Annotated in this window: 61 protein-coding genes (1 of these 61 running past the window's edge); 28 read left to right on the plus strand and 33 right to left on the minus strand. The window is 72.4% G+C overall.

The genetic code is table 11. The features are described 5' to 3' along the window. Positions 1-598: 598 nt before the first annotated feature. Positions 599-1,813, minus strand: a complete 1,215-nt coding sequence (locus ACFY1H_RS25600; protein WP_366582218.1) for a DNA glycosylase AlkZ-like family protein — start codon at positions 1,811-1,813, stop codon at positions 599-601. 64 nt (positions 1,814-1,877) lie between these two features. Here ACFY1H_RS25600 and ACFY1H_RS25605 point away from each other — a divergent pair, with 64 nt between their 5' ends. Continuing rightward, a complete protein-coding gene (locus ACFY1H_RS25605) occupies positions 1,878-2,438 on the plus strand; it encodes a GNAT family N-acetyltransferase (RefSeq protein ID WP_386950216.1) in 561 nt (186 codons plus the stop codon). Here ACFY1H_RS25605 and ACFY1H_RS25610 read toward each other — a convergent pair. Continuing rightward, entirely contained in the window at positions 2,428-2,907 is a 480-nt protein-coding gene (locus ACFY1H_RS25610; protein ID WP_386950219.1) for a GtrA family protein, read from the minus strand. The two genes, ACFY1H_RS25605 and ACFY1H_RS25610, sit on opposite strands and share 11 nt — an antisense overlap. Positions 2,908-3,074: 167 nt before the next feature. On the opposite strand from ACFY1H_RS25610, the gene ACFY1H_RS25615 reads away from it, so the two are divergent. Continuing rightward, the gene (locus tag ACFY1H_RS25615; RefSeq protein WP_360602618.1) at positions 3,075-3,590 is read left to right on the plus strand and encodes a hypothetical protein; all 516 of its coding nucleotides are present in this window, start codon (positions 3,075-3,077) and stop codon (positions 3,588-3,590) included. 77 nt (positions 3,591-3,667) lie between these two features. Here ACFY1H_RS25615 and ACFY1H_RS25620 read toward each other — a convergent pair whose 3' ends face one another. The 14 genes from ACFY1H_RS25620 to ACFY1H_RS25685 form a co-directional block, all read right to left on the minus strand. Beyond that, entirely contained in the window at positions 3,668-4,114 is a 447-nt protein-coding gene (locus ACFY1H_RS25620; protein WP_386950222.1) for a tetratricopeptide repeat protein, read from the minus strand. Then, positions 4,111-4,860, minus strand: coding sequence for a 4-hydroxy-tetrahydrodipicolinate reductase (dapB, locus tag ACFY1H_RS25625; RefSeq protein ID WP_386950225.1), 750 nt, complete (start codon positions 4,858-4,860; stop codon positions 4,111-4,113). Before dapB ends, ACFY1H_RS25620 begins: the two co-directional genes overlap by 4 nt. Then, positions 4,857-6,221 carry a pitrilysin family protein gene (locus tag ACFY1H_RS25630; protein WP_366582223.1) on the minus strand — a complete coding sequence of 455 codons (1,365 nt, stop codon included), beginning with the start codon at positions 6,219-6,221 and terminating at the stop codon, positions 4,857-4,859. The genes dapB and ACFY1H_RS25630 overlap by 4 nt, the downstream gene beginning before the upstream one ends. Positions 6,222-6,311: 90 nt before the next feature. Further along, positions 6,312-8,579: a polyribonucleotide nucleotidyltransferase gene (locus ACFY1H_RS25635; RefSeq protein WP_366582224.1), complete on the minus strand. Its 2,268-nt coding sequence runs from the start codon at positions 8,577-8,579 to the stop codon at positions 6,312-6,314. A 242-nt stretch (positions 8,580-8,821) separates the two neighbouring features. After that, positions 8,822-9,091: a 30S ribosomal protein S15 gene (rpsO, locus tag ACFY1H_RS25640; RefSeq protein WP_360602627.1), complete on the minus strand. Its 270-nt coding sequence runs from the start codon at positions 9,089-9,091 to the stop codon at positions 8,822-8,824. A gap of 141 nt (positions 9,092-9,232) precedes the next feature. Then, positions 9,233-9,736, minus strand: coding sequence for an RNA 2',3'-cyclic phosphodiesterase (gene thpR, locus ACFY1H_RS25645; protein ID WP_386950230.1), 504 nt, complete (start codon positions 9,734-9,736; stop codon positions 9,233-9,235). Between the two features lie 4 nt (positions 9,737-9,740). Beyond that, positions 9,741-10,214: a helix-turn-helix transcriptional regulator gene (locus ACFY1H_RS25650; protein WP_285965649.1), complete on the minus strand. Its 474-nt coding sequence runs from the start codon at positions 10,212-10,214 to the stop codon at positions 9,741-9,743. Between the two features lie 150 nt (positions 10,215-10,364). Then, positions 10,365-11,330: a bifunctional riboflavin kinase/FAD synthetase gene (locus tag ACFY1H_RS25655; protein WP_386950539.1), complete on the minus strand. Its 966-nt coding sequence runs from the start codon at positions 11,328-11,330 to the stop codon at positions 10,365-10,367. 48 nt (positions 11,331-11,378) lie between these two features. Then, positions 11,379-12,293 (minus strand): tRNA pseudouridine(55) synthase TruB, encoded by a 915-nt coding sequence (gene truB / locus ACFY1H_RS25660; protein WP_386950234.1) that lies wholly within the window; start codon positions 12,291-12,293, stop codon positions 11,379-11,381. A 46-nt stretch (positions 12,294-12,339) separates the two neighbouring features. Beyond that, complete coding sequence (locus ACFY1H_RS25665; protein WP_366582227.1) at positions 12,340-13,662, minus strand: MFS transporter; 1,323 nt, start codon at positions 13,660-13,662, stop codon at positions 12,340-12,342. Between the two features lie 123 nt (positions 13,663-13,785). Further along, entirely contained in the window at positions 13,786-14,604 is an 819-nt protein-coding gene (locus ACFY1H_RS25670) for a PhzF family phenazine biosynthesis protein (protein ID WP_386950237.1), read from the minus strand. 20 nt (positions 14,605-14,624) lie between these two features. Further along, a complete protein-coding gene (locus ACFY1H_RS25675; RefSeq protein ID WP_386950240.1) occupies positions 14,625-15,968 on the minus strand; it encodes an MATE family efflux transporter in 1,344 nt (447 codons plus the stop codon). Positions 15,969-16,005: 37 nt separating this feature from the next. Beyond that, the gene (locus ACFY1H_RS25680) at positions 16,006-17,136 is read right to left on the minus strand and encodes a cytochrome P450 (RefSeq protein WP_386950243.1); all 1,131 of its coding nucleotides are present in this window, start codon (positions 17,134-17,136) and stop codon (positions 16,006-16,008) included. Continuing rightward, the gene (locus ACFY1H_RS25685; protein WP_386950246.1) at positions 17,129-18,154 is read right to left on the minus strand and encodes a bifunctional oligoribonuclease/PAP phosphatase NrnA; all 1,026 of its coding nucleotides are present in this window, start codon (positions 18,152-18,154) and stop codon (positions 17,129-17,131) included. The genes ACFY1H_RS25680 and ACFY1H_RS25685 overlap by 8 nt, the downstream gene beginning before the upstream one ends. 25 nt (positions 18,155-18,179) lie before the next feature. Between ACFY1H_RS25685 and ACFY1H_RS25690 the strand changes: the two genes are divergently transcribed. After that, positions 18,180-19,220, plus strand: a complete 1,041-nt coding sequence (locus ACFY1H_RS25690; protein WP_366582231.1) for an SAM-dependent methyltransferase — start codon at positions 18,180-18,182, stop codon at positions 19,218-19,220. Positions 19,221-19,233: 13 nt separating this feature from the next. Here ACFY1H_RS25690 and ACFY1H_RS25695 read toward each other — a convergent pair whose 3' ends face one another. Next, positions 19,234-20,205 (minus strand): amidohydrolase family protein, encoded by a 972-nt coding sequence (locus tag ACFY1H_RS25695; protein ID WP_386950250.1) that lies wholly within the window; start codon positions 20,203-20,205, stop codon positions 19,234-19,236. A gap of 70 nt (positions 20,206-20,275) precedes the next feature. On the opposite strand from ACFY1H_RS25695, the gene ACFY1H_RS25700 reads away from it, so the two are divergent. Then, positions 20,276-20,755: a MarR family transcriptional regulator gene (locus tag ACFY1H_RS25700; RefSeq protein WP_366582233.1), complete on the plus strand. Its 480-nt coding sequence runs from the start codon at positions 20,276-20,278 to the stop codon at positions 20,753-20,755. Between the two features lie 179 nt (positions 20,756-20,934). On the opposite strand, the gene rbfA is transcribed toward ACFY1H_RS25700, so the two are convergent. The 6 genes from rbfA to rimP form a co-directional block, all read right to left on the minus strand. Beyond that, entirely contained in the window at positions 20,935-21,429 is a 495-nt protein-coding gene (gene rbfA / locus ACFY1H_RS25705; RefSeq protein ID WP_366582234.1) for a 30S ribosome-binding factor RbfA, read from the minus strand. Positions 21,430-21,461: 32 nt separating this feature from the next. Continuing rightward, entirely contained in the window at positions 21,462-21,755 is a 294-nt protein-coding gene (locus ACFY1H_RS25710; protein ID WP_220242307.1) for a DUF503 domain-containing protein, read from the minus strand. Between the two features lie 71 nt (positions 21,756-21,826). Further along, complete coding sequence (infB, locus tag ACFY1H_RS25715) at positions 21,827-24,868, minus strand: translation initiation factor IF-2 (RefSeq protein ID WP_386950256.1); 3,042 nt, start codon at positions 24,866-24,868, stop codon at positions 21,827-21,829. Between the two features lie 121 nt (positions 24,869-24,989). Then, positions 24,990-25,211, minus strand: coding sequence for a YlxR family protein (locus ACFY1H_RS25720; protein ID WP_366582236.1), 222 nt, complete (start codon positions 25,209-25,211; stop codon positions 24,990-24,992). 143 nt (positions 25,212-25,354) lie between these two features. Then, positions 25,355-26,401, minus strand: coding sequence for a transcription termination factor NusA (gene nusA / locus ACFY1H_RS25725; RefSeq protein WP_366582237.1), 1,047 nt, complete (start codon positions 26,399-26,401; stop codon positions 25,355-25,357). Continuing rightward, positions 26,398-26,946: a ribosome maturation factor RimP gene (gene rimP, locus ACFY1H_RS25730; protein ID WP_386950260.1), complete on the minus strand. Its 549-nt coding sequence runs from the start codon at positions 26,944-26,946 to the stop codon at positions 26,398-26,400. Before rimP ends, nusA begins: the two co-directional genes overlap by 4 nt. Positions 26,947-27,080: 134 nt before the next feature. On the opposite strand from rimP, the gene ACFY1H_RS25735 reads away from it, so the two are divergent. After that, entirely contained in the window at positions 27,081-27,998 is a 918-nt protein-coding gene (locus ACFY1H_RS25735) for a ferritin-like domain-containing protein (RefSeq protein ID WP_386950263.1), read from the plus strand. A 98-nt stretch (positions 27,999-28,096) separates the two neighbouring features. On the opposite strand, the gene ACFY1H_RS25740 is transcribed toward ACFY1H_RS25735, so the two are convergent. From ACFY1H_RS25740 to ACFY1H_RS25760, 5 genes are all read right to left on the minus strand, one after another. Further along, positions 28,097-28,777 carry a hypothetical protein gene (locus ACFY1H_RS25740; protein WP_386950265.1) on the minus strand — a complete coding sequence of 227 codons (681 nt, stop codon included), beginning with the start codon at positions 28,775-28,777 and terminating at the stop codon, positions 28,097-28,099. Between the two features lie 34 nt (positions 28,778-28,811). Next, positions 28,812-29,825 carry an aminotransferase class V-fold PLP-dependent enzyme gene (locus tag ACFY1H_RS25745; protein WP_386950268.1) on the minus strand — a complete coding sequence of 338 codons (1,014 nt, stop codon included), beginning with the start codon at positions 29,823-29,825 and terminating at the stop codon, positions 28,812-28,814. 252 nt (positions 29,826-30,077) lie between these two features. Beyond that, on the minus strand, positions 30,078-30,854 hold the full coding sequence (locus ACFY1H_RS25750; RefSeq protein WP_386950271.1) for an isocitrate lyase/phosphoenolpyruvate mutase family protein: 777 nt from the start codon (positions 30,852-30,854) through the stop codon (positions 30,078-30,080). Positions 30,855-31,241: 387 nt separating this feature from the next. Then, entirely contained in the window at positions 31,242-31,856 is a 615-nt protein-coding gene (locus tag ACFY1H_RS25755; RefSeq protein WP_386950275.1) for a GPP34 family phosphoprotein, read from the minus strand. Next, positions 31,853-33,319, minus strand: a complete 1,467-nt coding sequence (locus ACFY1H_RS25760) for an ArnT family glycosyltransferase (protein WP_386950278.1) — start codon at positions 33,317-33,319, stop codon at positions 31,853-31,855. Before ACFY1H_RS25760 ends, ACFY1H_RS25755 begins: the two co-directional genes overlap by 4 nt. Before the next feature lie 157 nt (positions 33,320-33,476). On the opposite strand from ACFY1H_RS25760, the gene ACFY1H_RS25765 reads away from it, so the two are divergent. The 5 genes from ACFY1H_RS25765 to ACFY1H_RS25785 all read left to right on the plus strand — a co-directional run bounded on the left by ACFY1H_RS25765 (position 33,477) and on the right by ACFY1H_RS25785 (position 36,651). Further along, positions 33,477-34,688, plus strand: coding sequence for a histidine kinase (locus tag ACFY1H_RS25765; protein WP_366582243.1), 1,212 nt, complete (start codon positions 33,477-33,479; stop codon positions 34,686-34,688). Further along, complete coding sequence (locus ACFY1H_RS25770) at positions 34,685-35,335, plus strand: response regulator (RefSeq protein ID WP_386950281.1); 651 nt, start codon at positions 34,685-34,687, stop codon at positions 35,333-35,335. Before ACFY1H_RS25765 ends, ACFY1H_RS25770 begins: the two co-directional genes overlap by 4 nt. Positions 35,336-35,363: 28 nt before the next feature. After that, a complete protein-coding gene (locus ACFY1H_RS25775) occupies positions 35,364-35,525 on the plus strand; it encodes a hypothetical protein (RefSeq protein WP_386950284.1) in 162 nt (53 codons plus the stop codon). A gap of 104 nt (positions 35,526-35,629) precedes the next feature. Further along, entirely contained in the window at positions 35,630-36,406 is a 777-nt protein-coding gene (locus ACFY1H_RS25780; protein ID WP_386950287.1) for an alcohol dehydrogenase catalytic domain-containing protein, read from the plus strand. Next, positions 36,406-36,651: a hypothetical protein gene (locus ACFY1H_RS25785; protein WP_386950290.1), complete on the plus strand. Its 246-nt coding sequence runs from the start codon at positions 36,406-36,408 to the stop codon at positions 36,649-36,651. The genes ACFY1H_RS25780 and ACFY1H_RS25785 overlap by 1 nt, the downstream gene beginning before the upstream one ends. A 9-nt stretch (positions 36,652-36,660) precedes the next feature. Here the strand turns inward: ACFY1H_RS25785 and ACFY1H_RS25790 are convergent, their stop codons facing one another. From ACFY1H_RS25790 to ACFY1H_RS25800, 3 genes are all read right to left on the minus strand, one after another. Next, positions 36,661-37,014, minus strand: a complete 354-nt coding sequence (locus ACFY1H_RS25790) for a VOC family protein (RefSeq protein ID WP_386950293.1) — start codon at positions 37,012-37,014, stop codon at positions 36,661-36,663. Between the two features lie 11 nt (positions 37,015-37,025). Beyond that, on the minus strand, positions 37,026-37,397 hold the full coding sequence (locus ACFY1H_RS25795; RefSeq protein WP_366582247.1) for a helix-turn-helix domain-containing protein: 372 nt from the start codon (positions 37,395-37,397) through the stop codon (positions 37,026-37,028). A 109-nt stretch (positions 37,398-37,506) separates the two neighbouring features. After that, entirely contained in the window at positions 37,507-37,941 is a 435-nt protein-coding gene (locus tag ACFY1H_RS25800) for an SRPBCC family protein (RefSeq protein WP_366582248.1), read from the minus strand. Positions 37,942-37,991: 50 nt separating this feature from the next. Between ACFY1H_RS25800 and ACFY1H_RS25805 the strand changes: the two genes are divergently transcribed. The 11 genes from ACFY1H_RS25805 to ACFY1H_RS25855 all read left to right on the plus strand — a co-directional run bounded on the left by ACFY1H_RS25805 (position 37,992) and on the right by ACFY1H_RS25855 (position 47,992). After that, entirely contained in the window at positions 37,992-38,549 is a 558-nt protein-coding gene (locus ACFY1H_RS25805) for a TetR/AcrR family transcriptional regulator (protein WP_366582249.1), read from the plus strand. Between the two features lie 38 nt (positions 38,550-38,587). After that, a complete protein-coding gene (locus ACFY1H_RS25810) occupies positions 38,588-39,598 on the plus strand; it encodes an Lrp/AsnC family transcriptional regulator (RefSeq protein WP_366582250.1) in 1,011 nt (336 codons plus the stop codon). After that, on the plus strand, positions 39,595-40,491 hold the full coding sequence (locus tag ACFY1H_RS25815) for a polysaccharide deacetylase (protein ID WP_366582251.1): 897 nt from the start codon (positions 39,595-39,597) through the stop codon (positions 40,489-40,491). The genes ACFY1H_RS25810 and ACFY1H_RS25815 overlap by 4 nt, the downstream gene beginning before the upstream one ends. After that, positions 40,488-41,786 carry an MFS transporter gene (locus ACFY1H_RS25820; protein WP_366582252.1) on the plus strand — a complete coding sequence of 433 codons (1,299 nt, stop codon included), beginning with the start codon at positions 40,488-40,490 and terminating at the stop codon, positions 41,784-41,786. Before ACFY1H_RS25815 ends, ACFY1H_RS25820 begins: the two co-directional genes overlap by 4 nt. Further along, on the plus strand, positions 41,786-42,574 hold the full coding sequence (locus ACFY1H_RS25825; RefSeq protein WP_366582253.1) for an SDR family oxidoreductase: 789 nt from the start codon (positions 41,786-41,788) through the stop codon (positions 42,572-42,574). The genes ACFY1H_RS25820 and ACFY1H_RS25825 overlap by 1 nt, the downstream gene beginning before the upstream one ends. Beyond that, positions 42,567-43,562 (plus strand): ketopantoate reductase family protein, encoded by a 996-nt coding sequence (locus tag ACFY1H_RS25830; RefSeq protein WP_386950301.1) that lies wholly within the window; start codon positions 42,567-42,569, stop codon positions 43,560-43,562. The genes ACFY1H_RS25825 and ACFY1H_RS25830 overlap by 8 nt, the downstream gene beginning before the upstream one ends. Further along, positions 43,559-44,710, plus strand: coding sequence for a M20 family metallopeptidase (locus ACFY1H_RS25835; protein WP_386950303.1), 1,152 nt, complete (start codon positions 43,559-43,561; stop codon positions 44,708-44,710). The genes ACFY1H_RS25830 and ACFY1H_RS25835 overlap by 4 nt, the downstream gene beginning before the upstream one ends. 244 nt (positions 44,711-44,954) lie before the next feature. Beyond that, a complete protein-coding gene (locus tag ACFY1H_RS25840) occupies positions 44,955-45,377 on the plus strand; it encodes a hypothetical protein (RefSeq protein ID WP_386950306.1) in 423 nt (140 codons plus the stop codon). Then, complete coding sequence (locus tag ACFY1H_RS25845) at positions 45,374-45,562, plus strand: hypothetical protein (protein WP_366582257.1); 189 nt, start codon at positions 45,374-45,376, stop codon at positions 45,560-45,562. The genes ACFY1H_RS25840 and ACFY1H_RS25845 overlap by 4 nt, the downstream gene beginning before the upstream one ends. Before the next feature lie 364 nt (positions 45,563-45,926). Continuing rightward, entirely contained in the window at positions 45,927-46,613 is a 687-nt protein-coding gene (locus ACFY1H_RS25850; protein WP_366582258.1) for a response regulator transcription factor, read from the plus strand. Beyond that, entirely contained in the window at positions 46,610-47,992 is a 1,383-nt protein-coding gene (locus ACFY1H_RS25855) for an ATP-binding protein (RefSeq protein ID WP_386950310.1), read from the plus strand. The genes ACFY1H_RS25850 and ACFY1H_RS25855 overlap by 4 nt, the downstream gene beginning before the upstream one ends. Here ACFY1H_RS25855 and ACFY1H_RS25860 read toward each other — a convergent pair. Next, positions 47,946-48,347, minus strand: coding sequence for an ester cyclase (locus ACFY1H_RS25860; RefSeq protein ID WP_366582260.1), 402 nt, complete (start codon positions 48,345-48,347; stop codon positions 47,946-47,948). The genes ACFY1H_RS25855 and ACFY1H_RS25860 overlap by 47 nt on opposite strands. A 56-nt stretch (positions 48,348-48,403) precedes the next feature. Here ACFY1H_RS25860 and ACFY1H_RS25865 point away from each other — a divergent pair, with 56 nt between their 5' ends. The 7 genes from ACFY1H_RS25865 (at position 48,404) to ACFY1H_RS25895 (ending at position 54,869) form a co-directional block, all read left to right on the plus strand. After that, complete coding sequence (locus ACFY1H_RS25865) at positions 48,404-48,970, plus strand: TetR/AcrR family transcriptional regulator (protein WP_386950314.1); 567 nt, start codon at positions 48,404-48,406, stop codon at positions 48,968-48,970. A 9-nt stretch (positions 48,971-48,979) separates the two neighbouring features. Further along, complete coding sequence (locus tag ACFY1H_RS25870) at positions 48,980-49,888, plus strand: LysR family transcriptional regulator (protein WP_386950317.1); 909 nt, start codon at positions 48,980-48,982, stop codon at positions 49,886-49,888. A gap of 125 nt (positions 49,889-50,013) precedes the next feature. Further along, a complete protein-coding gene (locus ACFY1H_RS25875) occupies positions 50,014-51,174 on the plus strand; it encodes a CoA transferase (RefSeq protein ID WP_366582263.1) in 1,161 nt (386 codons plus the stop codon). A 42-nt stretch (positions 51,175-51,216) separates the two neighbouring features. Further along, entirely contained in the window at positions 51,217-51,981 is a 765-nt protein-coding gene (locus ACFY1H_RS25880) for a crotonase/enoyl-CoA hydratase family protein (RefSeq protein ID WP_386950320.1), read from the plus strand. A gap of 5 nt (positions 51,982-51,986) precedes the next feature. After that, positions 51,987-52,733: an acetoacetate decarboxylase gene (locus ACFY1H_RS25885; protein WP_386950323.1), complete on the plus strand. Its 747-nt coding sequence runs from the start codon at positions 51,987-51,989 to the stop codon at positions 52,731-52,733. Then, positions 52,730-53,674 carry a 3-hydroxyacyl-CoA dehydrogenase NAD-binding domain-containing protein gene (locus ACFY1H_RS25890; protein WP_386950326.1) on the plus strand — a complete coding sequence of 315 codons (945 nt, stop codon included), beginning with the start codon at positions 52,730-52,732 and terminating at the stop codon, positions 53,672-53,674. The genes ACFY1H_RS25885 and ACFY1H_RS25890 overlap by 4 nt, the downstream gene beginning before the upstream one ends. 1 nt (position 53,675) lies before the next feature. After that, positions 53,676-54,869: an acyl-CoA dehydrogenase family protein gene (locus tag ACFY1H_RS25895; RefSeq protein ID WP_386950329.1), complete on the plus strand. Its 1,194-nt coding sequence runs from the start codon at positions 53,676-53,678 to the stop codon at positions 54,867-54,869. Between the two features lie 7 nt (positions 54,870-54,876). Here ACFY1H_RS25895 and ACFY1H_RS25900 read toward each other — a convergent pair whose 3' ends face one another. Further along, positions 54,877-55,498: the 3' portion of an LCP family protein gene (locus ACFY1H_RS25900; protein ID WP_366582268.1), read on the minus strand. Its footprint extends 620 nt past the window's final position; 622 of the gene's 1,242 nt are visible here — the last part of the coding sequence; its start codon lies off the right edge, out of view — the gene reads right to left on this strand; the stop codon is at positions 54,877-54,879.

The following is a 55,498-nucleotide window of genomic DNA, read 5'->3' on the forward strand; positions in this document are numbered from 1 at the left end:
CCCCGCGGGGGGGCGGGGGGGGGGGGCCCCGGGGGCGGGGCCGGGGGGGGGGGGGGCGCCGCGGGGGGGGCCCCGGGGGGCGGGGGGGGGGGGGGGGGGGGGGCCGCCCCCCCCCCCGCCGCCCCCCCCCCCCGCTTCGTATCCGCAGCGGCCTTGGCGCCAAGTCCTTGTCCCGCAGGGCATTTCGGCTCGGGTCGGCTCGCGGCAGCGGCACCGCCAGGCATTGCGCCGCCGGCACCGGCCCGTTGGTCACGGGTGCGGCTTCCTCCGTTCCGGGCATCCGGCCCGGCCTGCCGCGTCTCGCGGGCCGCCGTCTCCGGCGCGAACGCAGCCCGCCAACGCAGTCAGGGCCGGCTCAGCGCACGGCACGCGCAAACAACGCGACCGTGCCGCCGCAGCACACCCCACTCCGATGCGAAGCCTTGCCCCGCAACGCGTTCGGGCCCAGCTCACCGCGACACACCGGACAACCGCACCCGTCAAGGCGCCCTGCCGCCAGGTGAACCGCTCCCCCGCTCCGGTTACCCGTTCCGGCCCGCCGCTTCTCGACGGCCACCTCCAGTGAAAGCCCTTGCCCCGCAACGTGTTCAGGCGCCGGTCAGCGCACGGCGCGTGACAGGGCCTCCGCCAGGTCGCCGCGGGGTCCCACCGCGACGCCGTCCAGGCCGAGCCACGCCGCCATGTGCGCCAGCTCCCCCGCGAGCTCGGCGGCGACGCGCGGGACGTCGGCGCCCTCCTCGGCGAACGAGCCCTGGACGCGCAGCACGCCGGCGGCGCGGTCGGACTTGAGGTCCACGCGGGCGGCCAGGGAGCCGTCGAGCAGGAACGGGAAGACGTAGTAGCCGTAGAGCCGCTTGGGTTCCGGCACGTAGATCTCGATGCGGTAGCGGAAGCCGAAGAGCCGCTCGGTGCGGGCGCGTTCCCAGATGAGCGGGTCGAACGGGCACAGCAGGGCCCGGCCGGTGATCGCGCGGGGCGTGCGGGCGGCCGTGTGCCGGTAGGCGATGCCGCGCCAGTCGCGGACCTGGACGGGTTCCAGGGTGCCCTCCTCGACCAGCTCGGCGACGGCCTGGCGCGCGACGTCCGGGCCCAGCCGGTAGTAGTCGCGCAGGTCGGTCTCGGTGGCGACGCCAAGCGCGCGGGCGGAGCGGTCGATCAGGCCGCGGGCACCCTCCTCGGCCGACATCTGCCGGGACAGGATCGCGGGCGGCACCACGCGTTCGGTCAGGTCGTAGAGCCGCTCGAACGACCGGCGCGTGCCCGTGGACAGGCGACCGAGGCCGAACAGGTACTCGCACGCCTTTTTGACCACCGAGCGTTCCCACCACGCGCCCGGACCGCGGCCGGCGACTTCCGCTTCGAGCGCCTTCTCGATGGCGCCCGCGCCGATGGGGCCGTGTTCCTTGACGATCGCGAGCACGTCGTCGATCAGGCCGGGCACGGTTTCGACCACGCGCGTGTAGTTGCGCCACCAGCCGTCACGTTTGGCACCGGAGCGCAGGAGCGGCCAGTCTTCGATCGGCAGCAGGCTCGCCTCGTGGGCCCACGACTCGACGAGCATCCGCGGTCTGCGCGCGCTGTCGGCCCAGGCGGCGTCGTCGAGGAGCGCCTGGTCGTAGGCGCCCAGGCGCGAGAACACGGGCATGTAGTGGGCGCGCACGGCGACGTTCACGGAGTCCAGCTGCAGCAGCTGAACGCGCGAAAGCACCTTGGCCAGGTGCCGGCGGGTGGGCGGCGCGGCGGGGCGCGCGTCGGCGAACCCCTGGGCGGCCAGCGCGGTGCGGCGGGCCGCTTGAAGGCTGATCGTCTGCATGGTCGGTCCATCGTGCCAGCCGCCCCCGACAGTTTCCGCGACGGCGGGCGGTAGATTCCCCTGCGTGAGTGCCGCCGAAGTCCGCCCCGCGAGCCTGTCCGACGCCGCGGAGATCGCCCGCATCCAGCGCCTCACCTGGCGGGCGGCCTACACCGACCTGCTGGGCGCCGAGGCCATCGACGCGCTGGACGCCGCCGACCTCGAAGGCACGTGGGCCGAGACCATCGAGTTCCCCGGCACGCGCGTGTACGTCGCGGTGGAAGGCGAGTTCACCGTCGGCTACTGCGTGGCCGGCCCCGCGCCCGCCGACGAGATCGCCACGGCCGACGGCGCCGCCCCGCCCGACGCCGCCACCACCGCGCTGATCGCGACGCTCGTCGTCGAGCCGCGCTGGGGCCGCCGCGGGCACGCGGGCCGCCTGCTCGGCACGGCCGCCGCCGACCTACGCCGGGACGGGCTCGACCGCGGAGTCACGTGGGTCGCGCAGTCGGACCACCCGACGCTCGGCTTCTACCGCCGCGCGGGCTGGGCGCCCGACGGGACCGTCCGCACCCTCGACACGGGCCGCGGCACGCTGCGCGAAGTGCGCCTCACCGGCACGTTGCAGCTGGAGCTCACGCACTGACGGCGGGCTCTTCGCGCTTCGCGAAGACGACCCAGCGCATCACCGAGTACATGAACACGCCCTCGCACGCCCCCGCGATCAGCCGCGACAGGTGGTACTCCATGCCCAGCGCGGCGAGCCCGGCGCCCACGCCCAGCAGGAACGCCGCGTAGTTCACCCCGATCGCCACCACGTACAGCACCGCCTGCCGCCCGACGGGCGCGTGCGAGCGGAAGTTCAGCGCGCGGTTGAGCACGAAGCTGAGCCCGAACGCGAGCACGTAGGACGCGCTGATCGCCAGCCACACGGGCCAGCCGAAGCTGCTGTGGAACACCGTCAGCAGCCCGAGGTCGACGCCGAACGTGAAGCCGTTGATGATCACGAACCCGAGGAAGCTCGGCGCGACGAGGCGCGACAGCCCGAAGGGCAGGACTCGGACGACGGCCGCGCAGAACCCGGCGAAGCGATCGGCGAAGGGCACGTCGGTCACGCCCGAATGGTGGCAGGCGCAGGTGTCCTGAACCGAACGTCCAGGTGATCTTCTGGGGTCAGCACCCGCCGGAATAGGGGGGTTAGCCCCCGTGACCTTTTCGTGACGACTGCTAGCCTCGAATGACGAGGATCACTTCGGGGGGTTCACTTCAGGGGGGAGGCACGATGGGCTGGTTGCTCGTGACGCTCGGCGTCGCGTTCGGCTCGGCGATCGTGCCGGTCGTGAACGCGGAGCTGTTCGTCGTCGGCCTCTGCGCCAGCCAGCACGACGTGCACTGGCTGTGGCTCGGCGCGGCCGTCGCGGTCGGCCAGATCGCCGGCAAGCTGCTGTACTACCTCGCCGCGCGCGGCTCCATCCGCCTCCCGCGCTTCCTGCACGACCGCCTCCACCGCGAACGCGTGCCCAGCGCCCGCCGGGACCGCTGGCACCGGCGCACCAAAGTGCTGCGCTCGAAGATCGAAGCCCTGCGCGAACGCTGCCAGCGTCACCCGCACTGGATGGCGGGCACCTACGGCGTCAGCTCGCTCATCGGCCTCCCGCCCTTCATGGCGACGAGCGTGCTCGCCGGCATGGTGCGGATGCGGCTGGTCACGTTCCTGGCCGCGGGGCTGGCGGGCCGCTGGGTGCGGTTCAGCCTGCTGGCCGCGTCACCGGCGCTGCTCGCGGGCTGGATGCACTGAGCCGGGTCGTCGCCGAATCGCCGGCCCGCACGAACGCCGCGGAACGGCAACCCCTGTTCCGCGGCGACCCCTGTTTTTCAGCGGTCCGCGGCTTCCAGTTCCACGGCCTTGCGCATCGTCGCCCGGGCTCGGCGGCGGTCGCCCGCGATGTCGTAGGCGTAGGCGAGGCGGTACCAGGCGCGCCAGTCCTCGGAGTTGGCCTGGACTTCCTCGCGGCGGGCGTCGAACCAGGCGTCGGCGGCGGTGCGGTCGACGCGGCCGGACGGGCGGCGCGGGAGGTCGGACACGTCGGGCAGCGCGCCTTCGGCGTCGAGGCGGCGCGAGAGGCGCTGGATCTGCAGGCCGGACCGCCAGGTGGCGACCACGATCCACACACCCAGCAGCGGCAGCACGAACACGCCCACGCCGAGCGCGATGCCCGCGGGCGTACCGGTGGCGAACAGCGTCACCGCCCGGTCCGCCAGCAGGACCAGGTACACGACCAGCGCCGCGGTCAGCAGCAGCGCGACGTTGCGGGCCCTCACAGGTCGAGCACGTTCTCCAGGCCGACCGTGAGGCCGGGGCGCGACACCACCGAACGCACGCCCAGCAGCACGCCCGGCATGAACGACGTGCGGTCCAGCGAGTCGTGCCGGATGGTCAGGGTCTCCCCCTCGCCACCGAACAGGATCTCCTCGTGCGCCACCAAACCCGGCAGCCGCACGGAGTGCACGGGGACCTCGGCGACGCGGGCGCCGCGGGCACCGTCCAGTTCGGACGTCGTGGCGTCCGGACCCGGCTCCAGGCCGGCCGCCGCGCGCGCCTCGCCGATCATGCGCGCGGTGTGCGACGCGGTGCCCGACGGGGCGTCGGCCTTGCGGTTGTGGTGCAGCTCGATGATCTCGGCCGACGCGTAGAACCGCGCCGCCTGCGCCGCGAAGCGCATCGCCAGCACCGCACCGAGCGCGAAGTTCGGCGCGACCAGCACGCCCAGCGAAGGCTTCCCGGCCAGCAGCGAACGCACCTGGTCCAGCCGCTCCTCGCTGAACCCGGTCGTGCCGACCACGGCGTGCAAGTCGTGCTCGATCAGGTACCGCAGGTTGTCCATCACGGCGTCGGGGTGGGTGAAGTCCACCACCACCTGGGCCTCGCCCAGCGGGGCGAAGTCGTCTCCCGCGTCGAGCGCGGCCACCAGCTTCAGGTCGGCGGCGCCCTCGACGGCGTTCACCACCGTCGCACCCATGCGGCCGCGCGCGCCCAGCACGCCGACGCGGATCGGGGAGTCGGTCATGACGCGATCACCTCGTGCAGATCGTCCGGCAGGTCGTCGGCGTGAGCGTACGGCCCCACGACCGCCGCCGCCGACACCCCACCGGGGCGGCGCAGCAGAGTGCGAGCCAGCGCACACACCTCTTCGGTCGTCACCGCGTCCACGCGGGCCACGGTGTCGTCGACACCCAGGTAACGGCCGTAGTTCAGCTCGTTCTTGCCGATGCGCGACATGCGCGACGACGTGTCCTCCAGTCCCAGCACCAGGCCGCCGCGCAGCTGCCCCTTGGCGCGCGCCACCTCGGCGTCGGTCAGCCCGTCGGCGGCGACGCCGTCGAGCACCTCGCGGATCACGCCCGCGACCTGCCCGAGCCGCTCCGGCTGGCAGCCGGCGTACACGGCCATGTGCCCGGTGTCGGCGTAGCTCGCCACCGACGAGTACACCTGGTACGCGAGCCCGCGCCGCTCCCGGATCTCCTGGAACAGCCGCGAGCTCATGCCGCCGCCCAGCGCCGCGTTGAGCACCGACAACGCGAAACGGCGCTCGTCGTGCCGCGGCAGCGAGCGCAGCCCGAGCATCACGTGTGCCTGCTCGGTGTCGTCGGTGTGCAGCGCCAGCTTCGGCACGGTCTGGATGCGCGCGCGGCCGGCGCGCGGCGGCACCGGGACGCCCGCGCCGTTGAGCCGATCGCCCAAAGCCTTGCGCACCAGGCGAAGCACCTGGTTGTGCTCGACGTTCCCGGCGACCGCGAGCACCATCCGCGGCATCGTGTAGCGGCGCTTGTAGAAGCCGCGCAACGCCGTGGGCGACATCTCCGTGATCGACTTCTCGGTGCCCAGCACCGGCCGGCCGAGCGGGTGCTCGCCGAGGATCGCGCCCACGAACGTCTCGTGCAGCAGGTCCTCGGGGTCGTCGTCGCGCATCGCGATCTCTTCGAGCACCACGCTGCGTTCGGTGTCCATGTCGCGGTCGGTGCACAGCGCCTCGAACACCACGTCGGTCACCAGGTCCATGGCCAGCGGCAGGTCGGCATCGAGCACCTGCGCGTAGTAGCAGGTGTGCTCCTTGGCCGTGAACGCGTTGAACTCGCCGCCGACGGCGTCGATCTCCTCGGCGATCTGCGTGGCGTCCCGGTTGGCGGTTCCCTTGAACAGCAGGTGTTCCAGGTAGTGCGCGGCGCCGGCGACGGCCAGCGGCTCGTCGCGCGAACCGACGCCCACCCACAGCCCCACCGTCGCCGAGCGCGACGCCGGGACGTACTCGGTGATCACCCGCAGGCCGCCGGGGAGCACGCTGCGCCTGACGATCGCACCGTCCGGAGTGGACTCGAGCGTGCGGGTGCTGCCGACGGGCTGCTCGTGCCCGGAAACCTGCCGTGCCATGGGTTCCTTACTCACGATGCCGCGAAGGCCTCCTCGCGCGTCTTCCGCGAGGAGGCCTTCGACGGGACTTCTTTTTCAGATATGAAGGACTTACTTGGCGTCGGACTTCTCGGCGTCGGCACCCTCGGCGCCCTCGGCCGGCTTGGCGTCGGCGGCGTCGTCCTCCTTGACCACGATCAGGCTGATCTTGCCGCGGTTGTCGATGTCGGCGATCTCGACGCGGAGCTTGTCGCCCACGTTGACCACGTCCTCGACCTTGGCGATCCGCTTGCCGTTGCCCAGCTTCGAGATGTGGACGAGGCCGTCCTTGCCCGGCAGCAGCGAGACGAACGCGCCGAACGCGGCCGTCTTCACCACGGTGCCCAGGAAGCGCTCGCCGACCTTCGGCAGCTGCGGGTTGGCGATCGCGTTGATCAGGTCGATCGCCGACTCGGCCGAGGGGCCGTCGGCCGCACCGACGTAGATCGTGCCGTCGTCCTCGATGGAGATGTCGGCACCGGTCTGCTCGGTGATCGAGTTGATCATCTTGCCCTTCGGGCCGATGACCTCGCCGATCTTGTCGACCGGGATCTTCACGGAGGTGACGCGCGGGGCGTACGGGCTCATCTCGTCCGGGCCGTCGATCGCCTCGGCGATGACTTCCAGGATGGTCAGCCGTGCGTCCTTGGCCTGCTTCAGCGCGGCCGCGAGGACCTCCGACGGGATGCCGTCGAGCTTCGTGTCGAGCTGCAGCGCGGTGATGATGTCCTTGGTGCCGGCGACCTTGAAGTCCATGTCGCCCAGGGCGTCCTCGGCGCCGAGGATGTCGGTCAGCGCGACGTAGCGCGTCTCGCCGTCGACCTCGTCGGACACCAGGCCCATCGCGATGCCCGCGACCGGCGCCTTCAGCGGCACGCCGGCGTTGAACAGGCCCATCGTAGACGCGCAGACCGAGCCCATCGAGGTCGAGCCGTTGGAGCCCAGCGCCTCGGAGACCTGGCGGATCGCGTACGGGAACTCGTCGCGCTTCGGCAGCACCGGGACCAGGGCGCGCTCGGCGAGCATGCCGTGGCCGATCTCGCGCCGCTTCGGCGAGCCGACGCGGCCGGTCTCACCGGTGGAGAACGGCGGGAAGTTGTAGTGGTGCAGGTAGCGCTTGGTCGTCTCCGGGGAGAGCGAGTCGATCTGCTGCTCCATGCGGAGCATGTTCAGCGTGGTGACGCCCAGGATCTGGGTTTCGCCGCGCTCGAACAGCGCCGAACCGTGGGCCCGCGGGATCACGGCGACCTCGGCCGAGAGCGACCGGATGTCGGTCAGGCCGCGGCCGTCCATGCGGATCTTCTCGGTGAGCACGCGCTGGCGCATGATCTTCTTGGTCAGCGCCTTGAACGCGCCGCCGACCTCGCCGTCGCGACCCTCGAAGGCCTCGCCGTCGCCCAGGCCCAGCTTCGCCAGCACAGTGGCCTTGACCTCGTCGGTCGCGGCGTCGCGGTCCTGCTTGCCGGCGATGGTCAGCGCCTTCGCCAGGTCGTCGGTCGCGATCGCGGCGACGGCCTCGTAGATGTCCGGCTGGTAGGCCGGGTACAGCGGGAAGTCGCCGGTCGGCTTCGCGGCGTCGGCGGCCAGGCGCTGCTGCGCCTCGCACAGCACGCGGATGAACGGCTTGGCGGCCTCGAGGCCCTGGGCCACGGCGGCCTCGTCGGGCGCCTTGCCGCCGGCGGCGATCAGGTCGAGCGTGTGCTCGGTGCCCTCGGCCTCGACCATCATGATCGCGACGTCATCGGCACTGTCGCCGACGATGCGGCCCGCGACCACCATGTTGAAGGTGGCCTTCTCCAGCTGCGACCAGGTCGGGAACGCGACCCACTGGTCCTCGATCAGAGCGACGCGCACGCCGCCGACCGGGCCGGAGAACGGCAGGCCCGCGATCTGGGTCGACGCCGAAGCGGCGTTGATGGCCAGCACGTCGTACGGGTCGTCCGGGTTGAGGCTCTGGACGGTGATGACGACCTGGATCTCGTTGCGGAGACCGTCGGTGAACGACGGGCGCAGCGGGCGGTCGATCAGGCGGGCGGTGAGGATCGCGTCGGTCGACGGGCGGCCCTCACGGCGGAAGAACGCGCCGGGGATGCGGCCCACGGCGTACATGCGCTCCTCGACGTCCACGGTCAGCGGGAAGAAGTCGAAGTGCTCCTTCGGGTGCTTCGACGCCGTGGTGGCCGAGAGCAGCATGGTCTCTTCGTCGAGGTACGCGACGACGGAGCCGGCGGCCTGCTTGGCCAGGCGGCCCGTCTCGAAACGCACGGTGCGGGTGCCGAACCGGCCGTTGTCGATCACGGCTTCGGTCTCGTGCACGGTGACTCCGGTGGAGTCGGTCATAGGGTGTATCTCCTCTTTTGTGCTTCGTCCGGCGCGAGTCTCCCACCCTGGGACCCGGTTCGCCCGCGGACGCTCGAGGAATGAGGCCGGTCTTCGATCGAAGCTCCCGGGACTTCGCAGTCTTCTCACCCGGGAACCACTACCGAGGACCGGCGGACGGATCCTCCAGCGCGCTCGCGCCGTTTCTTCTCTTCTGGCACCGAGGGGGAGCGACCGGACCGGTCACTCCCCCTCGGGTCACGCTATCGGCGCAGGCCGAGCCGCTGGATCAGCGACCGGTACCGCTCGATGTCCACCTTCATCACGTAGTTCAGCAGCCGGCGGCGACGGCCGACCAGCAGCAGGAGCCCGCGACGCGAGTGGTGGTCGTGCTTGTGAGCCTTGAGGTGCTCGGTGAGGCCGACGATGCGCTTGGTCAGCAGCGCGACCTGGGCCTCGGGGGATCCGGTGTCCGAGTCGTGCACGCCGTACTCGGCCAGGATCGACTTCTTCTCATCGGTGGACAGCGCCACTGGTGTTGCTCCTCGTTGAATCAGTGCCGTGGGGCCCGCACCGCGCTGCGCGGCCGGGTAGTCGGTCTCGGCCGCCACGGACTGCAGCCGGACCCGATTGTCAAGGCTACCAGCCGTGTGATCAGTGCCTTCAGGCGCGGTTCACGTTCCGGCGGGGCCCAGCGGGAACGTCCGCAGCGCCCGGTAGCGCGGGCCCGACGTCTCGGCGCTGCCCATGAGCACCACCTCGCGGGCGGTCCACTCGCGACTGGCGAACCCGGCGAGCCGCTGCGTCCACGGTGTCGCCGCGCCCCGGCGGTCACGCGGGTACCGCGCCAGCGTGAGGTGCGCCCGGTAGGGCCGTTCCTCCTGGTCCGCGCCGGCCGCTTCCGCGAGCCGCGTCAGCCCGTCCCCCGCGACGCCCAGCCACAGCACGCCGGGAAAGGTTCCCGGGCCGGTCAGCCGGACGTCGACGGCCGGGCGGCCGGCCAGCGCGGGGACGAGGTCGGCGGCCCGTTCTTCCGGGTCCGCTTCACCGTAATACGCGAGCGTGACGTGCCAGTCCTCCGGCGGCGACCAGCGCAGGCCGGGACCGGGTTCGCCGAGCGACAGGGCCACCGCGGCGACGACGTCGGCCGGCGGGCGCAGCGCGGTGAACAGCCGCACGAAGCTAGTGGCTGGCGCCGGCGCGGCGCAGGAGCTCGGCGAGGATCGGGAAGTCGTCGTCGAGGCGCTTCGCGGCCTCGGTGAGGTCCTCTTCCTCGGCGACCTCGCGCAGCGCGGCGAGCACCAGCCGCTCGTCGGAGCCCACCGGGATGTTGTCGCGCCCGACCGTGGGCCGCGAGTCGCGCACGTCCTCCAGCGCCGCCTGCATCGCGTCGCGGTTGCCCGCCGCGACGTCGGGCACGAGGATCTTGCGTTCGAGCATGATCATGCGGGCGAGCACCACGGGGTTGCCGATCTTGGCGCGCCGGCCGCTCATCACCTGGCTGAGCATGGGGGCGCTGATGCCGAGAACCTCGGCGAGGTAGGCCTGCGAGATGTCGAAGGCCACGACGAGCCTGCGCACCCGGTCACCCAGCGGTTCGCCGTACCACTCCCGCTGCAGCGCGACGTTCCGCTGGACGATCTTGTGGTCCTCCACCAGTTCCGCTCCCCTTGGTCCCCTCGTCCGGCCGGACCGGCGTGCCCGGACCGTTTCACCCGCCCGTGAGTATCTTGCCACCGGACCCGCGCCCGGGCGGCCGGAACCGCCCATTCCGCCCCCGGCCGGACCCCGTCCGGGGGAACGACGTCAGTCTTCGGCGCCCAGCGCTTCGCGGGTGCGCGCCACGTCGTCGTCGATCCGCTCCACCAGCTGCTCGGACCGGCTGAACCGCTCCTGGTCGCGCAGCCGCGTGACGAAGTCGAGCGCCACGTGCTGGCCGTAGAAGTCTTCGTCGACGTCGAGCACGAACGCCTCGACCGTGCGCTCGCGGCCCGAGAACGTGGGGTTCGTGCCCACCGAAACCGCGGCCTGCAGCCGCCGGCCCGGGTCCGACAGGCGGGTGAACCACGCCGTGTACACGCCGTCGGCGGGCACGGCGGCGAACCGCGGCGTCGACAGGTTCGCGGTCGGGTAACCGAGGTCGTGGCCCCGGCCGTCGCCGCGCACGACGATGCCCTCGAGCCGGTGCGGGCGCCCGAGCGCGTCGGCCGCCGCAACCACGTCGCCGGCGTCGATACACGAGCGCACGTACGTGGAGGAGAAGGTGATGTCGTTGGCGATGCGGTCGTCGGCGAGCGAGCGGCCTTGCAGCTCCGCGCCGTAGGCGACGAAGCCGAAGCGGCTGCCGAGCTTGCGCAGCAGCGTCACGTCGCCCGCGGCCTTGGCGCCGAAGGTGAAGTTGTCGCCCACCAGCACGGCGGCGGCGTGCAGCCGGTCCACCAGCACCTCGTGCACGAACTCGTGCGGCGACAGGCGCGAGAGCTCGAGGGTGAAGGGCAGCACGGCGAACACGTCGACGCCGAGGGCCTCCACGAGCTCGGCCTTGCGCCGCAACGTGGTCAGCTGCGCCGGGTGGCTGCCCGGGCGCAGGACCTCCGACGGGTGCGGGTCGAACGTGAGCACCACGCTCGGCACCCCGCGCTCGGCCGCCGCGCGCACGGTGCGCGAGATGAGCACCTGGTGCCCGCGGTGCACGCCGTCGAACACGCCGATGGTGACCACGCACCGTCCCCAGCCGCCCGGGAGGTCCCCGAGGCCACGCCACCGCTGCACTGTCGTCAACTCTCCCCGTGCCGGTCTCTCGCCCAACCGCGACCCACCCTATGCGGGCAGCAGGACCACCACCGACCGGGCCACACCCTCGGTGTCGGCGGCCAGGGCGAGCACGCGGCCGTCGGGCGCGAAGAGGCCGTAGGTCCCGTCGATGCCGGCCGCCGGGATGGCGCGGCCGTGGCGCACGGCCTGCGCTTCGGCGGCGTCGACGTCGCGGCGCGGGAAGGCCGCGGCGACGGCGGCGTCGAGGTCCAGCGACAGCTCGGGCGTCTCCTCGAGCTTCTCCAGCGTGCGCGCCCGGGCGAGGGTGAAGGGCCCGACCGTGGTGCGGCGCAACGCGAGCAGGTGCCCGCCGACGCCGAGCCCGGCGCCGAGGTCGCGGGCCAGCGCGCGCACGTAGGTGCCCGACGAGCACTCGACCACGGCGTCGAGCTCGATCCGGTCGTCCGCGCGGCGAATCGCCAGCACGTCGAAGCGGTAGACGGTGACGGGCCGCGGCGGGAGCACCACGTCCTCCCCCGCGCGCACCCGGGCGTAGGCCCGCTTGCCGTCGATCTTCACGGCGCTGACGGCGCTGGGCACCTGCTGGATGTCGCCCGTGAGCTCGGCGACGCCGGCGGCCAGCTCCTCGTCGGTGATCTTCGCGAGCACCGCGGGGTCGCCCTCGGTGAGCACCTCGCCCTCGGCGTCGTCGGTGGTGGTGGAGCTGCCCAGCGACAGCGTCGCGAGGTAGGTCTTGCGGTCGAGCGCCAGGTGGCCCAGCAGCTTGGTGGCGCGCTCGATGCCGAGCACCAGCACGCCGGTGGCCATCGGGTCGAGCGTGCCGGCGTGGCCGACCTTGCGGGTCCCCATGATCCGGCGCGCCCTCGCGACGACGTCGTGCGACGTCATTCCGGCCGGTTTGTCGACGATGAGCAGACCGGGCGGCGGAGCGGGGCGGCGCGGTTCTTTCGGGCGAGACACGGGGCGAACCCTATCGAGACGTCCGGTTCGGACCGGCGAGCACCTGTCAGGCGGCGACGGCCGCGGCTTCGGCCGGCACCTCGCCGTCCCAGCGCCGGCGGGTGAGCCGCACCGGCACGTCCTCGCCGCGGGCTTCGGCGGCGAACACGTGCGCCCTGGCGCGGCGCCACCACACGAGCATCCGCCACGTGCCCAGCCCGAGCACGACCACGACGCTCAGCAGCGACACGCGGAAGTTCCCGCCCGTCCACTGCAGCAGCACGCCGACCACGAGCGAGGTCACCGTCGTCGCGACGAACCCGGCGACGTTCACGAGGCCGGTCGCCGTGCCGACGCGCTCGATCGGGTTGTAGTCGCGCGCCAGCGCGAAGCCGATCATCGACACCGGGCCGCCGAGCGACAGCAGCGCGAACGCGGGACCGAGCACCCCGAGCGGGAGGTGCCCGTTCCAGCCGAGCAGCACGGCCCACGTGACGGCGGCGGTGCCGAGGTAGCCCCCGACGATCGGCATCCGCAGCTCCGGGTGGCGGCTGATCACGGTGCCCAGCACCGGGCCGCCGGCCAGCGACCCGAACACGAACACGGTCAGCATCGCGCTCGCCGTGGCGGCCGGAATGCCTTGGCCCTCGACGAGAAACGGGACGCCCCACAGCAGCGTGAGCACGTTGGGCGCGAACATCGTGCTGAAGTGCGTCCAGAAGCCGAGCCGGGTGCCGGGCACGCGCCACGCGGCGCGGATCTGGCGCGCGAGCAGCGCCGGGTGCACCGGCTTGCGCTCGGGCTCGGGGACGCCGAGCGGGGTGTCGCGCACGCGCAGCACCACCGGCACCGAGACCAGGAGCGTGAGCGCGCCGACCGAGACGAACGTGACCGTCCACCCGGGACCGGCGAGCAGCAGCGTCAGCGGCACGGTGGCGGCGAGGTTGCCGATGTAGCCGACGGCGGAGGTGAACGACGTGATCAACGCGTACTGCCGCGCCGGGAAGTGGGCGGCGATCAGGCGCAGCACGCTGACGAACGTCAGCGCGTCACCCAGGCCGAGGATGCCGCGGGCGAGCAGGCCGACGCCGTAGCTCTCGGCGAGGCCGAGCAGCAGCTGCCCGGTGCCGAGGATGAGCACGGCGGCGGTGAGGACGCGGCGCGGGCCGTAGCGGTCGACGAGCACGCCGGTGGGGATCTGCATGGCGGCGTAGACCCCGACCTGCAGCACGGTGAACGTGCCGAGCGCCGCGGCGCCGACCCCGAACCGGTCCGCCGCTTCCAGGCCCGCGACCCCGAACGAGGTGCGGTGGAACACGGCGAGCAGGTACACGAAGACGGCGGTGAGCCAGATGAGCCAGGACCGGACGGTGGCGCGGCCGGGCGACAAGGTTTCCTCCTGCGGGTAGCGGTCGTCGGGGAAAGACGACGACGCTGCCGCCTCGATCGTTGTATCGCCTCAGCAACCTCGAAACATAGCCGTTACCTCGGTGGGATTCGCCACATCACCCGTTCACCGCAGCGTCACTCGACCGGCAATTCCCACCACGGTGTCGCCGCCCACCCAGATCTCGCCGTCCGCTCGCTCGACGTGCACGCGGCCGCGCCGGCCGAGCCGGGTGCCCTGCGCGGCCACGTAGGATTCCGGCGCGCGGCCCGAACCGATGAGCCACTGGCCGATCGCGGCGTTGAGGCTGCCGGTGACCGGGTCCTCGACCAGGCCGGTGAAGGCGCGGACCTCGAACGCCGCGGGCGAGCCGGCCGGATGGGGTCCGACGATGCCGACCTTGTACTTCCCGAGCGCCGCGATGTCGCGTTCGACCGCGAGGACCGCCTCGGCGTCGGTGAGGAGCACGGCGAGCCAGCCGGGGCCGTTGTCGGCCCACTGCGCGTCGACGACGTCGCTTTCGGCCAGGTGCAGGGCCTTCCGGACGGCGGCGAGGTCCTCGGGCGCGACGGGGCCGCCGCGCGTGAGCGGCGGCGCGGCGAAGGCGAGCCGCTCGCCGGTGCGCCGCACACGGACCAGGCCGGCGCCGCACTCCTGCACGAGGTCTTCGCCCTTCGGCGTGCCGCCCGCTTCGAGCCACGCGCGGGCCGAGCCCAGCGTGGGGTGCCCGGCGAAGGGCAGCTCGCGCTCCACGGTGAAGATCCGCACGCGGTAGTCGGCCCCGGCGTGCGCCGGCGGGAGCAGGAACGTGGTCTCGCTGAGGTTGGTCCACCGCGCGAAGGCGGCCATCGTGTCGTCGGAGAGACCTTCGGCGTCGTGCACCACGGCGAGTGCGTTGCCGAGGGTGAGCTCATCGGTGAAGACGTCGACCTGGCTGAAGCGCATGGCTCCACCTTGGCACGGGCTCAGGCGCCGCGGACGGCCCCGACCACCGCCCAGCGGCCGGAGCGCCAGCGGATGAGCACGGCGGCCAGGCGGAACACCATGAACAGCGACAGGCCCGTCCAGATGCCGGTGAGCCCCCAGCCGAACGCGAGTGAGAGCCAGATCAGCGGCAGGAAGCCCAGGCCCGCGCTGACGAGCGTGGCGGTGCGCAGGAACGCGGCGTCGCCGGCGCCGAGCAGCACGCCGTCGAGCGCGAACACCACGCCCGCGATCGGTTGCAGCGCCACGAAGAACCACCACGCGTGCGGGATCTCCGCGAGCACCCCCGGGTCCGAGGTGAACGCGTGCGGCAGCGTGCTCCACAACGCCCCGAAGAGCACGCACAGGACGCAGCCGAGCACCAGCCCGTACGCGACGATCTGGTTCGCGACCCCGCGCGCCTGCCGCTCGGCTCCCCCGCCCAGCGCCGCGCCGACGAGCGACTGCGCCGCGATCGCGACGGAGTCGAGCACGAGCGACAGGAACGTCCACAGCTGCAGCACGACCTGGTGCGCGCCGACCGCTTCCGTCGAGGTGCGCGCCGCCACGGCCGCCGCCGAGACGAAACACGCCTGGAACGCGAGGCTGCGCAGCACGAGATCCCGACCCAGGCTCAGCTGCGCGCGCATCACCCCGAAGTCCGGCCGCAGCGGCACGCGCTCACGCACCAGCGCCGCGAAGAACAGCGACGCCGAGACCACCTGGGCCACGACGTTGGCGATCGCCGAACCCTCCAGCCCCAGCCCGGCGACGTAGACGAGCACCGGGCACAGCACGGCCGAGATGCCGTTGCCCGCCAGCACGTACCGCAGCGGGCGGGCCGCGTCCTGCACCCCGCGCATCCAGCCGTTGCCGGCCATGGTGACGAGGATCAGCGGCGCCCCGAACAGCGCGATCCGCAACCACGACACGGCCGCCGCCGCGATCTCGTCACTGCCCGACAGCGCCCGTGCGATGGGCCCGGCCAGCAGCTGGCCCGCCACCAGCAGCACCAGCCCCACCAGCACCGCCAGCCACGTGGCCTGCACGCCCTCACTCACCGCGTCGCGCCGCCGCCCGGCGCCGTGCAGCCGCGCCGTGCGCGAGGTCGTGCCGTACGAGAGGAACGTGAGCTGCGTGGAGATCTGCGACAGCACCACCCCGCCGAGCGCCAGGCCCGCCAGCGGCAGCGCGCCGAGATGCCCCACCACCGCCGTGTCGACCAGCACGTACAACGGCTCCGCCGCCAGCACCCCCAGCGCGGGCACGGCGAGCCCGAGCACGCGTCGCGCGGGAATCCGGTCCTCGGAGGTCACAGGCGGGGCAGGCGGGGCTTCATCGGGCACCCGGCGAGCGTAACGACCGCCGCCGACATTCCGGACGTCAAGCGCGCAGGATCACCGGCAGGGCCGCCGGCCCGCGGCTGCGGAACGTCGAGCGCCACACCGGGTCGCCCGCCGGGACCATCGCCGGGAAGCGGCGCAGGAGGGTGTCGAAGCCGATCTCCAGTTCGAGGCGGGCCAGGGGTGCGCCGAGGCAGAAGTGGGGGCCGTGGCCGAAGGCGAGGTGGGGGTTGTCCGGACGATCCGCGTCGAAGGTGTCCGGGGCGTCGAACACCGTGTCGTCGCGGTGGGCCGAGGCGAGGGCGAGCAGGACGGTGTCGCCGGCACGAACCGTCGTGTCGCCGATTTCGAGGTCCTGCAAGGGAAAGCGGCGGATGGCGAGCTGCGCCGGCGAGGCGTGGCGCAGGATCTCGTCCACAAAGGACTCAGCCGGTGCCGTCCGCAGCGCCGGCCGGGTGAGCAGCTCGTGAAAGCCGTTGCCGAGGACGTGCACCACGTTCTCGTACCCCGCGAGCAGCAGGAGGAACGCGGCGCTGAGCAGCTCGTCGTCGGTGAGGTCCGGGGCGACGACGCTGAGCAGGTCCTCCCCCGGCTCCGCACGCTTGGCCGCGATGAGCTCGGTGACGAACGCGTACAGCGACCGCATGGCGTCGCGCGTGGCTTCGGCGTCCGTCGGCATCAGGACGGCGTCGGTCCACGTGCGGAAGACGGCGACGTCGGCGGGGGCGACGCCGAGCAGCACGCAGATCACCGTGATCGGCAGCGGCACGGCGTAACCGGCCATGAGGTCGGCCTCGGCCGGGAGCGCGTCGGCCAGCTCCTCGGCGATGCGCGTGACCTCCGGCCGCAGGGCCTCGACGCGACGTGGGGTGAAGGCGCGCCCCAGGAGCCGGCGCAGGCGGGGGTGGTCGGGGGCGTCGAGGTTGAGCAGGTTCTTGTCGAGCGCGGGCGGCAGCGCGAGTCCGCGGTAGCCGCCCGACGAGTGGGCCTTGTCCAGCGACAGCCTCGGGTCGCCGAGACCCGCCTTGACCTCGGCGTAGCGCGTGACCAGCCAGATCGGCGCGCCGTCGGGCGACTCCGCGCGGTGCACGGGGCCGGCGGCGCGCAGCCGGGCGTACGCGCACACCGGGTCGGCCAGGAACTCCTCGTCGAACCGGGCGGGTTCAGGCACTCCGGTTCCCCAGCAGCGGCGCCCGGCCGAGCGCGGCGCGCAGCCGCGCCAGCACGTCGTCCGACGTGCCCTCCATCGTGCAGCCCGCGGCCATGCGGTGCCCGCCACCGCCGAACTCCGAGGCCACCGCCGACACGTCGACGCGGCCCGCGGACCGCAGGGAGACCGTCCACACGGAACCGGGCGAGGCGGGCGCGAACTCCTTCAGCACCCCCGCGACGCCGGCCTCGCGCGTCGCGCGGACCACGTCGATCACCGACTCCACCTCCTCCGGCCGCACGGTCGCCGCCACGGCCGAGCGCACCACCGCGTGCACGAACCCGAAGCCCTGCGCGGCTTCCGGCTCCAGCTCCGCTTCGGACAGCACGGCCGAGAGCATCGGCAGCCACGCGAACGGGTGGTCGTCCACGATCCGCCGCGCGACCTCCGTCGGGTCGACGCCGGCCTCCAGCAGGCGCGCGGCGATCCGGTGCGTTTCGGGGCGGGCGCGGCGGAAACCGCTGGTGTCGGTGACGATCCCCGCGTACAGGCAGCGCGCGGCCGGCTCGTCCAGCTCGACGCCCATGACCTCGATGATCTGCGCGACGAGCACCGCGGTCGCCTCGGTGGCCTCGTCGACCACGTGGTGGGTGCCGTAGAACGCGTTGGTGGCGTGGTGGTCGACCACCAGCACGGCGCCGCCGTCGGCGCGGACCACGTCGACGCGCGAGGCGAGCCGGCCCAGCCGCGCCGGTACCGGCGTGTCGAGTGCGACGAGCAGCTGCTCCGACGCGGGCAGGTCGTCGGGTTTGGTCAGCAGCCCGTCGACGTCGAGCCAGGTCAGGGTCTCGGGGGCTTCGTCGGGCTCGCCGAACGACACGCGCACACGGGCGCCGCGCCGGTGCAGCACGTGGCCGAGGGCCAGAGCGCTGCCGAGTGCGTCGGCGTCCGGGCGCACGTGGCCCAGCAGCGTCACGTCGGTGGCCCCGGCGAGTAGAGCCGCGGCGGCTTCGATGTCCTGCGCCAAAGTAGCTGTCACAGTGCGTCACGCTACGCTCTGCGGGATGCCTGAGTACGCGATCCTCGTTCACCCGTCCGCCAACCGGGTCTACGCCGCCTCGTCGCCCGCGCTGCTGCGGGCCGAGCTGGCGGTGTTCGGCGCGGCCGGCCTCTCCGCCGAGCTGTCGGAGGCCGAGGACGTGGAGCTCGGCGGCGTGGGCTACGTCAAGTTCGCGACCCCTGAGCCGCTGACCGGGCCGGACGTCGCGCTGCTGTCCAACCTGTCCTCGCTCTACGCGCTGTTCGAGCTGGGCGACGGCGTGCTGCGCCCGGTCCTGGTGCGGCCGCTGGCGAAGACGGACTCGGACCTGCTGACGATCCAGAAGTACGCGGGCAAGACCAATGAGCAGTTCACGAAGCTGCTGCTCAACGTCACGCTGCTCGCCACCGCCGACCCGACCGGGTGGCTGGAGCGCCCGCGGACGCTGCTCGACCCGCTGTGCGGGCGCGGCACCACGCTCAACCAGGCCGTGATGTACGGCTTCGACGCCACCGGCCTCGACGTGGACGGCAAGGACTTCGAGGCCTACGAGCAGTTCCTCAAGACCTGGCTGCGCACCAAGCGCGTGAAGCACACCGCCGACTCCGGGCAGCTGCGGCGCAACAAGGTCCGCCTCGGGCGCCGCCTCGACGTCGAATACGCGTTCGACAAGGACGACTACAAGGGCGGCCAGACGCGCCGGCTCACCTACTTCAACGCCGACACCCTCACCACCGACGAGCTGCTGCGCGCGAACTCCGTGGACGTGATCGTGACCGACGCCCCGTACGGCGTGCAGCACGGCAGCCACCGCACGCAGGACGCGAGCCTCGCGCGCAGCCCGCGCGACCTGCTGGCGGCCGCCGTTCCCGTGTGGACACGCGTGCTCCGCCCGGGCGGCGCGCTCGGGATCTCGTGGAACCTCAACGTCCTGCCGCGCGAGGAGCTCGTCGCGGTGCTCGCGAAGGCCGGCCTCGACGTGCGCGAAGGCGGGCCGTACGAGCAGTTCGCCCACCGCGTGGACCAGGCCATCGAGCGCGACCTCGTGGTGGCGTCGAAGCCCTGACCGTCCTTCGCGGTCAGAGCCCGAGGAGCTTGCGCGCGTTGCCTTCCGCGATCTTCTCGTGCACCTCGGGGTCGAGGTCCAGCGCGTCGAACCAGGCGGCGGCCTCGCCCATCGACTCGAACGGGTAGTCCGCGGAGAACAGCACGCGGTCGGCCCCGACCTCGCCGATCGTGAACAGCAGCTCGGGCGTGGCGAAGTTGCCGCTCGTGGTGAGGTGGAAGTTCTCGCGCAGGTACTCGCGCAACGGTTTGCGCGCCGGGATGCCCGCGGGCTTGACCTTCAGCCGGTGGTCGGTGCGCCAGATGTTGAACGGCAGCAGCTCGCCCAGGTGCCCGAGGATCACCTGCACGCCGGGATGCTCGTCGAACAGGCCACTGGCCATGAGCCGCAACGCGTGCGTGCCGGTTTCGATCGAGAAGCCCCACGCCGAGCCGTAGAGCCACGGGTGGCCTTCGAGCATCCGGCTGTCACGCGGCAGCGGGTCGCGCGGGTGCAGGTACACCGGCACGCCCAGGTCTTCGACGGCCGCCCAGAACGGCCGGTACCGCGGCTCGTCGAGGTAGGCGATCCGGTCACCGTCCACTTCGGAGAACCCGTTCACCAGCGCGCCCTTGAAGCCCAGCTCGGTCACCGCGCGGCGCAGCTCGGCGACGGCTTCTTCGGGATCCTGCAACGGAAGCGCGGCGAACGCGGCGAACCGATCCGGCCGTAGCTCCACGTGCCGGGCGGCCACGTCGTTGGTGCGCCGCGCCCAGTCCACGGCCTGCGCGCGGTCGGGCAGGCCCTGGATTCCGGGCGCCAGCAGGGAAAGCACGACGATCTCGATGCCGGCCTCGTCCATCAGCCTCAGGCGTTCGTCCTGGACGTCGAGCAACTGGCGGCGGTGCGGCGGCCACGTCTGCTCGGTGAAGTGCTCGCGCGACTGCTCGACGATGTCGGGGTCGGCGGTGCCGAAGTGCTCCTCGAGGGCGATCTTGCGGACCATGCTGCGTCTCCTCCCGGTTCCGTGAGCTGAACATAGCATGCTATGGACTTCGGTGATCTAATCTTTCCGGGTGACCGTGCCCTCCGGGTCCGCCGAGCCCGACACCGACGTCGACCGCTTCGCCGACGCCTGCAACGCGCTCTACTCGGCCATGCGCACCAACCGCGCCCGCCTCGACGCGCAGGCCGCGGCCGCCTCCGCCCTCAGCGACTCGCAGGCCCAGCTCGTGACTCCCCTGGCCCGTCTGGGCGCCATGACCATCGGCGAGCTCGCGCAGGAGGCGAAGCTCGCCCAGCCCACCGTCACGCGTTCGGTGAAGGCCCTGGAATCCGCCGGCCTCGTCCGCCGCACCCCGCACGCCCACGACGACCGCCGCGTCGTCGTCGCCCTCACCGACCGTGGCCGCGCCCACTGGGACCGCGCCCGCACCCGCCTGCGCGACAACCAGCGCGCGGCGTGGGACCTGCTGCCCGGCGAGTTGCAGCCTCAGGTGCTGGACCTGCTGCAGGCACTGACCGACGCGGTGACCGCCACCCGGCCGGTGGACTGACGGCACGAAAAACCGCCGGCCCCGAACGTCGTGCGTTCAGGGCCGGCGGCCTGGTGGGCGGGGCAGCCGCGGGCGGCGTAGCCAGCGGGGCGGGGCGCCCGGAGGAGGTGGCGACGAACGGCGCGGCGCCACCGAACAGCGCGCCGCGTCGTCGGACGTCGGGGGTCCTCCGGAGCGGTTCAGCCTCGCGTCTCCTCTTCGGCTTCGGCGAGGTCGACGTCGAGGTCATCCTCGTCGTCGTCTTCGCGCGGGGCCTTGTACGGGTCCGCGTCGCCGGCGTGCTGGGCGCCCGTCGCGCGGCGGGCCACCTCGGCGTCGGCCTCGCGGGCCTTGGCGAGGAGTTCCTCGATGCGGCGCGCGTCGTCGGGGATGCTGTCGGCGACGAAGGTGAGAGTCGGGGTGTAGCGGACCCCCGTGCCCTGCCCGACCTTGGTGCGCAGGACACCCCGGGCAGACTCCAGCGCCGCCGCGGCGCCCGCGAAGTCCGGCGCCGAGTCGAGGCTTTCGCCCAGCACCGTGTAGTACACCGTGGCGTCGTGCAGGTCCGCGGTGATCTTGGTGTCCGTGATGGTCACGGCACCGAGCCGCGGATCCTTGACGTCGTGCTCGATCGCCGACGCCACGATCTGCGAGATCCGCTTGGCGAGCTTGCGAGCCCGAGCAGGATCGGCCATGGGAGGTGTCTCCTTCTGAAATGTTCTCCGGTCTAGTCGTCCGGACCGAGCAGCCGGCGGTGTGCCGACAGCAGGACGAACTCCGGTCGCGAGGCCACGAACCGCTCGCACGAGTCGAGCACGTCCCGGACGTGTTCGCCACCCGCGGCGACCACGGCCACCCCGATCAGGGCTCGCCGGTGCAGGTCGAGGTGACCGGCTTCGGACACCGAGACGGCGAAGCGCTTGCGCACCTCCGCCACGACCGGCTTGATCACGGATCGCTTCTGCTTCAACGAATGAATGTCGTCGAGCAGGATGTCGAGCTCGAGAGCTCCGACGTACATAGGCAGTGAAGTTGTGCCGTGAGGCGAAAGGCCCGGGGTGCGGGCCGAAACCCGCACCCCGGACCGATCACTCACGCACGGGGCTTCTCCCGCTGTTCGTAGGTCTCGATCACGTCGTCGACCTTGATGTCACTGTACGAACCCAGCGTCAGACCGCATTCGTACCCTTCACGGACCTCGACCACGTCGTCCTTGAACCGCCGCAGCGAGCTGATCGGCAGGTTCTCGGCGATGACGGTGCCGTCGCGGAGCAGGCGCGCCTTGGCGTTGCGCCGGATCTCGCCCGACATGACCAGGCAACCCGCGATCGTGCCGATCTTGGAGGACTTGAAGACGTCGCGGACCTCGGCGCGGCCGAGCTCCACCTCTTCGAACTCCGGCTTGAGCATGCCCTTGAGGGCCTGCTCGATCTCGTCGATCGCCTGGTAGATGACCGTGTAGTACCGGACGTCGACGCCCTCGCGGGTGGCCCGCTCGGTCGCCTTGCCCTGGGCCCGGACGTTGAACCCGAGCACGATCGCGTCGGACGCGGTCGCCAGGTCGATGTCCGACTCGGTCACGCCACCGACACCGCGGTGCACCACGTTCAGCTCGACGTCATCGCCGACGTCCAGCTGCAGCAGTGCCGCCTCGAGCGCTTCGACGGTACCCGAGTTGTCACCCTTGATGATCAGGTTGAGGCTGCTCGTCTCCTTCAAGGCGGAGTCGAGGTCCTCGAGGCTGACCCGCTTGCGCCGCGACGCGTTGAGCGCGTTGCGGGTGCGAGCGGAGCGGCGCTCGGCGATCTGCCGGGCGACGCGGTCCTCGTCGACCACCAGGAAGGTGTCGCCCGCGCCCGGCACCGAGGTGAACCCGATGACCTGGACGGGACGCGAGGGCAGCGCCTCGGTGACGTCCACGTTGTGCTCGTCCACCATGCGGCGGACGCGGCCGTAGGCGTCGCCCGCGACGACGGAGTCGCCGACGCGCAGCGTGCCTCGCTGCACCAGCACCGTGGCCACCGGGCCGCGGCCGCGGTCGAGGTGTGCCTCGATCGCGACACCCTGGGCCTCCATGTCCGGGTTGGCCCGGAGGTCCAGCGCCGCGTCGGCCGTCAGCAGGATCGCCTCGAGCAGCCCGTCGATGTTGATGTTCTCCCGTGCGGAGATGTCCACGAACATCGTGTCGCCGCCGTACTCCTCGGCGACCAGGTTGTACTCGGTGAGCTGCTGGCGGATCTTCTGCGGGTTGGCGCCTTCCTTGTCGATCTTGTTGACCGCGACCACGATCGGCGCCTTGGCGGCCTGCGCGTGGTTGATCGCCTCGACCGTCTGCGGCATGACCCCGTCGTCGGCGGCCACCACGATCACCGCGATGTCCGTCGAGTTCGCACCACGGGCACGCATGGCGGTGAACGCCTCGTGACCCGGGGTGTCGATGAAGGTGATCAGCCGCGGCGTGCCCTCGAGCTCGGTCTCGATCTGGTAGGCGCCGATGTGCTGGGTGATGCCACCGGCTTCACTCTCGCGCACCTTCGTCTTCCGGATCGTGTCCAGCAGGCGGGTCTTACCGTGGTCGACGTGACCCATGATGGTCACGACCGGCGGCCGGACCTGCAGGTCTTCCTCGCCACCCTCGTCCTCACCGTAGGTGATGTCGAAGGTCTCCAGCAGCTCGCGGTCCTCCTCCTCGGGGGACACGACCTGGACGACGTAGTTCATCTCGCCGCCGAGCAGCTCGAGGATGTCGTCGGACACGGACTGCGTCGCCGTGACCATCTCGCCGAGGTGGAAGAGCACCTGCACCAGCGAAGCCGGGTTGGCGTCGATCTTCTCGGCGAAGTCGGTCAGCGAGGCACCGCGCGGCAGCCGGATCGTCTCGCCACTGCCCTTGGGCAGGCGGACGCCGCCGACGCTGGGCGCCTGCATGTTGTCCATGTACTCCTGGCGCTTCTGCCGCTTCGACTTGCGGCCCTTGCGCGAGGGACCACCGGGACGCCCGAAGGCACCCGCGGTACCGCCACGGCCACCGGGGCCGCCACGACCGCCGCCGCCACCGCGGAAGCCGCCGCCACCGCCGGCAGGAGCACCGGTGCCGCCACCGGGACGGAAACCGCCACCGCCGCCACCGCCACCGGGACCGCCGCGGAAGCCACCGCCACCGCCGCCGCCACCGGGACGGAAACCGCCGCCACCGCCGCCGCCGGGACGACCGCCGCCACCGGGGCCACCACGGGCACCGCCACCGGGGCCGCCGCGGGCGCCACCGCCCGGACCGGCCGGACGCGGGGTGCGGCCCGGCATCATGCCGGGGTTCGGCCGCGGGGGCATGTTGCCCGGGCTCGGCCGGTTGCCACCGGCGCCACCGCCGGGACGCGGCGCGGGCCGGTCACCGCCGCCACCGGCACCGCCGGGACGCGGCGGACGGTTGTCGCCGCCCTGACCCGGACCGGGGCGCTGGGCCGGCGGACGCGGGGCCGGGGCGCCGGAACCGACGCCGAACGGGTTGTTGCCGACGCGCGGGGTACGCGGGCCGGGCTTGGGACCGCCGGGCTTGGGGCCCTGCGGCTTCGGCGGCACGACCGAGCCGGACGACGACGAAGCGGCGTCCTGCTTCGGAGCGGGCTTCGGCGCCGCGGTGCTGCCACCGGACGGCTCGGCCTTGGCCGCGGGGGCCTGCACCTGGGGCTGCGGTTGCTGCTGCTGCGCCGGAGCCGGAGTGGCCGGGCGCGGGCCGGGACGCGGGCCCGGGCCGGGACGGCTGCCCGGGGTGGCCGGACGCGGGCCGGACTGCTGCGGAGCAGCGGACGGAGCGGCCTTGGCCGCCGGCGCCTGCTGCTGGGTCGGCTGCGGAGCGGGCGCGGCCGCGGGCCGGGGGGCCTGCGGAGCGGGCGCGGCAGCGTTCGAGTTGCCCGAGTTGGCGGCCGGCGGCGTGGGCCGCGGGCCGGGCGTCGGGCCGGACTTCTTCCCGCCCTTGGCGGGGTACGCGTCACGCAGCCGGCGGGCGACGGGCGCCTCGACCGTGGATGACGCGGACTTGACGAACTCGCCCTGCTCCTTGAGCTTGGCGAGAACTTCCTTGCTGGTGATGCCGAGCTCTTTCGCGAGCTCGTGTACACGGGCCTTGCCTGGCACAGCTCTCCTCATCTAGGGGAGGCCAGGCGGTGAAGAGACCCGCTGACCTCGTCCTTATCGTCGCGCGTTCATGGCGTCGGCTTCACGGCTGACTCATGACGGGTCGACCTGCTTCCTTGTTTCACCGCGGTTCCGGGTGGGTCCCGGAACCGATCTCCGTGATGAATGCCGGGTGCTCGCGCAGCCCCGCGGTGTCGAGCGTGCCCTGGGCCCGAAGTGCCCGGGGGAACGCCCGCTTCCGCTCGGCCTTGGCCAGACAACCCGGTACGGGGTGCACCCACGCGCCCCGCCCCGGCAGCCGCCGACTTTCGTCGACGACCAGCCGTCCGGCCACCGCGACCACTCGCAGCAGCTCACCGATCAGGACCCGCTGCCGGCAACCGACACACGTGCGTACCGGGAAATGCCGGTGGCGCTGGAGGTCGGTCGTGTCGCCACATCCCCGCGGCGGACCCTGAACCACTGATGAGTCTAGCGCTTCGACCTTCACTCAGCCGAACCGGTTGTCGCGGCGGGCCGCGCCTGTCCGGCGTGGTCTTGATCACCCACCGGGTCGGCGGGTGCGGCGTCGCTGCGGATGTCGATGCGCCAGCCCGTGAGCCGGGCCGCGAGCCGCGCGTTCTGGCCCTCCTTGCCGATGGCGAGGGAGAGCTGGAAATCGGGCACGACGACGCGGGCCGTCTTCGCCCGCTCGTCCACGACACGTACCGAAACAACCTTCGCCGGGGACAATGCATTCCCCACGAAGCGGGCCGGATCCTCCGAGTAGTCGATGATGTCGATCTTCTCGCCGGCCAGCTCGCTCATCACGTTGCGCACGCGCGCCCCCATCGGGCCGATGCAGGCGCCCTTGGCGTTCACCCCGGGCACGGTGGAGCGCACCGCGATCTTGGTGCGGTGCCCCGCCTCGCGGGCCACGGCGGCGATCTCGACGGTGCCGTCGGCGATCTCGGGCACCTCGAGCGCGAAGAGCTTGCGCACCAGGTTCGGGTGCGTGCGCGAGAGCATGATCTGCGGCCCGCGGTTGCTCCGCGAGACCCCGACCACGAACGCCTTGATGCGCGTGCCGTGCTCGTAGGACTCCCCCGCGACCTGCTCGCCCGAGGGCAGGATCCCCTCCGTGTCACCGACCTGGACCACGACCATGCCGCGGGCGTTGGCGCGCGCGTCGCGCTGCACCACGCCGGCCACGATCTCGCCCTCCTTGGCGGAGAACTCGCCGAAGGTCTTCTCGTGCTCGGCGTCGCGCAGCCGCTGCAGGATGACCTGCCGGGCGGTCGTGGCGGCGATGCGGCCGAAGCCCTCCGGCGTGTCGTCCCACTCCTCGTCGACCTCGCCCTCGGGGGTGAGGGTGTGCGCGAGGACGCGGACGAGGCCGGTCTTCTTGTCGATGTCGATGCGCGCGTGGGGCTGGTGCCCCTCCGTGTGCTTGTAGGCGGTGAGCAGAGCCGTCTCGATGGCCTCGATCACCGTGTCGAAGGGGATGTCCTTGTCCCGTTCGATCGCCCGCAGCGCGGCGATGTCCACGTTCACTTCGGCTCCTCCTTCGCTTCCGTCTGGCCGGCAGGGGTGCTGCTCTTGCCGGACGCGTCTTCTTCCAACAGTTTGAGCTCGTCGGCGGGCGGCTGCTTGAACTCGATCTCCACCACGGCCTTCGCCACCGACTTGTAGTGCACGTCCTTCAGCCTGCCCTCGACGAGCACGGTCACGCGCTCCTCGCTGGCGTGGCCCACCCGCGCGACGAACTCCGCGCCTTCTGCGGGCGTGATGCGGACCAGGCGGAACTTCGCGCGCCGCCAGTGGCGCGGCTGCGCGAGCGGCCGGTCCAGCCCCGGCGAGGTGACCTCGAGGGTGTAGGCGCTCGCGAGCACGTGTTCGTTCTCGTCGAGCGCCGCCGACACCTTGCGGCTGATCTCGGCGACCTCGTCCAGCCCGACCCCGTCGTCGGAGTCGACGACGACCTTGACCAGCTGCTTGCGGCCGGCCTGCTGCACCTCGAACGAGTCGAGGTCGAAACCCGCGGCGGTGACGGCTTCGGCCACTATCGGCTGAAGCCGGCTGGCGAGTTCGTTGGGCACGTGGAGCACTCCTGTTCGGCCGAGGTGACGCGGGCTGGTCACGACTGTGGTCGGTGGTGGACCAGCTTATCGTGCGCCCCCGCACCGACGCGCGAGCGGCGGTGCCGGTGCCGGGCCTGGCAGGATGGGCCGACGTGACCGCAAGACCGACCGACCTTTCCCGGCGCGGCGTTCTGCGCCTGGGCGCCGTCGCCGCCTTGGCCCTCCCGCTGGCGGCCTGTTCCGGGGGATACGACGAGAGCCCCGACCCGCTCGCCCCGCTCCTGTCCGCCGCCGACGCGGACGCCGCCGCGGCCAGAGCCCTCGGCGGCGGGGTCGCCGGGCAGGTCGCCGACGCGCGCGCCGCCCAGGCCGCCGCCCTGAAACCCGAGGTGGACCGGCTGAACCGGCCTTCGCAGGCCGGCACGCCACCGCCCGCGCCCGCGGACCTGAGCGCGTTCAAGGAGCGCCTGGCGACGGCCCGCAAGCAGGCCGAGGACCTCGTGCCCAGCCTCCCCGCCTACCGCGCCGGCCTGGTCGCGGGCGTCGCGGCCGGCTGCGCGAGCCTGCAGCGGCTGGCCTCGACGCTCGGGCCCGGCGAAGACGCCCAGGCCGTGGTGGCGCCCGCCGGCACCGCCGGCTCCGACGCGGTCGACCCCCTGCAGAAGGCGCTGGCCTCGGAACACGCCGCACTGTGGGTATACGGGCTGGTCACAGCCTTCCTGCCCGGCGAGTTCGGCGACGCCCTCAAGGCCGGGCGCGCCGAGCACACCGCGCGCCGCGACGTCGTCACCCAGATGATCGAGGCCGCGGGCGGCACGCCGGTGGCCCCGGAAGCGGCCTACGTGCCGCCGAAGCCGGTCGACGACACCGCCTCGGCCGCCGCGCTGGTCGCGAGCGCCGAGGAGGACTCGGCGGCCGCGTGGCTCGGCGTCGTGACCCACACGGACGACGCGGGGCTGCGGAGGATGGCTTTGCAGGCGCTGATCGCGGCGGCCCGGCGCGGCACGCCGTGGCGCCAGGAGGCGGGCGAGAAGCCGACAGCGCTGGCGATGCCGGGTCAGCCGGCTTGAGTTCTCGGTGAAAAAGAGGGCCGTTCCCGATGTTTCGGGAACGGCCCTTTCGGTGTCTCGGTGTCTCGGTGTTCTTGGTGTCTCGGTGCCGGCGCGGGTCAGTGCAGGTCGGCGCCGAGGTCCAGCGCGCCGGTGGCGATGCGCTTGAGCAGCACGTCGTCGCGGTGCTTGGCGTAGAAGTCGGCGAGGACGATGGTGACGTCGGTGCCGGTGACCTGGGACTCGTACTCCGCCTGGTCGCCGCTCACCTTGGGCGCGCCCGCGGCCTTGTACGTGCCGTCGCGCACCAGGTCGCTCACGTTGCCGGTGCCGTCCTGGTCGGTCAGGGCCTTGAGCTGCGTCGCCTGCGCCGCGGTCGGCATGCTCACCTTGACGACGGAGACGAGCGCCTTCGCGTCGCCGTACTCGACCGTGTAGAGCCCGCGCGCGAGCGAGGTGCACGGGTTGGTCTGGAAGAACTTCTTGGTGTCGTCGTAGGCCTTCGCCGCGCAGTCGGTGGACTTGTTCGGGCCTTCCACCAGCTTGTAGTCGAAGGGGTTCGTCTTCGCCGGCTCCTGCGCCGCCACCGGTTCGGGCGTGCTGTCGTGCCGGATGAGGAACCAGATCAGCCCCGCCACGACGGCGATCACGACCAGGCCCGCACCGCGCACCAGCAACGCCTTCGTGTCCCGGGGCGGGGTGGGGCCGTTTCCGCCACCGGGCGGCGACCCCGGCTGCGCGGGCACCGCAGCGAGCGGCGCCGTGTCCGAGGGACCGGGGGTGAATTGGGGACCGACCACGGGCACATACCGTAGTTCACCGCGCTGAGCGCCTTCAGCCGAAGGCGGTGAGAAGGCGTTCGACGTCGTCAGGGGTGTTGTAGAGGTGGAACCCGGCGCGCACGCGACCGGCGCGTCTGCTCGCGACGAGGCCCGCCGCGGCGAGCCGCTCGGGGTCCGCGTCGAGCGACACGATGGCGGTGCCCCGGGGCGGGAGACCCAGGGCGGCGAGCAGGGAGTCCGCGAGGCCGACGTTGTGGTCACGGACCGCGGCGACGTCGAGACCGGCGACGTACTCCAACGCTTCCGCGGCCCCCGTGTGGGCGAACCAGACCGGGGAGAGGTCGAACGCGCGCGCGTCGCGGGCCAGGCGCAGGGGCAGGCCGTAGACCGTGGTCCAGGGGTCGTCCCCCGCGTACCACCCGGCGGCAACCGACCGCGTCCGCTCGTGGGCGCGCGGGTGCACGGCCAGCCAGGCGCACCCACGCGGCGAGAACAGCCACTTGTACCCGGCGCACACCACCCAGTCGGCCCACGCCACGTCCAGGGGCAGCCAGCCGGCGGCCTGCGTGACGTCGAGCAACACGGCCGCACCGCCGGCTTCCGCGGCTTCGCGCAGGGCCTCGGTGTCCAGGACGGTGCCGTCGGCGGACTGCACGAGGCTGACCGCCACGAGGTCGTGGCCCTCGACGTGCCCGGGCAGCTCGGCCAGCGGCCGCTCGGAGACCTCGACATCGGGCCGCGCGGCGAACGGGAAGGTCACACTGGTGAAGTCCCCGGCTGCGACCAGGACACGCGCGCCGTCCGGCAGGCCCACCGCGACGTTGGCGACCAGCTGCGACACGGACGCACCGATGGCCACCCGGTCACCCGGCACGCCGGCCAGCTGGGCGAAGGCCTCGCGCGAACGCGCCACGGCCTCGTCGAAACCGCCCGGCAGGTCCTTGCCGTTTCGCCACCGCTGCACGGCCTCGGCCACGGCGTCCGCGACGGGCTCGGGTGGGATTCCGATGCTCGGCGTGTTGAGGTACCCGGCGGGAACGGCGAAGTCGGCTCCGAAGGCGTGCATGGGGTGGACGCTACTGAAGCGGGGGGAGCAATTCGGCTGCCTCGACGCCAGCAGGCTGACCGAGGCGCGCATGGTTCCCGCCGGCGGCGCGCCACGAAAGGGCTCGCCTGTGCCTACCTGCTGAACCGGCGGCAGCATTCCGGCCCTGTCGCAGCACGTCCGCGCCGCAACGCCGCGCATGCCTTCAGCTGACCGCCGCATCAGTGCAGGAGAGCGGAGGCAGGGTCGTTCTCCGGCGAAGCATTCCCCGCGCTACCGGGGCGGCGGCAGCAACCCCGCTACCTCGGCGTAGGACGGCGGAGGCAGTGGCAGCGAAGTCCCTACGCGGGCGGCGTCCACGGTCGCCAGGGCGGCGGCCAGCGCGACGCGGTAGGGCGTCGAACCCAGGCTCACCCTCGCCACCCCCAGCTCGGCGAGGCCGGCCAGCGTGACGCGGCCCGGGAGGAACAGGACGTTGAGCGGCACGTCCACCGCCGCCACCACCTCCGCGACCTCACCCGGGTCAGCGAGGCCCGGGACGAACACCCCGTCGGCGCCGGCGTCGCGGTAGGCGCGGGCCCGTTCGGCCGCAAGGGAAACCGGGCCGGCGCCGAGCCAGTGGGTGTCGGTGCGGGCGTTGAGGAAAACGCCGGGCGCAGCCGACCGGACCGCGGCGATCAAGGCACTCTGGACCTCCACCGGCGCGAGTGTGCCGTCGGCGCGGCCGTCTTCGAGGTTCACGCCCACCGCGCCCGCGTCGGCGAGTTCCGCGACCAGGTCGGCGACCTCGGCCGGGTCCGCGCTGAAGCCGTCGGCGATGTCCACGCTCACCAGCACCTCCAGCGGCGCCAACGCACGGGCCAGCGCCACCGTCGCCGCACGCGACGCCGGGGCGCCGTCCGCCAGCCCGGCGGCGGCCGACACGCCGAGGCTCGTCGTCCCGACCGCCGGGTGCCCCGCCGCGGCCAGCGCGGCCGCGAAGCCGAACTCCCACACATTCGGCAGCAGCAGGGGCTTCCCGGGCACGTGCAAGGCGGCGAACGAAGTCATGCCCGCGAACCTACGCGCGCGATGCTTCGGTGGCGGCCGAACCGACCCGCTCGACTGCTCACTGCGGCACCGCGGCAGCCGCCGAGCTGAGCACTCGACCTCCCCGCCAGGGGCGGCCGCCGCCCCAGTACTCCCCACGGACCACAGCGCGCGGGGCTCGGCAGCCGACGTGCCGCGCGCGCAACTGGCCACGACGCCGGCAGCCCGCCGACCAACCTCTCAACCACCGCCTGCCGAGTTCAGTCGCCATCCGACCGCCGGCTCAGCCCTCGCCCGCCGTGGTTGGCAGTCAACCGGAGGGCCGCTCGACGACCGCCTGTCGGGTTTCGGTCACTGCCCCAACCGCTGCCGCCATCGCCGCTGTCGCAGACGCTCGGCGGTGCTCGCTCAGCTGCCGCCCGCCATGATTGCCGTGCGGCGGGTGCGCAGGAGGGCGCGCAGGGCCGGGGCCGCGGGGCCGGCGGTCTGGTCCAGCGCGGCGAGGCGGGCGGCGTGGTGGCGGGTCGAGCGGCGGGTGAAGCCCACCTGGGCCGCCGCGGCGAGGGAGGTCAGGGCGGCGGCGCGGGTGTCCACTTCGGACAACGGCGCGTGCAGGGCTCGGTCCACAGTGGCGCGGACCGCGTCGGCCGGAGATCGGTCGTCGAGGCGCAGGACTTTGCGGCGAAGGAACGGCGTGACGTGTGGTTGCAGGAGTCCGGCGGCGGCCAGCTGAAGTTCCAGGGAGCGGAGGGTGTCGGTCGAGTCGTGGCGTAGCAGGCGGCGCCAGCGGGTCGGGCCGGCGGCGGTGAGGTCGGTGAGCAGGTCGTCGAGGAGCAGGTCGCCGGTGGGGCCGGAGCCGGCCGCCGAGACACGGCCGCCGGTTGTCGTCAAGTGGCCGCGCAGCAGGAGGTCCGTCGTGGCGGACGCGCGGACGAGCAGCGCGGCGCGGTTGCGTCTGCGGATGCGGCCCGTTTCCGGGTCGCACGCGAGGAGGTAGGCCTGCGCGGCCAGCGAGAGAGTCATTGGCGCTTCACCAGCGGCCAGATCCGGTCCCACGATTGCGTCCTTCCCGAGTAGAGCCACACGAGTCCCGGTACGACCTCGGTCACCGACGTGAAGTAGGGCTTCAGCAGTGCCGGGTCGAAGCCGGTGAAGAGCACGTCGCGCGCGCGGTCCGGTGGCCGGTCGAAGTACCAGTAGCCGCGGTGTCCACTGTAGACGTCGGTGATCCCGTACCGCGGCCCGTAGTACTCGACGGCCGCGGCGAACGGGTAGATCTCCGCGTACACGGCCGTCTGCGCCTTCACGCCGGGTGGCAGCGAGGAGTACGTCTGCCCGACGACGTCGGCGACCTGCTTCTGCGCCGTCTCGCCGCCGGCGAACACCGTGCCGAGCGAGAAGGGCCCGAACGACGTCGCCGTGACCGACGCCGGCCACACCGGCAGCGCGGCCACGGTGACGGCGGCCGACAGTCCGAACGCGATCCCCACCGGGATCCGCCACCAGCGCACCAGGTCGCGCCGGCCCAGCTCCGTGGCGGCGGCCGCGAACGGCAGCGCGTACAGGCTCATCAGGTAGTACGAGCGACCGTGCGTCAGAACCACCACCACGGTGACCAGCAGCAACGCCAAGGCGAGGTACCGGTACGGCCGCAGCGCGGGCGAGCGGAACAGGCGCCACACGCCGTAGAGCAGCGCCAGCACCCCGACGCCCATGCCCGCGCCGAGCAGCCCGTCGCGCGCGAAGGCGAGGTAGCCGGGGAACTCCGCGGCGACGACGTCGGCCATGTGCGGGTACGGCCAGTCGTGCGTGGCCTGCCAGACGAGCGCCGGAATGGTGGCGGCCACCGCGATCAGCGCCCCCAGCCACAGTTTCGGGCGGCTCAGCAGGCGGCGCGGGCCGAGGACGGCCGCCGACACCAGCACGGCGGCCCACAGCGCGGGGATCAGGAACTTGACCTCCAGCGACACCGCCGTGACGACGCCGGCCCACACGAGCAGGCCGTCGCGGCGCGTGCGGGTCCACCGGACCAGCAGGAAAACGACGACCGTCCACAGGAACGGGTCCAGTGCGTAGGTGGAGATCCAGTGGCTGAGGACGACCAGGTTCGACGTGGCGTACAGCCCGGCCGCCATCAGCTGCGCGGGCCGGCGGCCGCCCAGTTCGCGGGCGATCAGCGCGGTGATCACCACGCCGGCGCCGACCGCGAGCGCCATCGGCAGCCGGAACGCGAGCAGCGAACCGGGGAACAGGCGGTCGAGCGTGCCCGCGAGCAGCGGGACGAGCGGTGGCTGGTCGAAATACCCCCAGGCCGGATGATCTCGACCAGCCACCAGGAAGTAGAGCTCGTCGAAGCCGTGCGCGTAGCGGACGCTCGTGAGCACAAGCAGCGCCGCCGCCAGCACGGCCACGGTGAGCACCGGCAGCCGGGCGAACGGGGCGATCTCCCCCGTGCCGGTCTCGCGGCTCGTCATGAGGCTCGTCATGATCCGAGTCCACCGCGCCGGGCCGGGTCCGCGTAACGGTGATCGGTAGCCGGTGAAGCCGACGAACGTTGTCCCGCGCGCAACTTTCGTTGCGGGTCCTCCCCCGGCCGGTGCGATTCCGCCGCGGCGGTCCGGACCAGCCGTTACCGTGACGAGCGTGAGCGAAGTACGGCGTGGAACCTGGCCCCGGCCGGCGGACATGGTCTGGTTGCTGGTCGCGGCGCTCCTGTTCGCCGGGCTCGACTTCGCGTTGCACTGGGCCGGGCCGACGAGCGGGGTCCTCGGGCCGTACGCCGGGCTGGTGCTGCGGCTCGCCTGCGACTTCACGCTGCTGGCGGTGTTCCGCTTCCCCGACGCGGTGGCCGGGGTGCTCGTGGTGGCGTCGCTGGCGATGCTGGCGTCGGACCTGTTCTGGCCCGGGCTGCTGGTCCCCGCGCACCAGCCGAGCCTGATGACGGTGCCCACCATCACGCCGGTGGTGCTGAGCCAGCTCCCGCGCGTGATGGACCGGCGGCGGTTGCTGTGGATCGGCGGGGTGCTGGCGGTGCTGGCGACGAGGCCGTGGGACCCGGCGTGGAACACGACGCCGTTCGGGCTGCTGAGCACCGCGCTGCCGGTGGCGGTGGCGCTCTACTTCGTGGCGCGCCGGGACCTGCTGCGTTCGCTGCGCGACCGGGCCGAGCGCGCCGAACGCGAGCAGCACCTGCTCGCGGAGCGGGCCCGTGCCGAGGAACGGCGACGGCTCGCGGGCGAGATGCACGACGTGGTGACCCACCGGCTGAGCCTGATGGTGCTGCACGCGGGCGCGCTCGGCGTGGTGTCGACCGACCCGTCGGTGCGCTCCGCGGCCGAAGACATCCGCCGCGAGGGCGCGCACGCGCTCGACGAACTGCGTGATCTGGTGGGCGTGCTGCGCGACGGGTCGAGCATCGAACCCCCGGTCGCTTCGCCGGCCCCGGTCGCTTCCCCGGCCGACCTGGTGGCCGAGTCGGTGGCCGTCGGCGTGGCCACGGAGCTTTCGGTGAGCGGCGACCCGGAGCAGGTGTCGCCGACGGTGGCGCGCACCGCGTACCGCGTGGTGCAGGAGGCGCTGACGAACGTCCGCAAGCACGCGCCGGGTTCGTCGGCCGCGGTGACGCTGCGGTACCACTCGGGTGGTCTCGACGTGTGCGTCACCAACACCCGCGGGTGCCGGCCGCCCGACCCGACGCTCGCGGGCAGCGGCTCGGGCGCGGGGCTGAGCGGGCTGCGCCAGCGCGTCGAGCTCGTCGGCGGGCAGCTCGAATCCGGGCCCGAGCCCGGCGGCGGGTTCCGCGTCGGTGCGATACTTCCCGCCTACGTCCCGACGACGGAAGGTGCGCCCCGGTGATCACGGTGGTCGTGGCCGACGACGAGCCGATGGTCTGCGCGCACCTGCGCACGATCCTGGGCTCGGCCGAGGACCTCACGGTGGTCGCCTCGGCTTCCGACGGCGCCGAAGCGGTCGAGGCCGTCGTGCGGCACCGCCCCGACGTCGTGCTCATGGACCTGCGAATGCCGGGCGTCGACGGGCTCACGGCGATCGCCCGCATCGTCCAGCTGCCCGACCCGCCCGCGGTCGTCGCGCTGACCACCTTCGACGCGGACACCTACGTGATCCGGGCGCTGCGCGCGGGCGCCGCGGGCTTCCTCGTGAAGTCCACGCCGCCCGAAGACCTCATCGGCCTCGTCCGCGTCGCCGCCGACGGCCACACCGTCCTGTCCCCCTCCGCCGCGCGCCGCCTCGTCGCGCTGTCGGCCGACGGCCACGCCCGCACCGACTCGGCGCTGCGCCGCGTCGGCGCCCTCACCGACCGCGAACGCGACGTCCTGACGTGCCTCGGCGAGGGACTGTCCAATGCGGACATCGCCGGGCGCCTGCACCTCGCGGAAGCGACGGTGAAGAGCTACGTGTCGCGGATGCTGGTGAAGCTGGAGTGCGCGAACCGGACGCAGGCGGGCCTGCTGGCCCACGAGGCGGGGTTGGTCAGCCGCTGAGGCGGCACCGCGGCAGGGGTCGGCGGTCATGGCGGACTTCGCGGTGGGCGAAACCGTCCGGATCACCGGCACCACGATGACCGGCACCGTCGTGCACGTCGACGACAAGCGGCGGAAGTCCCTGGTGCGCACCGGCGACGTCACTCAGAACAGCTTCTCGGCCGACGAGCTGGAGCGCTTCTCCGGGTAGCGCCGGTTCGCCGGCCGGATGCACTTTCAGGGCCCGGAAACGCGTCCGGCACTCGCGCACTGCGAACGATTGCAGTAGCCTGACCGCCACTGCGAGGAGGCGACGTGCGGGCTTTGCGGATCTCGGCGTGGGGCGGCGCCCTCGAGCCGGTGGTGGTCGCCGAACCGGAGCCGGCGCGCGGGGAGGTCCTCGTGCGGGCCGAGGCGTGTGGCATCGGCGTGACGGTGCTGCAGTGCATGAACGGGCAGCTCGGCTCGGAGGCGTCCCACCTGCCGCGGGTACCCGGGCACGAGCTGGTCGGGATCGTCGAAGCCGTGGGTCCCGGCACCGACCCGGCGCTGGTGGGCCGGCGGGTGATGGCGTACTTCTACCTCGTGTGCGGCGCGTGCCGCGAATGCCTGGCGGCGCGGGACTCCACGTGCCTGAACTTCCGCGGCAACGTCGGCGTCGCGATCGACGGCGGGTACGCCGAGTACGCGGTTCTCCCCTCGCTCAACGCGATCGAGGTCCCGCGCGAGGTGGACCCCGTGGCCGCGACCACGATCGCCGACGCCATCGCGACCCCGGTGCACATCGCCCGCCGCGCGGGGCTCGGGCCGCGCACGCGGGTCGCGGTCCTGGCGGCCGGCGGAGGGGTCGGGCTGCACATGGTCCAGGTGGTGCGCACGTACGGGGCCGACGTGGTGGGGCTGGACGTGGTGGCGGACAAGCTCGAATACCTCGAGCAGCAGCTGGGGGTGCGGGCCGCCGACTCGTCCGACTTCGGTGCCATCGCGCTTCCGCCGGCCTGGGCGGGAAAGGCCGACGTGGTGATCGACCTGTACGGCCGGGCGCCCGCGCAGCGCTGGGCGCTCGACCACCTGGCGAAGAACGGTCGCTGATGTGCCTGACCTCGATGCTCGACGAGGAGTTCACAGTCTCTTCGCGTGAGCTCGTCCTGTCCCAGCTCGCCGTGCTCGGCTGTCGGTACGCGTCGCGGTACGAGGTCGGGCTCGCCGCCGCGCTGGTCACCTCCGGACGCGTCCGGCCGTTGGTGAGCGCGGTGGTGGGGCCGGAGGAAGTACCCGCCGTGCACGAGCGGATCCGGTCGGGGTCCTTTCCCGGCCGCGCCGCGCTGGTGTGGTGATCCCCGGGATCAGAGGTACTGGACCAGGCAGAACTCGTGCTGTTCGGGGTCGGCCATCACGACGACGACACCCTCGACGTAGTCGTGCCGTTCCCCGGTCGACCGCCCGCCCAGAGCGAGGACCTGGGCGACGCCCTGGTCGATGTCGTCGACCGCGACGTCGAGGTGCAGCCGCACCTTGCCCTGCTTCGGTTCGGTCACGGGCTGGAAGACGAGGCGGGGCTGCGCGTCGCCGGAGTGACCGAGGTAGACCCAGCCGGGCCGGGACCGGTCCGGCGGGCGGTCCAGCAGAGCGCTCCAGAACCCCGCGACCCGTTCCACGTCAACGCAGTCGACGGTCACGCCGACCCAGCGGTTCGGCACGTCCCCGGCGCTCAGGCCGAGGCCGGCGCGTGTTCCGCGTCGAACGCTTCGCGGGCGGCGGTCACCTGGTCCATGTGGTGGCGCGCCCAGCCTGCGAGCATGTCGAGGGGCTCGGACAGGTTGCGGCCCAGCGGGGTGAGCTCGTATTCCACGCGGGGCGGGATGACGGGGTACGCGGTGCGCGTGAGGATGCCGTCGCGGACGAGGCTGCGCAGCGTCTGCGTCAGGACCTTCTGGGAGATGCCCTCGACGCGTTTGCCGATCTGGGTGAAGCGCAGCGGGCCGTCGCGCAGCGAGCCGACGATGAGGACGGTCCACTGGTCGCCGATGCGGTCGAGGAGCTGACGGGTCGGGCAGTCGCGGTCGTAAGGGTTTCCCAGCACCACAGGGCCTCCTCGATGTCACTCTCCCGAAGAGAGTAACACTCCTGGGTGCCACCGGGACACCGCCACACCCCCAGCGCAGCGCTGCCCACACCCGGGCGCCGGAACCTTACGGAGCGACCCGCGAAGTCTCCGCCACCAGACCCGCCACCACGCGGCCGATGAACCGCCCCAGCACCAGCCGGTAGAACCAGCCCGTCCCCGGCACCTTGCCCGTGAACGACGAGTGCCAGTGGATCTCCGTGCCGCCGTCGACCGGGGTCAGGTCGACGTACGCGCGGTAGTCACGCAGGGGCAGGCCGCTGCGCAGGGCGTAGCCGAACCGGCGGTCGGGAACCAGCTCGATCACCTCCTCGCACGAGCGGGTGCGCCCGGTGCGGAAGACCCGCAGCGCGCCCAGCCCTTCGCGTTCCGACGAACCCGCCCGGGCCAGTTCGAACGAGCCCAGCGGCGACCAGCGCGGCCAGCTCTCGCCGTCGCGCAGGAGCGCGTAGACCGTCGCCGGGTCGGCGGACGTGCGGGCCCGGACCGAGATTCTTTGCATCAGGCCTCCTCAACCGTCATGTACCACGTGGTACATGTACCATCCGGTACATGACGGAGGCAAGGGCGAAGCTCCTCGACGCGGCCGTCGAGCACATCGCGCGGAACGGGGCGGACCACAGCCTTCGCGCATTGGCGACGGCGCTCGGCACGAGCCACCGGATGCTCATCTACCACTTCGGCTCGAAGGAAGGCCTGCTCACGGAGGTCGCGCGCGAGGTGGAACGCCGGCAGCGCGCCGTGCTGGCCGACCTCGACCCGAGCCTGCCGCCGGACGAGCTGGCGCGCGTGTTCTGGCGCCGGCTCACCGACGAGACGCTGCGGCACAACGAAAAACTCTTCTTCCAGCTCTACGGCCAGGCTCTCGGCGGCACGCCCGGCACGGCGGAGTTCCTCGACGGCGTGATCGACGGCTGGCTCGCGCCCGTCGAGGCGCTGCTCGAACGGCTCGGCGTGCCCGAGCGGCACCGCGCGGCGCAGGCCCGGCTCGGTCTCGCCGTGGCGCGCGGGCTGCTGCTCGACCTCGTCACCACGGGCGACCGCGAAGCCGTCGACGCGGCGATGGAACGCTTTCTGACCCTGCAGAACGCCGGTTTCTTGCAGACCTGACCCTTGACTTGACGTTTTCCTGCATACACGATGCATCCGTGCAGGACGAAGCCAAAGTCAGCGAGCTTGACCGGCGCATCGTCGCCGCGCTGCAGCTCAACGGGCGCGCGTCGTGGGGCGCGATCGCCCGGCACGTGGGCACGAGCGAGTCCACCGTGCTGCGCCGCGCCGGGCAGCTGACGGAATCCGGCCAGCTGCGCGTGATCGGCGTGGTCGACGTGCTGCGCTGCGGCCTCGGCGTGCCGGTGCTGGCCCGGCTGCGGTGCCGGCCGGGCACCGCCACCGCCGTCGCCGAGGCGCTGGCCGCGCGGCCCGAGGTCCGCTACGCCACCGTGCTCGCCGGCAGCGCCGACTGCTCCGCCGAGTTCGTGCTCCCGACCTACCGCGACGTCGCCCGTCTGCAGGGCGACTTCCCCGCGGCCGACAACGTCCGCGACGCCGAGACCTTCGCCGTGATGCGCACGTTCACCTCCAACCACGACTGGAACTCCGGTGAGCTCAGCGCGGAGGCGGCGGCCGAGCTGCGCGGCGGCGAGGTGCGCCCGTTCGAGGAACAGCACTGGGAACGCCCGCCGGAGCACCTCGACGAGCTGGACCTCGCGATCAGCGCCGCCCTCGGCGAAGACGGCCGGCTCTCGTTCAAGGAGGTCTCGCGCCAGGTCGGCACGAGCGAGTCCACCGTCGCGCGCCGGGTCGACTCCCTCGTGCGCCGCGGCTGCCTGCGGTTCCGCACGCTCGCCGAGCCCGCGATGTTCGGCTACGCACTGGAGTTCATGCTCTGGCTCTCGGTCGTCCCGGCCGAGCTCGACCGCGCCGGGCAGCAGCTCGCCGCGCACCCGGGCACGAAGTACCTCAGCGCCACGACCGGCCGGTTCAACCTCGTCGGCCAGATCGTGCTGCGCCACTACGGCGAGCTCTACCGCCACACCACCGACGTCGTCGGCGCCCTGCCAGGCCTGCGGGAAGCCGACGTGACCCTGCAGGTCTCGACCCTCAAACGCGCCTGGTCGCCCACGCCCGCGGCGACAGCAACCCGGGAGGAAGCATGACCGAACAACCGTGGCTCTGGGACGAGAAGACGTGGCGGGGGCACGTCGAGCACGTCCGCGCCGGCCGCTCGCTGCGCCCGGCTTCGTGGCCCGGCGGCGCGAAGGTGGCCGTGGCGCTGTCGTTCGACTCCGACCACGAGACGCCCGCCCTGCGTGACGGCGAAGTGCTGCCCGGAAAGCTCGCGCAAGGCGAGTACGGCGCCCGCGTCGGCGTGCCGCGCCTGCTCAAGCTGCTGGACCGCTTCGGCGCGCCCGCGTCCTTCTTCGTCCCCGCCGTGTCGGCCCTGCTGCACGACGGCGAGGTCAAGTCCTATGTGGACGCCGGGCACGAAGTCGCGTTGCACGGCTGGATCCACGAACGCAACACCGCGCTCACCGAGACCGAGGAGCGCGACCTCGCCTTCCGCGCCGCCGACGTGCTGGACCGCCTCACCGGCACCCGTCCGGTCGGCATCCGCACGCCGTCGTGGGACTTCTCGGCGCACACGCTCACCATCACGCGCGAGCTCGGCCTGAAGTACGACTCCTCACTGATGGCCGACGACGACTGCTACGAGCTGCTCGAGAACGGCGAGCCCACCGGCGTCGTCGAGCTGCCCGTGGAATGGATCCGCGACGACGCGCCGTACTTCATGATGGACCGCTTCGCCTCGCTGCGGCCGTACACGCCGCCGCGCGGGGTGCTCTCGATCTGGCGCGACGAGTTCGACGCCGCCTACGCCGAAGGCGGGCTGTTCCAGCTCACCATGCACCCGCACATCATCGGGCACCGTTCGCGCGTCGCGATCCTCACCGAGCTGCTCGACCACATCAGCGGCCACGACGGCGTGTGGTTCGCCACCCACGCCCAGGTCGTCGACCACGTCCTCACCAGCGGGGAGGCCCGCCCATGACCACGGTCCCGTCCACTTCGGACACGTCCGTCGCCACCCACCGGCTCAACCCGCAGCAGCGCAAGGCGATCGTCGCCGGCTCGATCGGCAACACCGTCGAGTGGGTCGACTGGGCGGTCTACGCCACGTTCTCCCCCATCTTCGCCGGCCAGTTCTTCGCCGGTGGCAACGAAACCGCGGCCCTGCTGTCCACGTTGGCCGTGTTCGCGGTCGGCTTCGTGATGCGGCCGATCGGCGGCGCGGTGCTGGGCGCGTACGCGGACCGGCGTGGCCGCAAGAAGGGCCTCACGCTCACCATCTCGCTGATGGCGGCCGCGTCGATCGTGATCGCGGTCTGCCCCACCTACAGCCAGATCGGCGTCGGCGCCCCGATCGTGCTGTTGCTGGCCCGGCTCGTGCAGGGCTTTTCGGCGGGCGGCGAGTTCGGTTCGTCGTCGGCGTTCCTCATCGAGTCGGCCGCCGCCGGGCGCCGCGCGTTCGCCGGTTCCTGGCAGCAGGTCTCCGTCGGCGCCGGCACGCTCATCGCCGCGCTGCTCGGCACCATCCTCAACTCGACGCTGTCCGACTCCGCCCTGCACGGCTGGGGCTGGCGGCTCGCGTTCGGCGTCGCCGGGCTGCTGGGCCTGGTCGGGCTGTGGCTGCGCCGTTCGGTGCACGAGACGGAGGCGTTCGGCAAGACTACCGCCCTGCCGCGCCGCAACCCCGTCGTCGCGATGTTCCGCGACCACCCGGGCGCGGCGCTGCGCGTGGCCGGCGTGACGATCGCGGGCACGCTCATCTACTACGTGTGGGTCAGCTACATGCCGGCCTACGCCCACCTCGCCACCGGCATCCCGCTCAAGACCGCGCTGCTGGCCAACACGCTGGCGATGCTCGTGTTCATCTGCCTGCTGCCCTTCGGCGGCCTGCTGTCCGACCGCATCGGCCGCAAACCCACGATGACCGCGTTCGCGGCCGGGTTCGTGATCTTCGCGTGGCCCGCGTTCCACTTCCTGGCCAACGGGTTCTGGAGCGTGTTCGTGATCGAGCTCATCGGGCTCGTGCTGATCGTCGGCTACTCGGCCAACTGCGCCGTGATCATGGCCGAGCAGTTCCCACCCGAGGTGCGCACCACCGGCATCGGGCTGCCCTACGCGCTGGCCGTCGCCGTGTTCGGCGGCACCGCGCCGTACATCACGACCTGGCTCAACGCCAACCACCACGGGGACCTCGTGTGGATCTACGTCGCCGTCGCCGCCCTGATCGGTGTCGCGGTGTACCTCACGATGCCCGAGACGAAGGGAAAGCAGCTCTAGTGCGCACCGTCCTCGTCACCGGTGCCGCGGGCGGGATCGGGGCCGCGATCGCGGCCCGCTTCGCCGCCGCGGGCGACCGGCTGGCCGTGTCGGACCTGCGTCCGGCCGAACTGTCCACAGTGGCCGAAAAGCTGCGCGCCGACCACGGCGTGGCCGTGACCGAGCTGCCCGGTGACCTCGCCGACGCCGCCTACGCCGAAGGCCTGGTGGACGCGGCCGGCGCGGTCGACGTGCTCGTGAACGCCGCCGGCATCTACCCCGCCACTCGCCTCCTCGACATGACCGCCGAGCGGTGGGACCGCGTGCAGGATGTGAACGTGCGGGCCGCGGTGCTCACCACCGTCGCGTTCGGGCGCAAGCACGTGGCCGCCGGGACCACCGGCACGGTCGTGAACATCTCCTCCGGCGCCGCCACCCGCGCGCGGCCCGGCGCTTCGCACTACGCGACGTCGAAGGCCGCGCTGGAGATGGCGACCAGGGCGTGTGCGGTGGAGCTCGGACCGCACGGCATCCGCGTCAACGCCGTGAGCCCCGGGTTCGTCACGGTCGACAGCGAAGCCAATCCCGTGACCGAGGCCTATGCCGCGGCCGTGTCGGTGAACCCGCTCGGCCGCCGCGGCGCGCCGGGTGAGATCGCCGACGCGGTGTTCTGGCTGGCCGGCCCGGAGGCCGGGTGGATCACGGGCACGGTGCTGCGCGTCGACGGCGGCTCGACCGCGGGTGCGGCGGGCCTGCCGTTGCACTGGTCCGGCGAGACCGCGGTCCAGAAGGGAACCACGCATGTCTGAGCGCTCGTACACGGTGGTCGGCGGCGGCGCGATCGGCGGCACACTGGCATTCCACCTTGCCAAGGCCGGGCATCCGGTGGTGGTCGTCGACGCGGACGCGGCCCACGTGGCCGCGATCAACTCAGGGGGACTCACCCTGGTGCGGCCCGAAGGTGCCGAGCGCGTCGACCTCCCCGCGTTCGTCCCCGGCGAGGCACCGCCGGACCTGGGCCGCGTGCTGCTCGCGGTGAAGGCCCAGGCCACGGAACACGCCATGCAGTGGCTCGAACCGCGGCTGGCCGCCGACGGATTCGTGGTGTCACTGCAGAACGGGCTCAACGAGCAGCTCATCGCGTCGTTCGTCGGCGCCGGGCGCACGGTGGGCGCGTTCGTGAACCTCTTCGCCGACGTCGCCGAACCTGGCGTGGTGCGCGACGGCGGGGCCGGCGCCCTGGTTCTCGGCGAGCCCGACGGCCGGATCACGCGCCGTGTCGAGGAGGTCGTGGCCGACCTGCAGGCGTGGGGCCCGGCGAAGGCGACCGCCAACGTCGAGGGTTACCTGTGGGCCAAGCTCGGGTTCGGCGCGATGCTGACCACGACAGCGCTGGCCGACGCGCCGATGGCCGACCTCATCGACCGGCACCGGCCGCTGATGCACGCGCTCGCCGCCGAGGTGTTCGCGGCGGCCGGCGCGCGCGTGCTGGAGCCGTTCGACCAGTTCGACCCGGCCGCGTACCTGCCGGGTGCCGACGGGCGGGAGGCGGCGACGGACCGGCTCGTGGCCTGGCTGCGCACGATGCCGAAGGACCGCAGCGGGATCTGGCGTGACATCGCCGTGCGCCACCGCCCGGTGGAGGTTTTCCACCACTACGCGCCGGTGCTCGACGAAGCCGCCGAGTTGGGGATCGGCCTGCCGCTCCTGACCGCCGTGCTCAAGCGCCTGGGCGATGTCGAGGCCGGCACACCGATGTCCGAGGACCACCTCACCGAACTGGAGGCACACCTGTGACCGGGATCCGGGAGCTGCACGAGTGGGTGCGCGCGCACCGCGACGACTTGCTCGCCGACCTCGCCGAGTACGTCGGCATCGAGACTCCCAGTGACGACAAGGAAAGTCTCACCCGCGGACTGTCCTGGGTGGACGGCTGGCTGCGTACCCGGCTAGGCGAGCCCGCCGCCGTGCGCGACGTCGACGGCGGCCGCCACGGCGACATCAAGGTCTACGACTACCCCGGCGCCGGCGAGCAGCCCGTGCTGCTGCTCTGCCACTACGACACGGTGTGGCCGCTGGGCACGCTCGCCGAGTGGCCGTTCACCGTCGACGGCGACCGCGCGACGGGGCCGGGGATCTTCGACATGAAGTCGGGCCTGGTCCACGCCGTGTGGGCGCTGCGGGCGCTCGACGCGGCCGGGCTGCCGCGTCCGGCGATCCGGCTGGTCCTCAACGGCGACGAGGAGCTCGGCAGCCCCGCCTCGCGGCCGGCGATCGAGGAGGCGGCCGCGGGCACGCGCGCGACCCTGGTGTTCGAGGCGAGCGCCGACGGTGCCGTGAAGACCTCGCGCAAGGGCGTCGGCCTGTTCCAGGTGCACGCGAAGGGCGTGGAATCCCACGCGGGCCTCGACCCGACGAAGGGCGCGAGCGCGATCGACGAGCTGGCCCGGGCGATCCTGGCGCTGCACGCGCTGACCGACCTCGACGCCGGGACCACCGTGAACGTCGGCGTGATCTCCGGCGGCAGCAGGCAGAACGTGATCGCCGGGTCGGCGTGTGGCGAGATCGACGTGCGCGTGTCCAGCGCCGCCGAAGCCGCCCGCATCGACGCCGGCGTCGCTTCGCTGACCGCGCACGACCCGCGGGCCACCGTAGTGGTCGAGGGCGGCTGGAACCGGCCGGTGATGGAGCGTTCCGAGGGCATCGCGCGGCTCTACGAGCTCGCGCGCGACCTCGCGGCCGAGCTGGGCGTGACCCTGCGCGAATGCTCCGTCGGCGGCGCCAGCGACGGCAACTTCGTGGCCGCCCTGGGCCACCCGGTCCTCGACGGCTTCGGCGCCGTCGGCGACGGCGCGCACGCGCGGCACGAGCACATCAGCGTCGCGGGCATGCTCGAACGCACGGCACTCGCGGCGGCGGTCCTGCACCGGCTCGGCACGGAGTAACGCACCCCGCCCACGGCCGACCCCTCACCTTCCGGCGCTCCGACGAGCGCCCCGATGCGGCGTTCGGTGCGTTGAACGCACCCAACGCCGCATGGGGGTGCGTTGGCCTGGGCCGGAGGGAAGCGCGGCGGTCGCGGCCCGGGCTTTACGAAGCCCGAACATTCGCCCCACACCCCTCGTACACCGGGACGAGAAGGTACTGCCCGTACCCGGAACTCACCGGTCACGAGAGGGAGAACGAACGATGCGAGGAACCACCTGGACCCGGCGGCTGGCGTTGGCGGGCGGCGGTGTCGCGGCCGGGCTGCTGGTCGCGGCGCCGCTGGCCGTGGCGGACACGAGCGCGCCGCCGGCACCCTCGAGCGCCGCGCCGATCACGCTCAGCCCCGAGGAGTCGCAGCAGGTCTGCGGCGACTGGGTGCCCAAGCTGCAGAAGCGCGCGAAGAACCTCACCGACCGCATCAACGGCGGCGCCGAGGTCGCCGGCTCCGTCGCGAACCTCAAGGCGCGCGCGGCCGACCAGAAGGCCAAGGGCCACACCGCGGCGGCCGACCGCCTGCAGAAGCGCGCGGACAAGCGCCAGAGCCGCATCGCCCAGCTCGGCGACGCGACGAACAAGCTCAACACGTTCGCCACGGCCCACTGCAAGCCCGCGGGCACGAAGTGAGGCCGGCCCGGCTCGCGGCCGCCGTCGCGGCGGCCGCGCTCGTGGCCCTCGGCTGCACCGCCTGCAACGGCGGCGACTCCGCGGCCCCGTCCAGAGGCGGCTCCCCGGCGACGAGCGAACTCAACGGCATCCAGTCGACCCTGGACAGCATCGAGTCCGACATGGCAGGCGACGGCTCGCCTTGAGCCAGGCAAGCGGCGACGCACGGTGAACCGCCCACGGCGGGCCACCGCCCGCTGTGGGCCCGCCATCAGCCGCGACGGCCCGCGCCCTCCGAACATCGCGGCGTCCGACAGCCACGCCGGCCGCAGGCCGGGCATGGCGGGTGACGGCTCCCCTCGAGCCACGACACGCGAGGGTTCACGACGAGCCGGCTGCGGCGGGCAACAGCCCGCCGCAGCCCGAACATCGTCCGCGACGGCCCGCAAGGGACATCGCGGGCGCACGACAGCCACCCGACCCGCAAGCCGGGCAGGGCAGGCGACGGCTCGCCTTGAGCCGCGTAGCCTCTGCGTCGACGTTGGCGGAGAGGGAGAACGGGAGCCCGCGATGGGGTCAGCCGGGCGGGGGCTCGTCCTCGTCGTCGAGGATGAGGCCGCGATTGCGGAGCTGGCGGCGATGTATCTGCGGCGCGACGGGTTCGGTGTCCACGTGGAGTCGGACGGTGCGGCCGCGCTGGGGGCCGTGCGGCGGCTCAAGCCGGTGGCCGTGGTGCTCGACATCGGACTGTCCGGAATGGACGGGATCGAGATCTGCAAGGCGTTGCGCGCGGCCGGCGACTGGACGCCGGTCCTGTTCGTCACCGCGCGCGACGACGAGCTCGACCGCCTGCTGGGCCTCGAGATCGGCGCCGACGACTACCTCACCAAACCCTTCAGCCCGCGCGAGCTGGCGGCGCGCGTGCGTACGGTGCTGCGCCGGGCGTCCGGGGGCACGCCGGCCGCCGAGACGTTCGAGTGCGGCGGCGCGCGCGTGGACGTGACGAGCCGCCGGGCGTGGGCGGGCGAGCAGGAGGTCACGCTGACGTCCACGGAGTTCGACCTGCTCACCCACCTCGTGCGCCACCCCGGCCGCGTGCTCTCGCGCGACCAGCTGCTGTCCGCCGTGTGGGGCTACGCGGCCGCGGCGGGCACGCGCACGGTCGACGTGCACGTGGCTCAGCTGCGCGCGAAACTCGGCGCGCACAGTCCGATCAGGACGGTGCGCGGCATCGGCTACGCGGCGGACGCCGGATGAGAGGCACGCTCGCGCTGCGCATCACGGTCGTGTGCCTCGCGGTGGCGGGGATCGCCGTGATCGTCTCGGGCCTGGTGGCGACGCGGCTCGTGCGCACCACCGCCGACACCGTGCTGCAGCAGTCGCTGAAAGCCCAGGCCGACGTGGTCGCGACGCAGCTCGACGACACCGGCATCGGCAACCGCCTCGGCGTCGGCAAGGTCGCCGACGTGGTGCGCGGCCAGGGCATCGCCGTGGTCGTCCGGCGGCCCGGCGGCCAGGACGTGGGCGACGCGACGTCGACCCGGGTGGCCGAACGCGCCGGGCTCGCGTCGGGCACGAACCAGTCGGACCGCGTGACGGTGGACGGGCAGCAGTACCTCGTGGAGGTCCGCACCGTCGGCCCGCGCGCGGCCGCGTTCGCGCTGGTCCAGCCCGCGCGCAGCGGCGAGGCGACGCAACGCGCGCTGGTGCGCAACATCGCGCTCGCGCTGGGCATCGGGCTGCTGGTCGCCGCCGTCGCCGGTTACGCGTCCGGACGGCTGCTCGGCCGGCCCCTGCGGAAGGCGGCGGCCGCGGCCGTCAGCCTGCGCACCGGCCGGCGCGACGTGCGCGTGCCGGTGGAGGGACCCGTCGAGGTCGCCGAGGTCGCGGGCTCGCTCAACGAACTCGCCGACGCCCTGGCCCACAGCGAAGCCCGCCAGCGCGAGTTCCTGCTGTCGGTGTCCCACGAGCTGCGCACCCCGCTCACCGCCGTGACCGGCTTCGCCGAGGCCATCGCCGACGGCGTCGCCGAGGGCCCCGGCGCGCGCCGCGCGGGCGAGACCATCCACCGCGAGGCCCAGCGCCTCGAACGCCTGGTCAGCGACCTGCTCGAACTCGCCCGCCTCGGCGCCGACGAGTTCCGCCTCGACCTCGCGACCCTCGACCTGGCCGCGCTCGTCGGCGACCGCGCGCAGGTCTGGCGGCTGCGCTGCGAACGCGAAACCGTGCCCCTCTACGTCGACACGCCCGCCGCCCCGGTGCTCGTCACCGCCGACGCGCGGCGCCTGCAGCAGGTGGTCGACGGCCTCGCGGAAAACGCGCTGCGCGTGACCCCGGCCGGCGCGCCGATGGTGTTCTCCCTGGTGGTGGACCAGGGCCACGCGCACCTCGCCGTGCGCGACGGCGGCCCGGGCCTCGCACCGGAGGACTACGCCGTGGCCTTCGAGCGCGGCGTGCTGAACAAGCGCTACCGCGACCGCCGCCCCGTCGGCTCCGGCATCGGCCTGGCCCTGGTCCACGGCCTGGTCGAACGCATGGGCGGCGCGCTCCGCGCCGGACCCGCCCCCGAAGGCGGCGCGGCCTTCACGATCACGCTCCCCCTCGCAGCTGCGCCGCCCGGTCCGTCACGTCCATGAGCGCCCAGTGCTCGACGATCCGCCCGTCGCGCACCCGGACCATGTCCATGCTGGTCACGGCGTACGACCGGCCGGTGGAGACCTGTGTGCCGGTGCTCGTGTAGCGGTTCACGGAAAACTCGCCGTCGCTCACGTTCTGCTCCACGCGCACCGCGAGGTCACGGAAGTCCGCGAGGAACTCGCCGCGGCTGATCGCGGCCCACTTCTCGCGCCACGCGGCGATGCCGACGTGGTCGCCCCCGGCGCCGCCGCGGTGGTCGATCACGTCCGGGTCCACGTACTTCAGGCCTTCCTCGGTGAACGCCGTCTCGACGATCCGGCGGTGCACCTCGGCCGGGGTGAGTTCGCTGCTCATGGCCGCGTACCCTAAGTGGGGAACTCCCCACTTGGCAATCCCCGAGGAGGCCGGCCGTGACACCCCGGGCCGACGCACGTGACAATCGGGCGCAGCTCGTGCGCGCCGCCCGCGAGGTGTTCGCCGCCGAGGGCAGCGACGCGCCGCTCGACCGCGTGGCCAAGCGGGCCGGCATCGGCAACGCCACGCTCTACCGCCACTTCCCCCGGCGGCGCGACCTGCTCGCGGCGGCCTACGCCGAAGAGGTCGAGACCCTGCGCGCGCAGGGCGAGGCCCTGCTGGCACACGAGGACCCCGAAGCGGCACTGTTCACGTGGCTCGGGCTCTTCCTCGACCACGTCCGGGACAAACGCGACCTCGCACTGTCCATAACGGACGATCCCGGCGGCGACCGCGAGGAGCTTTTCGCCCGCTGGCACCGGGTGATGACCGACACAGCCACCGCTCTCGCCACCCGCGCCGGTCTCGCCGAGGAGGTCGAACCGCTCGACCTGCTGGTGCTCACGACGGGAATCGCCTTGTCCGGCGCGGAAAAACCCCGCGTCGAACGGCTGCTGCGCGTGATCCGCCGGGGCAGCACCGGCCCCGGTCAGGCCGGCGCCGGCCAAGCTCGCACGGGTTAAGCTCACGCTGTGGAAATGCTGCACCTGCGCTACTTCGTGGCCGTCGCCGAAGAGTTGAACTTCTCGGCGGCCGCGCGGCGGCTCCACATGGCCGCGTCGCCGTTGAGCCAGCGGATCAAGGACCTCGAGCACGAGCTCGGCCAGAAGCTGTTCGACCGCAGCACGCACCACGTCACCCTCACCGCCGCGGGCACCGCGTTGCTGCCGATCGCGCGCGACGTGCTGGAGCAGGTGAACTCCATCCCGTGGCGGCTGCGCGAGGCTGCGAAACCCCAGCGCAGCACCGTGTTCCTCGGCATGCCCGCGGGCGTGCACCCGGACCTGCGCGACCGCGTGACGGCGCTGGCCGAGCGGGTGCGCGAGCGGTTCGAGCTCAAGCGGTGGCCCGGCGCCAGCCCCGACCTCGTCGACGCCGTGCTCGACGGGCGGCTCGCGCTGACGCTGGCGCGCGTGCCCGTGACCCATCCGGCGCTCGAAGCGCTGCCGGCGATGTCGGAACGGCTCGGCGCCGTGGTGCCCGCCGACCAGTTCACCGGCCGCGAGTCGGTGAGCCTGGCCGAGCTGTCCGGGTTCGCCTACATCTCCTCCCCCGAGGAATCGACGCCGGCTTATTTCGAGCAGCTCGACCACCAATTGATGTCGCTCGGTATCAAAAAACGGCTCAAGCCGGGGAACACCGGATATTCGGGCGTCTCGGAAATCATTTCCTCAGGGCTGGCGTTTTCCATTTCCATGCTCGACGAGGACAGCCCCATGCACCTCTACCGGCTCGAGAACGTCGCCGTGCTCCCCTTCACCGATTTCCGGCCCGAGCTGGAGACCAACCTGCTCTGGCGACGTGACCGGGGCGACAGCGGCGACCTGGCCGAGCTCGTCGCCGCCGCGCGCGAGATCTTCGCCGAACCGCTGACCAGCTGAAACAGCGCAAGAATGGTATGATCGCTGCGGTCATACCATTCTTCGCGACATGATCATTCCCTTTCTTCACCTGCGCCACTAACTTCGGTGGCAGAGCAAGAACAGCAGGTGCGAAAGGATCGAAGATGGACGAGCAGAACACCGCCACCGGACCGCTGGACGGGGTGCGCGTGATCGACCTCTCGACCGTGGTGATGGGCCCGTACGCGGCGCAGATCCTCGGTGACCTGGGCGCCGACGTGATCAAGATCGAGTCCCCCGCCGACACCGTCCGGGTGGGCCAGTACCGCACCACGCCGGGGATGACCCCGCTCAACCTCAACGTGAACCGCAACAAGCGCAGCGTCGCCCTGAACCTCAAGGACGCCGGCGAGCGCGAGCAGGCGCTGGCGCTGATCGACACCGCCGACGTGCTGATCACCAACATGCGCCCCGGCGCCCTGGCGCGGCTCGGCATGGACTACGCCGAGGTCGCGAAGCGCAACCCGGGCCTGATCTACGCCCACGCGCAGGGCTTCCGCAGCGACTCCGACCGCGCCGGCAACGCCGCGTACGACGAGACCGTGCAGGCCGCCTCGGGCCTGGTCGACATCGCGAACCGCGCGATCGGCAAACCGGTCTACCTGCCGACCATCCTGGGCGACAAGGTTTCCTCGCTGACGATCGTCTACACCGTGCTCGCCGCGCTGCACCACCGCGACCGCACCGGTGCCGGCCAGCGGATCGAGATCCCGATGACCGACACGCTCATCGCGTTCAACCTCGTGGAGCACCTCGCCGGGCACGTGTTCGAGCCGGCGCAGGGCCCCACGGGCTTCCCGCTCTCGATGTCGCAGGGCCACCGCGCCGCGCCGACGAAGGACGGCCTCGCCTGCGTGATCCCCTACAACCCGCAGAACTTCCGCGACTTCTTCGCCGCGGCCGGGCGCGCCGACCTCGTCGAGGACCCGCGCGTGAACGGCGAGGCGATCGACAACGCCGACGTCGACGCCCTCGCGGAGCTCATCGACGAGTGCGCCCCCGCGCTCACCACCGCCGAATGGGCCGAGGTCTGCGCCAAGCACAGCATCCCGTTCGCGCCGGTCCTCGAACTGGACCACGCCCACGAAGACGACTACGTCCGCGAAGGCCACCTGCTCGACACCGTCGAGCACCCGACCGAGGGCACCATCCGCACGGTCGGCATCCCCGTGCGCTTCTCCGCCACGCCCGGCTCGATCCGCCGCCCGGCCCCGGTCGCCGGCCAGGACACCGCCGAGGTCCTCGCGGAACTCGCGAGCCGCTGAACCCCGGTCACAGAGCACCAGTCGCAGAAAAGAAGTGACGTCATGACCACCGAAGTGCGCACCGAACGGATCGGTACCACGCTGCTGATCACGATCGACCGCCCGCAGGCCCGCAACGCCGTGAACGCGGTTGTAGCGGCCGGGCTGGCGGAAGCGCTGGACACGCTGGAGGGCGACCCGACGCTGCGGGCGGGTGTCCTCACCGGCGCCGAGGGCACCTTCAGCGCCGGCATGGACCTCAAGGCCGCGCTGGCCGGCGAAAGCCCGGAGATCCCGGGCCGCGGGTTCGGCGGGCTGACCGAGGCCGAGCTGACCAAGCCGCTGATCGCCGCGGTCGAGGGCTGGGCCATGGGCGGCGGGTTCGAGCTCGCGCTGGGCTGCGACCTGATCGTCGCCGCCGAAGACGCGAAGTTCGGGCTGCCCGAGGTGAAACGCGGCCTCGTCGCCGCCGGCGGCGGCCTGATCCGCCTGCCCAAGCGCCTCCCCCACCACCTCGCGATGGAGCTGCTGCTGACGGGCGAGCCGATCACCGGCCGCCGAGCCGGCGAGCTCGGCTTGGCCAACCGCGTGGTCGCGGCCGGCGAAGCGCCTGCCGTCGCCCTGCAGCTGGCCGAGCTGGTCACGCGGAACGCGCCGCTGGCGCTGGCCGCCGTGAAGAAGATCGTGCGCGCCGCCGACGGGGTTCCCGAGCCCCGGGCGTTCGCCGCGCAGCGGGAAGAGCTCAAGACCCTGATGACCTCCGCCGACGTCCGCGAGGGCATGACCGCCTTCGCCGAGCGCCGCGCGCCCCAGTGGACCGGACGGTGACGACCATGAAGCAAGAAGACGTCCTGCGGCACGTGACCACGCCGCTCGTGAACCCCGCGTTCGCGCCGATGGTGCCGCGGTTCACCGACCGCGAGTACCTCAACATCGTCTACCGCACCGACCCCGAGGCCCTGCGCGCCGTCGTGCCGGAACCCCTGCGGATCGAAGAGCCGCTCGTGCGCTTCGAGGTCATGAAGATGGGCGACGTGAGCGGCTACGGCCCCTACATCGAGTCGGGCCAGGCCATCCCGGTCACCTTCGACGGTGAGCGCGGCGAGTACCTGCACGCGATGTACCTCGACAACTTCCCGGCCACCGCGTCGGGCCGCGAGGTCAGCGCCTACCCGAAGACCATCGGGGCGCCGAACCTCTATGTCGACAACGGCGCGCTCGTCGGCACTCTCGATTACGGCACGCTGCGCGTGGCCACCGCGACCATGGGCTACAAGCACTTCTCGCTGGACGTCGAGGACGCCGAAGCCCAGATCACCGTGCCGACGTTCATGCTGAAGATCATCCCCGGCTACGACGGCGCGCCCCGCGTGATGGAGCTCGTCCGCACCGAGATCACCGACGTCGTCGTGAAGGAGGCCTGGACCGGCCCCGCGCGGCTGCAGCTGTTCGAGCACGTGCTCGCCCCGCTGGCCGACCTTCCGGTGCGCGAGATCGTCTCCGCGAGCCACATCCTCACCGACCTGACCCTCGCCCCCGTCACGCCGGTCCACGACTACCTGAAGGGAGCACAGCGATGAGCACCGAATTCCGCACCGCAGCCGTGATCGGAGCCGGCACGATCGGCCTGTCCTGGACCGCGCTGTTCGCCGGCCACGGCCTCACCGTCAAGGTCAGCGACCCGCGCCCCGACCTCGCCGAGGCCGTCGCGAACGCCCTGGCCGAGGTCACCCCGCACCTCGCCGCGCAGGGCCTCGACGTCGAAGGAATCGCCGACCGCGTGCAGATCGCCGACAGTGTCGCCGACGCCGTGCGGGACGCCGACGTGGTGCAGGAGAACGGCCCGGAGAGCGTCGAGTTCAAAAAGGACCTGTTCGCCACACTGGTGGAAGCCGCGCCGAAGCACGCGCTACTGCTGAGCTCGTCGTCGGCGATCCCGTCGACCGCCTTCACCGGCGAGCTGGCCGACGCGAGCCGCGTCCTCATCGGACACCCGTTCAACCCGCCGCACCTCATCCCGCTCGTGGAGGTCGTGCCGGGCGAGCGCACCGGCGAGGACGCCACCCAGGCGGCCGTCGACTTCTACACCTTCCTCGGCCGCGTGCCGGTGGTGGAACGCAAGGAGATCCCCGGCTTCGTCGGCAACCGCCTGCAGAACGCGCTGAGCCGCGAGGCGATCTACCTCGTCGAGCAGGGTGTGGTCACGCCCGAGGACCTCGACAAGGTGATGACCAACTCACTCGGCATCCGCTGGGCCACGGTCGGGCCGTTCCTCGGCTCGCACCTGGGCGGCGGCCCCGGCGGCTACCGGCACATGGCCGAGCACATCGGCCCGTCGATGAAGAAGATGTGGGCCGGCCTCGGGCAGCCCTCGCAGACCCCGGAAGAAACCGAACGGCTCGTCGAAGCCGTCGAAAAGGCTTACGGCTCCTCCACGTACTCGCAACTCGCCGAGGCGCGCGACCGCAAGCAGATCGCAGTCCTGTCCGCATTGGACGCTGCTCGCAAGGAGGAGAACTGACATGACCACCACTCTCGAAGACCAGCTCGTCGCCGACTTCTACGACTACGAAACCCTGCTGAGCGACGAAGAGCGCAAGCTGCTCGTCAAGGCCCGCGGCTTCATGCGCGACGAGGTCAAGCCGCTGGTGAACGAGAACTGGGCCGCCGGCACCTTCCCGAAGGAGCTCATCGCGAAGTTCCGCGAGAGCGGCCTCGCGGGCCTGCCGTATGAGGGCTACGGCGAGCACCGCGCCGCCACCAGCCACCTGCTCACCGGCATGATGGCGATGGAGATGAGCCGCACCGACGCGTCGGTCGCCACGTTCTTCGGTGTCCACAACGGACTCGCGATGTACTCGATCTACTCCGGCGGCAGCCAGGAACAGCGCGACCGCTGGCTCCCCGAGATGGCCGCGATGGACAAGATCGGCGCGTTCGCGATGACCGAGCCGCTCGGCGGGTCCGATGTGGCCGGTGGCATGCGCACCACCGCCAATAAGGACGGCGACTCCTGGATCCTCAACGGGGCCAAGCGCTGGATCGGCAACGCGACCTTCGCCGACTACGTGGTGGTCTGGGCGCGCGACGTCGACGACGACAACGTGAAGGGCTTCGTCGTCGAGAAGGGCACGCCGGGCTTCTCGCCGGTGAAGATCGAGAACAAGATCGCGTTCCGCATCGTCGAGAACGCCGAGATCACCCTCACCGACGTGCGGGTACCGGAAGCCAACCGCCTGCAGGGCATCGACTCCTTCCGCGACGTCGCGGAGATCCTGCGCGCCACCCGCGGCGGGGTCGCGTGGCAGGCGCTGGGTGTGATGATCGGCGCTTACGAGCTCGCGCTGGACTACGCCAAGGAGCGCAAGCAGTTCGGCCGTCCGATCGCGCGGTTCCAGCTGGTGCAGGACCTGCTGGTGAAGAGCCTCGGCAACATCACCGCGTCGTGGGGCATGCTCGTGCAGCTGGCCCGCCTGCAGGACGCCGGGATCTTCAAGGACGAGCACTCCTCGCTCGCAAAGGCCTTCGTCACCTCGCGGATGCGTGAGGTCGTGGCCTGGGGCCGGGAGATCTTCGGCGGCAACGGCATCGTGCTCGACCACGACATCGCGCGGTTCTTCGCCGACGCGGAGGCCATCTACTCCTTCGAGGGCACCCGCGAGATGAACACGCTCATCGTGGGCAAGGCGATCACGGGGCAGAGCGCGTTCGTCTGAGTCTGAGTCAGTTCACGCAGCCGGTGGCGTTCGACGTCACCGGCTGTTGTGGCGTGCCGGCGGTGGAGGTGTCCGAAGGCGGGTTCACCGGCAACGTGGCGGCGATCGGCCGAACGCCGCCGTGGCTGCCCGCGGTGGTGGTCGGGTCCGTCTTGCCGGTGCCGCCGGAGGCCGACACCGACGACGAGCCCAGCTGGTCCTGCACGAACGTCTTGACCTGCTGCGGGTCCACCTTCACCGCGTCGCCGTCGGCCGGCGTGGCCAGGGAAAGGCTCTGCACCGGGATCGTGACGAACCCGATGGTGCCGGAGCTGATGCCGTGCAGCTGCTGGGCGAAGCTCAGCACGTCCCAGCCCTTGTCGAGCACGACCGAACCCTGCAGCGCGTCGACGAGCGCCGACAGCTTGTCCGGGCTGGTCAGCGTGCCGGAGCCGAGCACGTTCTTCGCCATGCCGGCGAGGAACGCCTGCTGGCGCGCGATGCGGTCGAGGTCGCCGTTGGGCAGGCCGTGGCGCTGCCGCACGAACGCGAGCGCCTGCGCGCCGGACAGCGTCTGCGGGCCGGCCGGGAAGTTCGCGCCGGAGTAGGTGTCGTGCACCGGGTTGTTCAGGCACACCTGCACGCCGCCG

This window comes from Amycolatopsis sp. NPDC001319 (assembly GCF_042896185.1).
Classification (GTDB): domain Bacteria; phylum Actinomycetota; class Actinomycetes; order Mycobacteriales; family Pseudonocardiaceae; genus Amycolatopsis.

Coding starts and splice junctions, on each gene's coding strand:
- ACFY1H_RS25600 (WP_366582218.1), bottom strand. CDS start 1,813: ATGCAGACGATCAGCCTTCAAGCGGCCCGCCGCACCGCGCTGGCCGCC.
- ACFY1H_RS25615 (WP_360602618.1), top strand. CDS start 3,075: ATGGGCTGGTTGCTCGTGACGCTCGGCGTCGCGTTCGGCTCGGCGATC.
- dapB (WP_386950225.1), bottom strand. CDS start 4,860: ATGACCGACTCCCCGATCCGCGTCGGCGTGCTGGGCGCGCGCGGCCGC.
- ACFY1H_RS25630 (WP_366582223.1), bottom strand. CDS start 6,221: ATGGCACGGCAGGTTTCCGGGCACGAGCAGCCCGTCGGCAGCACCCGC.
- ACFY1H_RS25635 (WP_366582224.1), bottom strand. CDS start 8,579: ATGACCGACTCCACCGGAGTCACCGTGCACGAGACCGAAGCCGTGATC.
- ACFY1H_RS25670 (WP_386950237.1), bottom strand. CDS start 14,604: ATGCGCTTCAGCCAGGTCGACGTCTTCACCGATGAGCTCACCCTCGGC.
- ACFY1H_RS25690 (WP_366582231.1), top strand. CDS start 18,180: ATGCCTGAGTACGCGATCCTCGTTCACCCGTCCGCCAACCGGGTCTAC.
- ACFY1H_RS25695 (WP_386950250.1), bottom strand. CDS start 20,205: ATGGTCCGCAAGATCGCCCTCGAGGAGCACTTCGGCACCGCCGACCCC.
- rbfA (WP_366582234.1), bottom strand. CDS start 21,429: ATGGCCGATCCTGCTCGGGCTCGCAAGCTCGCCAAGCGGATCTCGCAG.
- ACFY1H_RS25710 (WP_220242307.1), bottom strand. CDS start 21,755: ATGTACGTCGGAGCTCTCGAGCTCGACATCCTGCTCGACGACATTCAT.
- ACFY1H_RS25745 (WP_386950268.1), bottom strand. CDS start 29,825: ATGCACGCCTTCGGAGCCGACTTCGCCGTTCCCGCCGGGTACCTCAAC.
- ACFY1H_RS25750 (WP_386950271.1), bottom strand. CDS start 30,854: ATGACTTCGTTCGCCGCCTTGCACGTGCCCGGGAAGCCCCTGCTGCTG.
- ACFY1H_RS25755 (WP_386950275.1), bottom strand. CDS start 31,856: ATGACTCTCTCGCTGGCCGCGCAGGCCTACCTCCTCGCGTGCGACCCG.
- ACFY1H_RS25760 (WP_386950278.1), bottom strand. CDS start 33,319: ATGACGAGCCTCATGACGAGCCGCGAGACCGGCACGGGGGAGATCGCC.
- ACFY1H_RS25775 (WP_386950284.1), top strand. CDS start 35,364: ATGGCGGACTTCGCGGTGGGCGAAACCGTCCGGATCACCGGCACCACG.
- ACFY1H_RS25785 (WP_386950290.1), top strand. CDS start 36,406: ATGTGCCTGACCTCGATGCTCGACGAGGAGTTCACAGTCTCTTCGCGT.
- ACFY1H_RS25800 (WP_366582248.1), bottom strand. CDS start 37,941: ATGCAAAGAATCTCGGTCCGGGCCCGCACGTCCGCCGACCCGGCGACG.
- ACFY1H_RS25805 (WP_366582249.1), top strand. CDS start 37,992: ATGACGGAGGCAAGGGCGAAGCTCCTCGACGCGGCCGTCGAGCACATC.
- ACFY1H_RS25815 (WP_366582251.1), top strand. CDS start 39,595: ATGACCGAACAACCGTGGCTCTGGGACGAGAAGACGTGGCGGGGGCAC.
- ACFY1H_RS25820 (WP_366582252.1), top strand. CDS start 40,488: ATGACCACGGTCCCGTCCACTTCGGACACGTCCGTCGCCACCCACCGG.
- ACFY1H_RS25830 (WP_386950301.1), top strand. CDS start 42,567: ATGTCTGAGCGCTCGTACACGGTGGTCGGCGGCGGCGCGATCGGCGGC.
- ACFY1H_RS25840 (WP_386950306.1), top strand. CDS start 44,955: ATGCGAGGAACCACCTGGACCCGGCGGCTGGCGTTGGCGGGCGGCGGT.
- ACFY1H_RS25850 (WP_366582258.1), top strand. CDS start 45,927: ATGGGGTCAGCCGGGCGGGGGCTCGTCCTCGTCGTCGAGGATGAGGCC.
- ACFY1H_RS25855 (WP_386950310.1), top strand. CDS start 46,610: ATGAGAGGCACGCTCGCGCTGCGCATCACGGTCGTGTGCCTCGCGGTG.
- ACFY1H_RS25860 (WP_366582260.1), bottom strand. CDS start 48,347: ATGAGCAGCGAACTCACCCCGGCCGAGGTGCACCGCCGGATCGTCGAG.
- ACFY1H_RS25875 (WP_366582263.1), top strand. CDS start 50,014: ATGGACGAGCAGAACACCGCCACCGGACCGCTGGACGGGGTGCGCGTG.
- ACFY1H_RS25880 (WP_386950320.1), top strand. CDS start 51,217: ATGACCACCGAAGTGCGCACCGAACGGATCGGTACCACGCTGCTGATC.
- ACFY1H_RS25885 (WP_386950323.1), top strand. CDS start 51,987: ATGAAGCAAGAAGACGTCCTGCGGCACGTGACCACGCCGCTCGTGAAC.
- ACFY1H_RS25890 (WP_386950326.1), top strand. CDS start 52,730: ATGAGCACCGAATTCCGCACCGCAGCCGTGATCGGAGCCGGCACGATC.
- ACFY1H_RS25895 (WP_386950329.1), top strand. CDS start 53,676: ATGACCACCACTCTCGAAGACCAGCTCGTCGCCGACTTCTACGACTAC.